This window comes from Terriglobus sp. ADX1 (assembly GCF_036877645.1).
GTDB lineage: Bacteria > Acidobacteriota > Terriglobia > Terriglobales > Acidobacteriaceae > Terriglobus.
The window spans coordinates 173,015-230,685 of record NZ_JAEDXV010000003.1; the positions used below are offsets into that span (position 1 = coordinate 173,015).

The 57,671-nt window shown below is 56.6% G+C and carries 46 protein-coding genes (2 of these 46 running past the window's edge); 26 read left to right on the top strand and 20 right to left on the bottom strand.

Going from position 1 to position 57,671, the window contains the following annotated elements:
* On the bottom strand, nucleotides 1–538 hold the beginning of the coding sequence (locus tag JAO32_RS03520) for an aminotransferase class V-fold PLP-dependent enzyme (RefSeq protein ID WP_334237542.1). It extends 707 nt beyond the left edge of the window; 538 of the gene's 1,245 nt are visible here — the first part of the coding sequence; its start codon is at nucleotides 536–538; the stop codon falls past the left edge of the window.
* Nucleotides 539–587: 49 nt separating this feature from the next.
* Nucleotides 588–962 carry a RidA family protein gene (locus JAO32_RS03525; RefSeq protein ID WP_334237544.1) on the bottom strand — a complete coding sequence of 125 codons (375 nt, stop codon included), beginning with the start codon at nucleotides 960–962 and terminating at the stop codon, nucleotides 588–590.
* Between the two features lie 110 nt (nucleotides 963–1,072).
* Here JAO32_RS03525 and JAO32_RS03530 point away from each other — a divergent pair, with 110 nt between their 5' ends.
* Nucleotides 1,073–1,531: a hypothetical protein gene (locus JAO32_RS03530; RefSeq protein WP_334237546.1), complete on the top strand. Its 459-nt coding sequence runs from the start codon at nucleotides 1,073–1,075 to the stop codon at nucleotides 1,529–1,531.
* Between the two features lie 2 nt (nucleotides 1,532–1,533).
* Here JAO32_RS03530 and JAO32_RS03535 read toward each other — a convergent pair whose 3' ends face one another.
* Nucleotides 1,534–3,117: a helicase HerA-like domain-containing protein gene (locus JAO32_RS03535; protein WP_334237548.1), complete on the bottom strand. Its 1,584-nt coding sequence runs from the start codon at nucleotides 3,115–3,117 to the stop codon at nucleotides 1,534–1,536.
* Nucleotides 3,118–3,198: 81 nt separating this feature from the next.
* Here JAO32_RS03535 and lepB (JAO32_RS03540) point away from each other — a divergent pair, with 81 nt between their 5' ends.
* The gene (gene lepB, locus JAO32_RS03540; protein ID WP_334237550.1) at nucleotides 3,199–3,996 is read left to right on the top strand and encodes a signal peptidase I; all 798 of its coding nucleotides are present in this window, start codon (nucleotides 3,199–3,201) and stop codon (nucleotides 3,994–3,996) included.
* Nucleotides 3,997–3,999: 3 nt separating this feature from the next.
* Nucleotides 4,000–5,739, top strand: a complete 1,740-nt coding sequence (locus JAO32_RS03545; RefSeq protein WP_334237552.1) for an AsmA family protein — start codon at nucleotides 4,000–4,002, stop codon at nucleotides 5,737–5,739.
* 12 nt (nucleotides 5,740–5,751) lie between these two features.
* Here JAO32_RS03545 and JAO32_RS03550 read toward each other — a convergent pair whose 3' ends face one another.
* Entirely contained in the window at nucleotides 5,752–6,591 is an 840-nt protein-coding gene (locus tag JAO32_RS03550; protein ID WP_334237554.1) for a LytR/AlgR family response regulator transcription factor, read from the bottom strand.
* A 103-nt stretch (nucleotides 6,592–6,694) separates the two neighbouring features.
* Nucleotides 6,695–7,642 carry a hypothetical protein gene (locus tag JAO32_RS03555; RefSeq protein WP_334237555.1) on the bottom strand — a complete coding sequence of 316 codons (948 nt, stop codon included), beginning with the start codon at nucleotides 7,640–7,642 and terminating at the stop codon, nucleotides 6,695–6,697.
* Nucleotides 7,643–7,790: 148 nt separating this feature from the next.
* Between JAO32_RS03555 and rnc the strand changes: the two genes are divergently transcribed.
* The 3 genes from rnc (at nucleotide 7,791) to JAO32_RS03570 (ending at nucleotide 10,195) form a co-directional block, all read left to right on the top strand.
* Complete coding sequence (gene rnc / locus JAO32_RS03560; RefSeq protein WP_334237557.1) at nucleotides 7,791–8,618, top strand: ribonuclease III; 828 nt, start codon at nucleotides 7,791–7,793, stop codon at nucleotides 8,616–8,618.
* The gene (gene lepB / locus JAO32_RS03565) at nucleotides 8,615–9,307 is read left to right on the top strand and encodes a signal peptidase I (protein ID WP_334237560.1); all 693 of its coding nucleotides are present in this window, start codon (nucleotides 8,615–8,617) and stop codon (nucleotides 9,305–9,307) included. Before rnc ends, lepB (JAO32_RS03565) begins: the two co-directional genes overlap by 4 nt.
* Before the next feature lie 66 nt (nucleotides 9,308–9,373).
* Nucleotides 9,374–10,195, top strand: a complete 822-nt coding sequence (locus JAO32_RS03570) for a class I SAM-dependent methyltransferase (RefSeq protein ID WP_334237562.1) — start codon at nucleotides 9,374–9,376, stop codon at nucleotides 10,193–10,195.
* Between the two features lie 32 nt (nucleotides 10,196–10,227).
* Here the strand turns inward: JAO32_RS03570 and JAO32_RS03575 are convergent, their stop codons facing one another.
* Nucleotides 10,228–11,007, bottom strand: coding sequence for a tetratricopeptide repeat protein (locus JAO32_RS03575; RefSeq protein WP_334237564.1), 780 nt, complete (start codon nucleotides 11,005–11,007; stop codon nucleotides 10,228–10,230).
* Between the two features lie 151 nt (nucleotides 11,008–11,158).
* Here JAO32_RS03575 and JAO32_RS03580 point away from each other — a divergent pair, with 151 nt between their 5' ends.
* Nucleotides 11,159–11,839, top strand: a complete 681-nt coding sequence (locus tag JAO32_RS03580; protein WP_334237566.1) for a YdeI/OmpD-associated family protein — start codon at nucleotides 11,159–11,161, stop codon at nucleotides 11,837–11,839.
* A gap of 165 nt (nucleotides 11,840–12,004) precedes the next feature.
* Here the strand turns inward: JAO32_RS03580 and JAO32_RS03585 are convergent, their stop codons facing one another.
* The 5 genes from JAO32_RS03585 to JAO32_RS03605 all read right to left on the bottom strand — a co-directional run bounded on the left by JAO32_RS03585 (nucleotide 12,005) and on the right by JAO32_RS03605 (nucleotide 16,239).
* Complete coding sequence (locus JAO32_RS03585; protein ID WP_334237570.1) at nucleotides 12,005–12,358, bottom strand: hypothetical protein; 354 nt, start codon at nucleotides 12,356–12,358, stop codon at nucleotides 12,005–12,007.
* Nucleotides 12,359–12,461: 103 nt separating this feature from the next.
* Nucleotides 12,462–14,534 (bottom strand): M13 family metallopeptidase, encoded by a 2,073-nt coding sequence (locus JAO32_RS03590; protein WP_334237572.1) that lies wholly within the window; start codon nucleotides 14,532–14,534, stop codon nucleotides 12,462–12,464.
* A 146-nt stretch (nucleotides 14,535–14,680) separates the two neighbouring features.
* The gene (locus JAO32_RS03595; RefSeq protein ID WP_334237574.1) at nucleotides 14,681–15,235 is read right to left on the bottom strand and encodes a zinc ribbon domain-containing protein; all 555 of its coding nucleotides are present in this window, start codon (nucleotides 15,233–15,235) and stop codon (nucleotides 14,681–14,683) included.
* Between the two features lie 6 nt (nucleotides 15,236–15,241).
* Nucleotides 15,242–15,616 (bottom strand): hypothetical protein, encoded by a 375-nt coding sequence (locus JAO32_RS03600; RefSeq protein ID WP_334237576.1) that lies wholly within the window; start codon nucleotides 15,614–15,616, stop codon nucleotides 15,242–15,244.
* Nucleotides 15,617–15,618: 2 nt separating this feature from the next.
* On the bottom strand, nucleotides 15,619–16,239 hold the full coding sequence (locus tag JAO32_RS03605) for an RNA polymerase sigma factor (protein WP_334237687.1): 621 nt from the start codon (nucleotides 16,237–16,239) through the stop codon (nucleotides 15,619–15,621).
* Nucleotides 16,240–16,459: 220 nt separating this feature from the next.
* Between JAO32_RS03605 and rlmB the strand changes: the two genes are divergently transcribed.
* The 3 genes from rlmB (at nucleotide 16,460) to JAO32_RS03620 (ending at nucleotide 20,593) form a co-directional block, all read left to right on the top strand.
* Nucleotides 16,460–17,251: a 23S rRNA (guanosine(2251)-2'-O)-methyltransferase RlmB gene (gene rlmB / locus JAO32_RS03610; protein ID WP_334237578.1), complete on the top strand. Its 792-nt coding sequence runs from the start codon at nucleotides 16,460–16,462 to the stop codon at nucleotides 17,249–17,251.
* Between the two features lie 23 nt (nucleotides 17,252–17,274).
* Nucleotides 17,275–19,533 (top strand): hypothetical protein, encoded by a 2,259-nt coding sequence (locus JAO32_RS03615; RefSeq protein ID WP_334237580.1) that lies wholly within the window; start codon nucleotides 17,275–17,277, stop codon nucleotides 19,531–19,533.
* 403 nt (nucleotides 19,534–19,936) lie between these two features.
* Complete coding sequence (locus JAO32_RS03620; RefSeq protein WP_334237582.1) at nucleotides 19,937–20,593, top strand: trimeric intracellular cation channel family protein; 657 nt, start codon at nucleotides 19,937–19,939, stop codon at nucleotides 20,591–20,593.
* Nucleotides 20,594–20,596: 3 nt separating this feature from the next.
* On the opposite strand, the gene JAO32_RS03625 is transcribed toward JAO32_RS03620, so the two are convergent.
* Nucleotides 20,597–21,475, bottom strand: coding sequence for a hypothetical protein (locus JAO32_RS03625; RefSeq protein ID WP_334237584.1), 879 nt, complete (start codon nucleotides 21,473–21,475; stop codon nucleotides 20,597–20,599).
* 451 nt (nucleotides 21,476–21,926) lie between these two features.
* Here JAO32_RS03625 and JAO32_RS03630 point away from each other — a divergent pair, with 451 nt between their 5' ends.
* The 3 genes from JAO32_RS03630 (at nucleotide 21,927) to JAO32_RS03640 (ending at nucleotide 30,113) form a co-directional block, all read left to right on the top strand.
* On the top strand, nucleotides 21,927–22,880 hold the full coding sequence (locus tag JAO32_RS03630; protein ID WP_334237585.1) for a bifunctional heptose 7-phosphate kinase/heptose 1-phosphate adenyltransferase: 954 nt from the start codon (nucleotides 21,927–21,929) through the stop codon (nucleotides 22,878–22,880).
* Between the two features lie 177 nt (nucleotides 22,881–23,057).
* Nucleotides 23,058–26,522, top strand: a complete 3,465-nt coding sequence (locus JAO32_RS03635; RefSeq protein WP_334237587.1) for a carboxypeptidase regulatory-like domain-containing protein — start codon at nucleotides 23,058–23,060, stop codon at nucleotides 26,520–26,522.
* Nucleotides 26,523–26,720: 198 nt separating this feature from the next.
* On the top strand, nucleotides 26,721–30,113 hold the full coding sequence (locus JAO32_RS03640) for a glycoside hydrolase family 38 C-terminal domain-containing protein (RefSeq protein ID WP_334237590.1): 3,393 nt from the start codon (nucleotides 26,721–26,723) through the stop codon (nucleotides 30,111–30,113).
* 72 nt (nucleotides 30,114–30,185) lie between these two features.
* Here JAO32_RS03640 and JAO32_RS03645 read toward each other — a convergent pair whose 3' ends face one another.
* The 3 genes from JAO32_RS03645 to fucP all read right to left on the bottom strand — a co-directional run bounded on the left by JAO32_RS03645 (nucleotide 30,186) and on the right by fucP (nucleotide 35,161).
* Nucleotides 30,186–31,019, bottom strand: coding sequence for an HpcH/HpaI aldolase family protein (locus tag JAO32_RS03645; RefSeq protein WP_334237591.1), 834 nt, complete (start codon nucleotides 31,017–31,019; stop codon nucleotides 30,186–30,188).
* A 6-nt stretch (nucleotides 31,020–31,025) separates the two neighbouring features.
* On the bottom strand, nucleotides 31,026–33,536 hold the full coding sequence (locus tag JAO32_RS03650; RefSeq protein WP_334237593.1) for a hypothetical protein: 2,511 nt from the start codon (nucleotides 33,534–33,536) through the stop codon (nucleotides 31,026–31,028).
* A 110-nt stretch (nucleotides 33,537–33,646) separates the two neighbouring features.
* Nucleotides 33,647–35,161 (bottom strand): L-fucose:H+ symporter permease, encoded by a 1,515-nt coding sequence (fucP, locus tag JAO32_RS03655; protein WP_334237596.1) that lies wholly within the window; start codon nucleotides 35,159–35,161, stop codon nucleotides 33,647–33,649.
* Between the two features lie 79 nt (nucleotides 35,162–35,240).
* Between fucP and JAO32_RS03660 the strand changes: the two genes are divergently transcribed.
* Both JAO32_RS03660 and JAO32_RS03665 read left to right on the top strand, forming a co-directional pair.
* The gene (locus JAO32_RS03660) at nucleotides 35,241–36,326 is read left to right on the top strand and encodes a substrate-binding domain-containing protein (protein ID WP_334237598.1); all 1,086 of its coding nucleotides are present in this window, start codon (nucleotides 35,241–35,243) and stop codon (nucleotides 36,324–36,326) included.
* Between the two features lie 112 nt (nucleotides 36,327–36,438).
* Nucleotides 36,439–37,704 (top strand): MFS transporter, encoded by a 1,266-nt coding sequence (locus JAO32_RS03665; RefSeq protein WP_334237599.1) that lies wholly within the window; start codon nucleotides 36,439–36,441, stop codon nucleotides 37,702–37,704.
* On the opposite strand, the gene JAO32_RS03670 is transcribed toward JAO32_RS03665, so the two are convergent.
* Nucleotides 37,692–38,456, bottom strand: coding sequence for a GntR family transcriptional regulator (locus JAO32_RS03670; protein ID WP_334237601.1), 765 nt, complete (start codon nucleotides 38,454–38,456; stop codon nucleotides 37,692–37,694). The two genes, JAO32_RS03665 and JAO32_RS03670, sit on opposite strands and share 13 nt — an antisense overlap.
* A 99-nt stretch (nucleotides 38,457–38,555) precedes the next feature.
* On the opposite strand from JAO32_RS03670, the gene JAO32_RS03675 reads away from it, so the two are divergent.
* The 5 genes from JAO32_RS03675 (at nucleotide 38,556) to JAO32_RS03695 (ending at nucleotide 45,565) form a co-directional block, all read left to right on the top strand.
* Nucleotides 38,556–39,458 carry a dihydrodipicolinate synthase family protein gene (locus tag JAO32_RS03675; protein ID WP_334237603.1) on the top strand — a complete coding sequence of 301 codons (903 nt, stop codon included), beginning with the start codon at nucleotides 38,556–38,558 and terminating at the stop codon, nucleotides 39,456–39,458.
* A complete protein-coding gene (locus tag JAO32_RS03680) occupies nucleotides 39,455–41,041 on the top strand; it encodes a fucose isomerase (RefSeq protein WP_334237605.1) in 1,587 nt (528 codons plus the stop codon). Before JAO32_RS03675 ends, JAO32_RS03680 begins: the two co-directional genes overlap by 4 nt.
* A gap of 96 nt (nucleotides 41,042–41,137) precedes the next feature.
* The gene (locus tag JAO32_RS03685) at nucleotides 41,138–42,661 is read left to right on the top strand and encodes a sugar ABC transporter ATP-binding protein (protein WP_334237607.1); all 1,524 of its coding nucleotides are present in this window, start codon (nucleotides 41,138–41,140) and stop codon (nucleotides 42,659–42,661) included.
* Complete coding sequence (locus JAO32_RS03690) at nucleotides 42,658–43,611, top strand: ABC transporter permease (protein WP_334237608.1); 954 nt, start codon at nucleotides 42,658–42,660, stop codon at nucleotides 43,609–43,611. The genes JAO32_RS03685 and JAO32_RS03690 overlap by 4 nt, the downstream gene beginning before the upstream one ends.
* Entirely contained in the window at nucleotides 43,604–45,565 is a 1,962-nt protein-coding gene (locus JAO32_RS03695; RefSeq protein ID WP_334237611.1) for an ABC transporter permease/substrate-binding protein, read from the top strand. The genes JAO32_RS03690 and JAO32_RS03695 overlap by 8 nt, the downstream gene beginning before the upstream one ends.
* A gap of 4 nt (nucleotides 45,566–45,569) precedes the next feature.
* Here JAO32_RS03695 and JAO32_RS03700 read toward each other — a convergent pair whose 3' ends face one another.
* Nucleotides 45,570–46,700, bottom strand: a complete 1,131-nt coding sequence (locus JAO32_RS03700) for a YncE family protein (RefSeq protein WP_334237613.1) — start codon at nucleotides 46,698–46,700, stop codon at nucleotides 45,570–45,572.
* 248 nt (nucleotides 46,701–46,948) lie between these two features.
* Between JAO32_RS03700 and JAO32_RS03705 the strand changes: the two genes are divergently transcribed.
* Both JAO32_RS03705 and JAO32_RS03710 read left to right on the top strand, forming a co-directional pair.
* Entirely contained in the window at nucleotides 46,949–48,022 is a 1,074-nt protein-coding gene (locus JAO32_RS03705; RefSeq protein ID WP_334237615.1) for a beta-propeller fold lactonase family protein, read from the top strand.
* Between the two features lie 132 nt (nucleotides 48,023–48,154).
* Entirely contained in the window at nucleotides 48,155–48,490 is a 336-nt protein-coding gene (locus JAO32_RS03710) for a c-type cytochrome (protein ID WP_047490538.1), read from the top strand.
* A gap of 52 nt (nucleotides 48,491–48,542) precedes the next feature.
* On the opposite strand, the gene JAO32_RS03715 is transcribed toward JAO32_RS03710, so the two are convergent.
* Both JAO32_RS03715 and JAO32_RS03720 read right to left on the bottom strand, forming a co-directional pair.
* Nucleotides 48,543–49,349, bottom strand: coding sequence for an anti-sigma factor family protein (locus tag JAO32_RS03715; protein WP_334237618.1), 807 nt, complete (start codon nucleotides 49,347–49,349; stop codon nucleotides 48,543–48,545).
* Complete coding sequence (locus JAO32_RS03720) at nucleotides 49,346–49,921, bottom strand: RNA polymerase sigma factor (RefSeq protein WP_334237620.1); 576 nt, start codon at nucleotides 49,919–49,921, stop codon at nucleotides 49,346–49,348. The genes JAO32_RS03715 and JAO32_RS03720 overlap by 4 nt, the downstream gene beginning before the upstream one ends.
* Nucleotides 49,922–49,958: 37 nt before the next feature.
* Here JAO32_RS03720 and JAO32_RS03725 point away from each other — a divergent pair, with 37 nt between their 5' ends.
* Both JAO32_RS03725 and JAO32_RS03730 read left to right on the top strand, forming a co-directional pair.
* A complete protein-coding gene (locus tag JAO32_RS03725) occupies nucleotides 49,959–52,889 on the top strand; it encodes a TonB-dependent receptor (protein ID WP_334237621.1) in 2,931 nt (976 codons plus the stop codon).
* 94 nt (nucleotides 52,890–52,983) lie between these two features.
* Entirely contained in the window at nucleotides 52,984–54,093 is a 1,110-nt protein-coding gene (locus JAO32_RS03730; RefSeq protein ID WP_334237623.1) for an FUSC family protein, read from the top strand.
* 9 nt (nucleotides 54,094–54,102) lie between these two features.
* Here the strand turns inward: JAO32_RS03730 and JAO32_RS03735 are convergent, their stop codons facing one another.
* Nucleotides 54,103–54,696, bottom strand: coding sequence for a KdsC family phosphatase (locus tag JAO32_RS03735; protein ID WP_334237625.1), 594 nt, complete (start codon nucleotides 54,694–54,696; stop codon nucleotides 54,103–54,105).
* A 130-nt stretch (nucleotides 54,697–54,826) separates the two neighbouring features.
* Between JAO32_RS03735 and JAO32_RS03740 the strand changes: the two genes are divergently transcribed.
* Entirely contained in the window at nucleotides 54,827–55,339 is a 513-nt protein-coding gene (locus tag JAO32_RS03740; RefSeq protein ID WP_334237627.1) for a YciE/YciF ferroxidase family protein, read from the top strand.
* A gap of 87 nt (nucleotides 55,340–55,426) precedes the next feature.
* Nucleotides 55,427–57,671: the beginning of a DEAD/DEAH box helicase gene (locus JAO32_RS03745; RefSeq protein WP_334237629.1), read on the top strand. It continues 2,297 nt past the right edge of the window; the window shows 2,245 of its 4,542 coding nt (coding positions 1–2,245); it begins with the start codon at nucleotides 55,427–55,429; the stop codon falls past the right edge of the window.

Genomic DNA, 57,671 nt, shown 5'->3' on the forward strand with positions numbered 1-57,671 from the left:
TGTCGACTGCTTTTTCGAATTCAATGTTGTCTACGATCCATGCACCGGCATCATTGGTTGTGGCCTTCACGATGCGTACGTCCACGCCTCGCTTTTGCAGTTCAGAGTAGAGGTATAGCGAGCCTTCAAAGTGGAGTGAATCAGTGACGATGTTTGGCTTTGGACCACTCGCAGCGGGGTGCATAAGTCCCAGCGCGCTGACAACGAGGTTTTCACCGGTGCTGGTGCTGTTCACGTAAGCGATTTCATCCGGTGTGGCGTTGATGAGCTTGGCGAAGCTTTCCTTTGCAACCAACGAAATAGGGCTGGTGGTGCTGGTCTGCTTCACAGCCATCGTGCCCTTGCTATCGAGATAGGCGTCGACCGCGACACGGGTGCTGATGCTCATGGGGTGGATGCGTGCGTTGTTGATGTACACACCGTATTGCGGTGTGACGAAGGCATCGCGTGCTGGCAGAAGAGTGGAGGGCGTCATGGAGATGGTCCCACTGGCGGACGTTGCGCGAGCTGTCAGCAATGCCGCGCCTGCATTCTTCATCAAGGATCGTCTGGAGAACACACGTCACCTCGGAGAGAGGATGATTAGCCTAGTTATCTTTTACAGCAATGCCGATCAATTCAAAACGGGCGTTGAAAAGTAGTGTTCCAGAACCGAGAAATGCGCGCGGCGGAAGTGGTCCTGTGAAGTAAGTCCGGTACACCGCGTTGAATGTTTCCCATAGGCTGACATCGCTACAGAAGACCTGCAACTGAACAAGATGTTCCATCTTCATGCCGGCGAGGGCGAGCACCTTTTGTATGTCGTCCAGGACGAGGCGCGCTTCTTCTTCGGCAGTGGAGGGAGTCTGCGTGGTACCCGGCAGAAGCCCGATACGTCCCGAGAGATACAGCGTGAGGCCGTCCACCAGGACTGCATCGGCAAACGGATATTGAGGATTCTGTGTGAAGTATTCGCGGCCCATGAGGTTCCCTTCATGAATCTTTGCGTCAAGTGTAGAGCGTGCATTCCATCACGTCTTTGTCCTAAGGCGAAGCGGTACTCTTTGCTGCGTGAATGCTCGTCCTACAGAGCATGAACAGGCAATCTTTTCACCATCGGATTTTTCGTGGCGCGGTCCAGGCTGTGCCCTCGTTTGGTGTGTTTCTACTTACGGTTTTGCTGGTGGTGCAGAGTGGCATTACGCAGCAGCGACCGGAGCCGCCGTCGGCTGCAATGGAGGTGGATCGCATTGCGCGTGCCATGTCGCGTGCGCAGGTGGCGCTTACTACCGATCAGCAGAAACAGATCTTCAGTGTTTACGTGGATGCGCAGACTGCAGCGCAATCGTCTTCCAGCAGCAGCACGGATGAGTTCACGCGCCGACAGCAGATGGAGGCATTGCAGACGAGTGTGCGCAATGAAGTGCGTGCGTTGCTGACGGACGCACAGCAGAAGGTGTTTGACGCGATGACTACGCAACGTGGCCCGGAAGGAAATGGTGGCCCTGGAGTTGGCGGCCCACCTTCCGGACCGCCTCCTTCTGGTTTGTAGAGCTAGTAGCTGTTACGCCGTGAAGAAGAACCCATCATGCTGCCCATGATGGAGCCAAGTACGCCACGCACAATCTGTCTTCCGGCCTGGCTGGCCATTGCGCGAGCGGCGGATTTAGCGGCGGTTTCTATGATGGAGTCTGCGCCGCGTCCGCCGCGAGGGCCTGTTGGTCCGCGTTGTGTCAGCACTTCTGTCACGCTGGAGAGCCATCCGCCGCTTTGTTGCTGCGGTACGTCCTGTGGCACCGGCATGTCATTCGGTATGGGCGAAGGTGTTCCTGCAGGCGCTGCGTTGTTTGCGGTGGAGGATGTGCTGGCGCGCTGGTTCAGGCGTTCGTAGGCGCTCTCGCGGTCGACAACCTTGTCGTAAACGCCAGCGACAACGGAGGTCTGCATCAGCGATTTGCGTTCCTCTGGCGTGACGGGGCCAATGCGTGCGTGTGGCGGTATGACCCATGCACGCTCCACGATGGTGGGCGTGCCTTGTTCATCAAGAAAACTAACTAATGCTTCGCCCACGCCAAGCTGGCTGATGGCTTCCTCTGTATTCAATGCAGGGTTCACGCGGAATGTCTGCGCGGCAACCTTCACGGCCTTCTGTTCTTGCGGCGTGAACGCACGCAGCGCGTGTTGCACGCGATTGCCGAGCTGAGACAGCACTACCGGCGGGATGTCTGCGGGGTTCTGCGTAACGAAGTAAATGCCCACGCCTTTGCTGCGGATCAGTCGCACCACCTGTTCGATCTTCTGGGAGAGCTGTGCTGGCAGGTCGTTGAACAGCAGATGAGCTTCATCGAAGAAGAAGACCAGCTTCGGCTTGTCCATGTCTCCCACTTCAGGCAGGTGCTCGTAGAGTTCGCTCAGCAGCCACAGCAGGAATGTGGCGTAGAGCTGCGGCGACTGCATCAGCTTGTCCGCTGCAAGAATGTTGACGACGCCTTTGCCATCGACTGTCTGCAATAGGTCGTCGATGTTCAGTGCAGGTTCGCCGAGAAACTTATCGCCACCCTGCTGCTCCAGCGAGACGAGGCCGCGCTGAATGGCGCCGATGGAAGCTGCGGAGATGTTGCCGTATTCGGTCTGGTAGGTCTTCGCGTTTTCACCCACGGCATTCAGCATGGCCTTCAGGTCTTTCAGGTCGAGCAGCAGAAGGCCCTGGTCGTCAGCGATTTTGAAGACCAGCGTCAGTACGGCGGTCTGCGTGTCGTTCAGGTTCAGAATGCGGGCAAAGAGCAGGGGGCCGATTTCGCTTACGGTGGTGCGCAGCGGGTGCCCTTCTTCACCGAAGACATCCCAGAAGGTGACAGGGCATCCGGCAAAGGTCCATGTGCCCAGTCCCAGCTTCTGCACGCGGGCGTCGAACTTTGGGGAGGATGCGCCGGGCTCGGCAATGCCGCTGAGGTCACCCTTTACGTCGGCGGCGAAGACGGGCACGCCGATGCTGCTGAAGGCCTGCGCCATTACCTCCAGCGTTACGGTTTTTCCGGTGCCGGTGGCTCCGGCCACCAGACCGTGGCGGTTGGCCATTCCGGGCAGCAACGTGAGTTCTTTTGCGTCGTTTTTGGCAATCAGCAGAGGTTCAGACACGGGAAAGCGCCTCCTTCGGCAACGCGTTGATTGTAAAAGCAGCGGAACCGGACGCGGCCATCCGGTAGACTAGACGCTGCCATGGCTGAAACCGCAGTCGCCCACGAAGAAGAGAAGCACGAAACTCTGCCCGAATCACTTGCCGGACTGGCCTACGTGCTGGTTATCGGTCTCTTCATCATGACGTTTCTCTTCCAGAACTTCGCGATTCCGTCGGGATCCATGGAAAAGACGCTGCTGGTTGGTGATCACGTTCTGGTGGATCGCGTGACCCTGGCGCCGCCCACCAAGTGGATGCCGCTGGAGTGGCACCGGCAGGTGCAGCGCGGCGATGTGATTGTTTTCGTCAAGCCGCACCCGGAGAATCCGGATCTGATCCTGGTAAAGCGTGCGATTGGCCTGCCGGGTGACCGCATTCATCTGGAGCACGGGATTGTGTATCGCAACGGTCAGCGTCTGGATGAGCCGCAGATTTCTGTTCCTGACAACTCCGGCATCCCCAGCCACAATTACGATACGGCGCGCGATGACTTTCCGCGCGACATTAACGGCATTGCCTCTGCGGCTGCGATGAATAATGCAGAGCATTGGGCCGTGGATATTCGCAATCATGTACAGAACGGCGAGCTGGTTGTGCCGGAAGGCTCCGTCTTCGCTATGGGCGACAACCGCCTGGAGAGCCTCGATTCACGTTACTGGGGCTTTGTGCCACAGGAGAACCTGATTGGCCGTCCCATGTTCGTCTACTGGTCATTTGTTACACCGGACGACCAGGTGATTAAGGCGCAGTATCCCAGCACTGCCGGATGGTTCCTCCACGTTATTACGCATTTCTTCAGCGATACTCGCTGGAGCCGCACCTTGCACCGGATTCAGTAGGCGATGGAGAACGAAGAAGTCCTGCACGACGACCATCACCCGCTGTGGACACCCACCATCCGCCGCCGCCTGACCTTTGTTCTGATTGGGGCGCTGGTGGTGGTGCTGCTGATCGTTCTGCCGCCTTACATCAGCGTCAGCCGGTATCAGCGGCGTGTGGCGTCGGCCATGTCGGAGGCGCTGGGGCGTCCCGTGCGCATCGACAACATTCAGCTTCACGTGTTGCCGCTACCGGGGCTTACGCTTTCGAATTTTGTGGTCAGTGAGACGCCGGAGTTTGGTTCGGAGCCTATTCTGCGCGCGAATACTGTTGAGGCGCGCCTGCGTCTCGCATCGCTGTGGCGCCGACGCATTGAAGTGTCGCGCATTTCGCTGGATTCCCCTTCGATCAACCTGGTGCGCAACACGCAGACGGGTCGATGGAATCTACAGAAGCTGGTCACGCAGGCATCGCAGATTACTTCTGCACCCACCACGCAGGCAAAGGCCAGCGAGGCTCCGCGCTTTCCTTACATTGAAGCAACGGATGCGCGGTTGAACATCAAGAATGGTGATGTGAAGCTGCCGTTTTCGCTGAAGGAAGCAGAGTTCGCGCTGTGGTTGCCGGAACCGGATCAATGGCAGCTTCGGCTCTCGGGACGTCCTTCGCGCACGGATACAGACGCATCGGATGTGGGACTGGTGAAGGTAGAAGCCACGCTGGGCCGTGGTGCGGACCTTTCGTCTGCCAGCATTGATCTCAACGCGACGTGGAAGCCCACTCCCATGGGCGAGGCCACGAAGCTGGTTGCAGGAAGCGACCAGGGATGGCGCGGCGAAGCCTCGGCTTCGGCAACGCTGAAGGGCACGCTCAACACGGCGCGTTTGAATGCGGACCTGCATCTGCTCTCACTGCATCGTGCGGACTTTGCGCCGGAACAGACGGCACAGATCAACGCGCACTGCGAAGCCGCCACGACAGGCTTGCTGCGCAGCCTGCATGATCTGCGTTGCGCTGTGCCCACCAAGGAAGACACGTCGTTCCTTGCTGCCATTGATTTCCTGCGCAACGAGCCCGCGCCGCTCAGCACCCATGACAAGCCGGATGCCGCTGCCAAGCCGGGCGTATTCCTGCTGCGCGGCGAGATTCCGGACACCTTCTCGTTCAGCACGGCCTCGATGCAGGCTTCGCTGAAGGATGCTTCACCGAACTACGCGCTGGCGTGGATTCGTCTCTTCTCGAAGCGGATTCCGAAGAACCTCAGCCTTGCTGGATCGCTCGACCTGACGGCCTGGAAGGAAGATACCGGGCCGGAGAGCAGCCGCTGGGGAACCACGGTGGTCTGCACCTGTACTCTGCCTGCGCAGCAGGACGACGCTGCAACCGCAAACCATACGTGGAATGTGGTGCTCACGAATGTGGGGACGGGGAACAACAGCGCGTTGCTGGATACGGTGCTGACGCTTACTGCGTATCAGACACAAGGAACCGTGCAGGCTACACCGGAAGCTGTGGTGCCGCGCGTGGCTGAGGCGCAAAGCGTCATCGGCACGCTGGATCGCAACAGCTACAAGCTGACTTTCGCGTCGGCAGATGTGGCGCGCCTTGCGGCTCGTTACTTCCCGCCGCTGGGCGACGGCATGCCCGCAGAAACAGCAGAAGGCAGTCAGCTTCAGACGCAGCGTAACTGGACAGGAACTCCTGTCTGGACGGCAACCGCCACTGCGCCTGTCACGAAGGCAAAGCCGCATCATCGCCGCTAAGTCTGCTTTGGATTAAAGATTGAAGAGTTCGCGCAGGCGTTTCACCTGTGCGCGTGCCACGGGAATCTCCGTGTGTTTGCGGTCGTCCATACGCAGTAGATAGCTGGATTTGAACCACGGCACCACTTCGCGGATGTGCTGGATGTTCACCACAAAGCTGCGATGTGCTCGCCAGAACGTCTCAGGATCAAGCTGATCCAGCAGCTCTTCCAGCGTGCGGACGTTGCTCATGCCCTCCAGCGTGGGTGTGACAACGGAGATGGCGCCTTCTTCAATGGAGGCGAAACAAATCTCTCGCTGGTCCACCAACAACAATCGTTGCGCGGAACGGACCACGACTTTGCCGGAGCGCTGTTTGGGCGCTGTTACGGCCTGCTGTGCCTGTACCTCCAGCAGCTTCAGTAGGCTCTCCAGCCGCTCTTCCGCGCTGGCCTGTGAGACGGGCTCCAGCTGCGTCTCGGCTGCGGCCGATGTTTGTCCGGTACGACGCATACGTGCCTTTTCCACGGCAAGGGCAACGCGCTTTTCCTCGAAGGGCTTCAGCAGGTAGTCAATGGCGTTTACTTCAAATGCGCGTACTGCGTACTGATCAAACGCGGTAGCAAAGATGACCTCAGGCATGCGCAGAGAGCGGTCTTCCATCAACCGCTTCAGTACGCCGAAGCCGTCCAGCCCCGGCATCTGCACGTCCATGAACAGGACGTCCGGCGCGTGGTCCAGCACGGTGGAAACTGCTTCCAGGCCATTAGAGGCTTCGGCCACCACATCCACCTCGCCAGCGCGTTCCAGCAGGTAACGGAGTTCGCGCCGCGCCAGCGCTTCATCGTCCACAATGACTGCGTTCAAAGGCATTGGATATAGGGTACGCCTTTACCAATGAGAGGGGAGTACCAATGAAAATGCCGGATGCAGTGTGATTTTCTGCATCCGGCACGATTTTTGTAATTGTTGCGACCTACATGTTGGTGTGGCCGGAGCGCATCTCTTCGTTGAAGGTGGGGCGCGTGAATTCCAGCGCGTCCTGCAGGTGGTGCTCGTATTCCGCGTGGTGAGCCATCAGAGGCTCGGTGCTGGAGGCGTATTCAAACTTCGGATCCAGCTTCAGGATGCCCTCGCCCGCCAGCGATTCAGCCGTCTTCTTCAGCTCTTCCACGCTGGTGTTCAGGTACTGTGCGTCGCGCGGATCGGCAATCCAGACCGGAGCGCCGTTGCCCAGCACGCCGCTCAGCCAGTAGACCTTGCTCAGCAGGTAGTCTGCGCGCTGCTGTGCTGTGGTGTCGTTGAAGATGAACTTGCCCTGCTTCGCGGAGTAGTAACGCGTGGTCACGGGAACCACCTGGCGGTTGCCACCGCTCTTGGTCAGTTCCATCTGGCCCTGGTCCAGAATCTTGCGCACAGCGTTGTAGATGAAGCCCTCTGCGAAGGGCTGCTCGGGGGCCGCGACGACCTCAGCAAAGGTCACAGTCATGCTGGCGCTGACCTTGGCCTTCAGCAGCTGGTCGGCAGCCGTCTTGCCGTCTTCCAGTGCTGCGCCACCGTGCACCACGTAGGTGTCTGCGCCGCTAACGGAGAGGTGGAAGGGCCACTGCCAGTTGGTGAGGGAGACGGGCAGGCCGCCCAGCGTCACGAAAACATCCGGACGCGGGTTGGTGAGGCGCTTTGCCGATTCCAGCAGATACGCACGCACGGACGGCGCAATGTTTGCCGCAGTGATGTCGAAGCCCGCACTCAATTCCAGCGTGAAGGTGTGGCCCTCGGGCGCGGAGACCAACGCCAGCGTGTACTTCTCCGTAGGAATGCCGTTGAATCCAGCGGATTCCTGCCCATTCACCACCACCAGGCCAGCTTCTGCCGCGGCCTTCTGCACACCTTCTGCCAACTTCGTGTTCAAAGCGATTGCCATTTCCGTTCCTGTGTTTTTCTATGCGCGCGGACCATCCGGTTCGCCGCGAATTTCCAACTTTTGCCTGACACTTTATGGTAACGCGAATGGGCCGGGAATTCCGCGTTTGTGGGCGGCGGCAGAGCCAAAGCAGCTACCATAGCAGGTGATGGCGAAGCGTTCGAAAGCAATGGAACAGGTGCAGTCGGCGGAACCAGCAGAGTCGCTGGAAGACCGACTGCGTTACCAGTTTCGCAATCCGGAGTTGCTGCGGCTGGCTCTGACGCATAGTTCGCTGGCCTTTGAAAAAGGCGATGGCACGCCGAATCGAACCACGGAAGATAATGAGCAGCTTGAGTTTCTGGGCGATGCCGTGGTTGGCCTCATCGTTACGGAGCTGCTGATCCAGCATTTTCCGGACCGCCGCGAAGGCGATTTGACCCGCATGCGCGCCATGCTGGTCAGTGGCAAAAGCATGAGCGAAGCGGCTGTGCGGATGGGCATTGGGCGAGACCTGTTCCTGGGGCGTGGCGAGGAATCTACCGGCGGACGGACTCGTTCCAGCGTATTGGCGGATGCCGTGGAAGCCATTGTGGCGGCGATCTTTCGCGATGCAGGGAACGCCGGTTCTGCTCCCGGAAGCGGGTTGCGTGCGGCGAAGGCATTTGTGGAACGCGAAATCTTTAAGCCGCGGTTGGCGGAGCTGAAGATGGCAGCCTCTCAAGGGGCGCGTTTTGGCGGTATTGTGGGTGACTGGAAATCCGCGTTGCAGGAGTTGTTGCAGGCGCGCGGCGAGGGCCAACCAACGTACCGCACGCTGGAAGAGACCGGCGACGCCCACAATAAACGGTTTCGCGTGGAAGTCCTGTTGGGCGACCGCGTGATGGGCGAAGGCGAGGGTGGCAGCAAGAAAGCTGCGCAGCAGGCAGCGGCACACATTGCGTACGACCTGCTGAATCCCGAGGTTGCGGCGGATGGAGTGATCGCTACCGCATGATGCGCCGCGCGGCCAGCTTCGTTGCCGATGCGATGGGCCAGATGGCGGCATCGCTGGCGCGGCTTACGGTCGTGGCGCTATTCGTCATCACATTCGTCGTGCAGCCATCGCAGATTCCTACAGGCTCCATGATTCCCACGCTGCTCGTAGGCGATTTCGTCCTGGTCAACAAGCAGGTTTACGCGAACCCCGGCCACTTCCGCTGGCTCATGCCGTATCGCGATCCGCGGCGCGACGACATCATCGTCTTCCACTACCCCATTGATCCATCGCAACTGCTGGTGAAGCGTGTGATCGCTGTGCCGGGAGATCGTGTGCATCTTCACGAGGGCCAGGTCGTACTGAATGGCGAGCCGTTGAAGGAGCCGTTTGCTCTGTACATCCCGTCGGGCCGTTCACCGTATCGTGATGAGTTTCCCAATCTGCAACGCGCTGACCCTGCGGCTGAAGCTACGTGGTGGATTGAGCTGCGGCAACGCATGCGTGCAGGCGATCTGCCCATACCGGCGGGACGTTATTTCGCCATGGGCGACAATCGCAACAACAGCCAGGACAGCCGCTTCTGGGGGCTGGTGCCGCGGCGCTCGCTGGTGGGCGATCCATTCCTGATCTACCTGAGTACCGCGCCAACACCGGAGCATCCGCGCGGTCATCTGCGCCTCGACCGCATCGGCAGGATTGTTCGCTAAAAATCTTCCTTGACGTTGCCGCGCTGCGTGACTGGAATGGTCTGCAGCGTTCACTGAGGTATTTCCATGGCGACGACACCGGGCATCGATCAAATCAAGCAGGGCATGCGCACTACGTGGATGGCGGGCGATTTCGGCGTGATCGCGAAAACGATCTCTGCCGGGGCCGAGGAGTTTGTGCGAAGTTTGCATCTTCCTGCGGGCGCAAAGGTGTTGGATGTAGCAACGGGAACCGGCAACGTGGCGATTCCGCTTGCACGTGCCGGATGCGTTGTAACCGGTGTGGACATTGCGCCGAACCTGTTGGAACAGGCGCGTGAACGCGCCGCTGCAGAAGGCCTTTCTGCAACCTTCGACGAAGGCGATGCCGAAGCGCTTCCTTATGCGGATGGTAGCTTTGACGCTGTGGTGACGATGTTTGGGGCCATGTTTGCTCCTCGGCCAGATCTGGTGGCGAAGGAGCTTGCACGCGTTCTCAGGCCCGGTGGATTGCTGGCGATGGCGAACTGGAATCCGGAGAGTTTCACCGGCAAGATGTTTCGCATGGGATCGCAGCACGTGCCTCCACCGCCCGGAATCGCGCCGCCTGTTCTGTGGGGTGATGAGGCCACTGTGCAGCAGCGTTTGGATGATGGTTTCACTGATATCCACACAGAACTGACGCCCATTGATTTTGATTTACCCGGTGCACCAGCGGCTGCGGTGCAACTCTTCCGCACGTACTTCGGACCGACGAAGATGGCTTTCTCGCGGCTGAACGAGGCAGGGCAAGCGGCTTTTGCAACGGATATGGTGGCGCTCTGGTCAGCGCATAACGTTGCAGACGATCCCACATCGCGCACGCTGGTGCGCAACGAATATCGCAAAGTTACTGCTCACAGAAAATAACGCAGAGGTCACTCCGGAACCGTACGAAGCGGTTAGTTCTTCTGCATGTCTTCAACCATTTGCAGGAAGGCGTCGCTGGTTCTCATGTCTGCAAATTCCTTGTCGTGCATGAGGCGGTTGCGGTCGCGGAAACCTTCCAGGATGGCCTTGCGCAGATAGTCGAGCGCCATCTTCTGGCTGCCAGCCTGCGCATAGGTGGCGGCCAGGTGATAGTGGATTTCGCTTGCACTCTTTACCTTTGAGTTCGCGGGGATACCGCGATTTGCGGTGCGTTCCAGGATCTCCGGATCAATCGCGAGTGCTTTGCGATACTCGGCGTCGCCTTTGCGGAAATTGCGCTTCGCATAATAGAGCGTGCCCAGGTTTTGCATGGTGTTGGGATCGTTTGGCTTCAGCTTCAGCGATTTGCGATACATCTTTTCTGCGCGCGCAAGGTCGCCCTGGCTGTGCGCCAGCGTGCCCAGATTGTTGTAGGCCTCGGCGTATTTCGGATTGAGCTTGATGGCTTCTTCAAAGCTGGTGCGCGCGCGATCCCACATGAACATGTGCTCACAGGCAATGCCCAGCTTGTTGAGGATGGTTGCGGTGGGGGGAAGCTGTTCGTAGACGTGGATTGCTGCGAGATAACGACCGCGCACCGCGAGTGTGTCTGCCAGCCCCTCAGTGGGCGGCAGCGTGGATACAGTATCGACAGCTTTATCGGTTGTGACGGCAGCGGGAACGGCGGGTGTTGCTGTCGCAGGAGGAACGGCCTGCTGTGCCCATAGCAGGAACGGCGTGAAAAGCAGAGGAAGCCAAATGGAGCGAACCATGGAAACCCTCCTTCCCGGGGGAGCCACAGCCTTAGGGGTGACAAGGATAGTGCGCCTGCGAGTATGCCGTATGCAAGAGATATTTTTATAGGACCGTAACGATGTGCGTGCTGCCGATGTCGCTGTTTTCAGCGCTTTTGTCTGGAGGAGTGTGCGTTGCAGATATACTGCCGCCAACATGGCTACGGCGAAGAAATCATCCACGAAAACATTGTCTGCGCAGAGTTTCGATTCGCGTATCGACGCGCAGATTGCACAAGCTCCCGACTATGCAAAACCCATCCTGGAACATCTTCGCCAGATGGTGCACAAGGCTGTTCCGGAAGCCGTGGAGGATGTGAAATGGAGTCGCCCGTTCTTTACGCTGAATGGCGAAAATCTTTGCTTCATGGCGGCGTTCAAGAATTACTGCGCGTTTGGTTTCTGGTCGCCGAAGATGCCGGAGTATCTGCAGTCGCAGGGCATGCCGAAGGTGGAAGGCGCGGGCAGCATTGGGCAGATTGCTTCTTTAAAAGATCTGCCGAAGGACTTGCCGAAGTATGTGAAGTATGCGGCGGAGTTGATTCGCAAAGGTGAAGCGGGCTCTGCTATGGAAGGGAAGACTCGTAAAGGTACACGGCAGGAGATTGAGATGCCGGATGTGTTCGCTGCTTTGCTGAAGAAGTCAAAGAGTGCGAAGACAAACTTTGAAGCTTTGCCGCCGAGTTGCAAGCGCGAATACCTGGAGTGGATCACCTCGGCAAAGAAAGAAGAAACGCGGGATAAGCGGATGGGTGAAGCCATCACGATGTTGGAGGCAGGACGACGTTTCAACGACAAATATCGTGCGTGATTACAAGCTTAGATACAGCAGAAATTGCTTGCGAAAAAGACTTGTGCTGCATTGCTTGTTGAAATCATCGTTTTCTTCGCTCCGCTCAGAATGACGATGATTTCAACCGCAAAAAACAAGAAAGCCCGCATCCTGTGCGGGCTTTCTTATGCTCATAGGTTTCGTTTAGTAAGGGCGCGGTCCACCCGGTCCACGCTGGTGACCCCACCATGCGTTGTAGCCGCGCTGAAATGCACTCTGATAAGCACGGCGATCCGGGCCACGATAGTTGCGATACTCATCGCGATTCATCACTGTGGGACGGCGATGATTTTCAAAATCCTTCTGCGCGCCGTACATGCCATCGCGATATCCCTGACGCTGAATGTTGCGCGTGAATTCCGGCGGCGGTGCATCCCATCCGCGCTGTCCATAGCCCGGAGGCGGCGGTGGCGGTGGCCCCTGAGCGAAAAGTGCTGCAGGCGCGGCGATCATTCCGGCGCCAAGTACAAGTGCTGCGATACGTGTCTTTGTGTTCATTCGTGCTCCCTCACTTCCGAACTGCATTGGAGTGGACACACACTTTGAGCAAAGGTCGCGGTCCTCTCGTTGCCTGTGGTGCAAAAAAGAAGACCGCGTCCGATTACCAGACTCTGCAGACGTTCGCCTTCACCATGGGGGCTGTCTTGGCGCATTGAAATGCTTTAGCGAACTCCGGCATGTTCACCACAATGCCATTGATGCGCGCATAGCCGGGCGAATGTTCGTCGGTCAGCGCGTTCACGCGGAGTTGCTCTGGCCGCTGATTTTCACATGCCCATTGCGCAAACCCGATAAAGAATCGCTGGTCTGGTGTGAATCCGTCGATGGGCTTTAACGATTGGCCTTCCGTTGCTTGCTTCCACGCCATGTATGCGATCAATGTGCCGCCGAGGTCTGCGACATCTTCACCACTGGTCAGCTTGCTGTTGATGTGAATGTCATCGACTACGGTGTATGTGGCGAACTGATCGCGCAGGCAGTTGATGCGGTCTTCAAAGCCCTTCGCGTCTTCCTTTGTCCACCAGTCGCGCAGGTTGCCTTCTGCATCAAACTGGCGTCCTTGATCGTCGAAACCATGCGTTAATTCATGGCCAATCGTTGATCCAGTGTTGCCGTAGTTGGGCGCGTCGTCCGCCTTTGCTTCATACAGTGGCGGCTGCAGAACACCCGCGGGGAAGTTGATGTCATTCATCTGCGGATCGTAGTAAGCATTCACCGTCGGCGGTGACATCATCCACTCGTTGCGATCCACTGGCTTGCCAATCTTGGCGAAGTCGCGTTCACTCTCAAACGTCACAGCACGGTGGTAGTCGTCGAAGTAATCGTTGCGAGTGATGGTGAGTTTCGAATAGTTGCGCCAATGATCGGGATAGCCGATTTTGTTGCGAATGGTCTTCAACTTCTTCAGCGCTTCGGCTTTTGTTGCAGGGCTCATCCAGTCCAGATGGTCAATCTCCTGCTTCATAGAGTCTTCAATGAGACTGGTCATCAACTGTGTCTTGGCGCGCGTGTCGGCAGAGAAGGTGCGACGCACAAACTCCTGTCCCAGCGCTTCACCCATGTAGTTGTCGACCTGGCGCGTGCATGTGCGCCAGCGTGGCGACATGGTGGGAATGCCGCGTAAATAGTGGCTGAAGAAGTCGAACTGTGCTTCACGCCAGGGCTTGCTCATCTGCGGCGCCGCAGAAGTCAGTGTGTGGAAGCGCAGGTATGCCTTCAGTGTTTCCAGCGGTGCCGTAGTCAGTTGTTGCTGCAACGCCTTGTTGAAGTCTGGTTGCGAGATGTTCAACGTGGTGAAGTTCTGCGCTCCTGCCAGTTGATAGAAGTGTTCCCAATCCACTGCGGGCACCTGATTCTGCAAGTCAGCCAGCGTGAGGCGATGGAAGATTTTGTATGGATCGCGGCGATCCACGCGCGAGAGGGAAGCTGTTGCCAGCGCGGTTTCCAACTTCATTACGGCATCTGCGTCGACCTTTGCCTGAGCTTCGGATTCACCGCTCATGGTGAATAGCTTTTCCATGTAGGCGACGTACTTCTGTCGAATCTCTACGCTCTTCGGGTCGGTCTTCAGGTAGTAGTCGCGGTCGGGCAGGCCCAGGCCGCCTGCGTCTTCACCTGCAATGACGTTATTTGCATTTTGTGGATCCTGCGTGGAACCGGCGTTGAAGAAGAACGAGCCGTCTACATCAACCGCAAAGGCAGGCAGATCTTTCAGCAGAGCTTCGCGCGATTTGTACGCTGCAATGCGTGCGAGTGCGGGCTTCACCGGATTGAAGCCGCGCTGATCGATGGCTGTTTCGTCGGTGCAGGCGGCGAAGTAATCGCCAATTTTTTGCTGCGTGGCGTTGCGATCTTTCATCGCCGCTGCGTCGCGCAGAATGCCCCATAGAAACTGCTGATTCTCGTATGTCAGCTTGCCGTAGACGCTCCATGCAGACTGATCGGCGGGGATGGGATTGTTCTTCTGCCAGCCGCCGCATGCGTACTTGTAAAAGTCGTTGCAGGGATCGACGCTGCGATCGAGGCTGGTCAGGTTCAGCACCGGCGAGTAAGGCAATGTCTCCAATGGAACCAGAGGTTTTTGGGCGCCGGTGGGCGCGGGTTGCGAAGTCAGGTTCTGTGCGGAAACACTGGCAGCAAACAGTACGAGCGGCGCAACAGCAAGAAAGCGCATAGGGGTAATGGCTCCAAAGAAAGACTTCCATCCTTTGTAGCAAGTACGTGCGCAGCGTGCCGAATCATGGCAGAAGTTTCCGCCGGGCACTCGCGATGGAGCGTTAAAGCTGAATTGGGTATCCGCCACGCGGATGACAGGAGAATCTAGTCGCTGTAAGAGCGCAGACGTGCGGGCATGGCGTCTTCCGCCAGATCATGGCCACAGTTGGTGCAGTACACGTCAGTGATGTGTACACCGCGGAAGCACTGGCCGCAGACTGGCTTCATCTGGAACTGGCACTGCGGGCAGAAGTGGAAGTCGCTTGCGACTTCTGTGCGGCAAGAAGGGCAGCGGCTCAGGATGGGCTGGCGCAGCAGGAAGTAAACGATGGCGCCAATGCCACCCGGCATCACCAGCACAATCAGCATCCACAGTGCGGGACGCATGTTGCGGCGCTTCACGTCGCGGCTGATGTAGCCAATCAGCAGAACATAGCTGGCAAGTGCGGCTCCCCAGCTATAGCTGCCAATGGCATGCATGATGGGATTGCCGTGGCGTGGTCCGCCCGGCGGGGGGCCGCCAAAATAGCCGTAGCTGAGAAGCTGAATGCTAATGAAGACAAGGACGGACAGGATGACCGACCAGAGCGGAATCATTTTCAGCTCGTCGTCGGTTTGTTCTACGTCCGGTCGCTGGCTACGTTCCGTCTTCCACACCATGGGGTCTTACCTTACCTTGTCATTGCGGTCCGACGGACGACGATTGCGGCGGAGTAGTACGACTGCAGCAGTGATGACCGAAAGAGGCAGAAACCAGAGCAACAGCAGACTTACTTCGCTGCCTGCATCTGCGCCCAGATCCACAATGCGTTTCCAGATGCCAGCGATGTCCGAGATGCTTTCATCCGTTACGTGCAACACGGCAGCCGCAATGAAAAGCAGAAGAGCCGAGCAGACAACGAACGGAACAATCAGGTCACGCGTGGTGCGCTTGCGCTCCCGCATGGCATTGGCGCGTTGACGGATAACGCGGTGGGTACGGTTGACCACCGCCGCGCGTGCATCAAAGCCTGGGTTGCGCGGGTCTTCCGAAATCGCCATGCTCAAGAGAGCCCTCCCCGAGCGGCGGTCCGTGGGACCATGTTCCGCTCGCGACGGAGCTTCTCAATCTGCGGCTTCAGCGCGGCCAGACCGCGATACAAACGTGACTTCACCGTGGAAAGCGGAGACTTCGTGACCGCTGCAATCTCTTCCAGCGCCATTTCCTCGTGGAAGCGCAGGACCAGCACCTCGCGGTAGGACGCGTGCAGATCCAGCAGCACGGCGCTTACTTCTGCGGCATCTTCGCGCGAGCAAAACTGCTCAAACGGCGAAGGTCCGTCAATTGCAATCTCAAAGGGACGCTCATCGTTGCCTGGGTCCTGCAGCTCATCGAGCGATGCCATGGTGCGCTTACGCGAGAGGTCAATGGCCAGATTACGGGCGATGGTGAACAGCCACGTATCAAAGCGGGCCTTGCCGTTGTACTGTGCGCCGCGCATCAGCACGCGCATCCAGGTTTCCTGGAACAGATCCTCAGCAGTTTCACGCTTGCCGGTCAGGAAGGTCAGGTAACGCATCAGGCGGTGCTGATAGGTGTCGATCAGGCGGTCCAGCAGCTCAGGGTCTTGCCGCTTCAGGCCATACGCAATCGCTGCGTTTTCCTGCTCGCTGGCTTCCAGCATTGCCGCCGAAATGGACAAAGCACCCTGCACATCATTGTTGACGTGGGGTTGCCTGGAAAAGACGCGGCTCCCGAAAGAATTTTCTTTCAGCATGTGGAAAAGTTGTCCCTGAATACACGAAGGTGTGCAATACGGTCCGGCCTATTCATTTTAGGGGTGGTGAAGGGCTGATGAAAAGCCCTATTTTCCGGGTAGGATTGCCTCCGCGTAGACTGGATAGATGGAGATTCTCTTCGGGCTCCATCCCGTTACTGAAGCCGTTCGAGTTCGGCCCAAAGACCTGGACCACATCGCCGTCCTTTCTGGCCCAACGAATCCGCGTGTGGCCGCGCTGCTCGACCTTTGCCGGGCAGCCCGCGTCCGTGTCAGCTATGGCAGCCGGGAAGAGTTGCAGCGTATGAGCCGCAGCGAAAACCACGGTGGTGCTGTCGCCTTTCTGAAGGAACGCAAGTTGCTGACAATTGAAGACTTAATGCGATCCGGCGGCGATACGAAGCGGTTCCTTCTGGCGCTGGATGGGGTGGAAGATCCCCACAATATGGGGGCTCTGCTGCGTACGGCGGATGGTGCTGGTGTGGACGGCGTTTTGTTGCCGGAACGCCGGTCGGCTCCCCTGAGCGGAGCGGCGGCCAAGGCGTCTGCCGGGGCGACCGAGCATGTTCGCGTTGCCAAGGTTACCAACCTGGTGCGTTCGCTTGAGGAGCTGAAGAAGCAGAACATCTGGATCGTGGGTCTGGACGAGCGCGGCACCATGGACTACGACGAGTTCGACTTCAACACGGACATTTGCCTGGTGATGGGACGCGAAGGCGCCGGGCTGCACGACCTGACCAAGCGCACCTGCGACTTTCTGCTGCGCATCCCAATGGCGGGTGCGGTGCCGTCGCTGAACGTGTCAGTGGCCGGGGCGGTTGTGATGTATGAGGCTGCGCGGCAGCGTCGGGTGAAGCTGCGTCCTGCTGCCGAAGCGCCCGCCAAGGCGTCCAAGCCACGGAAGGGTCTCGGCTCCTAGTCGGCCTTTTTCTGAAGATTTTCATGTCCCATTCCCATCCACATCGGCTTTTTCCGTACCTGCTTGCGGCAGCATCGTTGCTGTCTGTTTCGTCTTTCGCTCAGCAAACTGATCCGCAACAGCAGACGGCACAACAGCCGCCCGCGCCGAAGGGTACGGTGCTGTTTGAGCGCCACGAAGAGCCTGTTGCGCCGGAACCGGAGCAACCCGCAGCCGCCCCAGCTAAGCCGGGCGTTTCTTCCAGCGCGCATCCGCCGCGTTTGCGCAGGCGCAGCCCGGATGATGCGGCTGAATCAGAATCTGCTCCAGCAGCAGAACCAGCAGAGGCCGTGGCATCGGAATCGCCTTCCAGTAGTTCGGGAGACGACGTGGCGACGACATCTCCTCTTGTTGTTACAGAAGCGGACCTTGCTGCCGCAGCGAAGGTGCCTGCCGAGGCACGCCGTGCTCCTCTTGTTGCCGCTCGTGATCTGGATGTCCATCTGAATACCCACACTGGGCTTGCCGAAGTGCGAGCGCAGATTACGGTGAAGAACACTGGCGCGCAGCCGCTTTCGGCGATTGCGCTGCAGGTTTCTGGCGCACTGAAGTGGGAGAGCGCACGCATTGCGCAGGGCGGCGCGCTCAAACTGGAGCAGCACCACCTTCGCGACGACCTGGACCATACGGGTGTTGCTTCCGAGGCTGTGTTTACGTTGCCGGAAGCCCTTGGACCTGGTGCTGTCGCGAAGCTGGACCTTTATTACGGCGGCACGATTGCTGCCAGCGGAGGGCGTTTGCTGGAACTGGGCGCGCCTTCCGAAGTTGCTGTTCGTACGGACTGGGATACGGTCACCGATGCCTTTACCGGTCTGCGCGGTTTGGGCAATGTTCTGTGGTATCCCGTTACCGGCGATCCGGCCCTGCTTAAAGATGGAGCGGCTGTGCCAAAGGCCGTAGAGGCCAGCCGTGCGCGTGAAGTGGAGAGTGCCTTTGCGTTGCACCTTACGCTGGAATATGAGGGCGCGCAGCCGGATGCTGCTTTCTTCTGCGGCAATCGTCAGAAGCTGACTTCTGCTGCAGAAGGTGTTGCGACGGTGTCATGGTCGATGGCAAAGCTAGGGCCGCGTACACCGTCGTTGTTTGTGACGCTGGCAGCACCGCAGGAAATGGCAGGCGGTCTGGTGCGCGTTGTTACGGATGCGGCGGATCGTGCGGCTTCGATCGGTGAGGCTGCCGCACGTGTGCGTCCGATGCTGGAACAGTGGCTCGGGTCAAAGCCTTCACGTCCGCTGGATGTGATTGATCTGCCGATTCCCGATGCTGCCGGATACGCGGATGGCGCGCTGCTGGTGGCTCCGTTGCGGACCGCGCAGCCTGCGGCGATTGCGCCTTCGCTGGTGGTTCCGCTGACTTCGGCGTGGCTGCCCGATGGCATTGATGCAGCATGGCTCCGTGATGGCATTCCGGAGTTTATGCAGGCGCTGTGGGCGGAACGCGGTGGTGATCGCAGCGTGGCGCTGGCTGGACTTGCTGCGGAAGCGAAGCGTCTGCGACAGATGGAAGCGGACGCTGCGCCGCAGATAAGTTCTTCGTCATCGGATGCGCCGGTTGTGGATGGCCCCGTGACGCCGCTATCGACATGTACACAACCTTCTTGTGCGCGTGTGCGTGCCGCTTATGTCCTGCAGATGCTGCGAAACATTGTGGGCGAGGACGCGCTGCAGGGAGCGTTGTCTGGCTGGCGATTGAAGCAGGAAAACACGCCTGGATCAGCTGAGCAGGAGACTGCGAGCTTTCAACAGATGGTGCAACAGGTGGCTGGAACAAAGAAGTTGGACTGGTTCTTCCAAAGCTGGATTCAGGGCACGGGGTCGCTGCCGCAATTTGAGATTGCGGCGATTGCGCCGCGCAAAATTGAACGCGCCGCAGCCCCGGCAAACCTGCTGCCGCAGCATCAGCAGCCTTACGGTGGCCCCATTGGCAGAGAAGTACAGGCACCCACGGATGATCCGCGTGCGCACTGGGGTGGCGACAAGGAAGTGGCCCAGGCAGGTTCGTGGCTGGTTGCGGTGGAAGTGCAGAACACCGGTGGAACCGACGCCGAAGTTCCTGTGACTGTGCGGGCCGGAACGCTCACCAACACGCTTCCGCTGCGCGTTCCAGCACACGGCAAAGCCACAATCCGCATTCCCTTTGAGGCGGAACCTTCAGAAGTGTTGGTGAATGATGGCAGCGTGCCAGAATCAGGACTGGCTTTGCATCGCCGCTCGATTACGATTGCTCCTGCATCGTCACGCTAACGGAAGAATTGCATCAGGCGGCGTCAACTGAGACGGGAGTAATCCGTTCGGCGGACATATATGTGTCTTTGTGCATCAGCGCCCGTGCCTGGGCCAGCGCACCACAATCATGCTGCTGTTCGTGCTTTGCCAGGGCACTCTCGCTGCTCTCCGTTGCCACCGTGGAAAAGCAACGGTGACAGATGGAATCGTATGTTTGATTAGGGTTTTTCCGATGAGAGTAAGCGGGCGTTTGGGTGCTGACGGCTTCCACGGGAGTACCCCTCCTTGCCAACGGTTGAAGTGCGTGAAGATGCACGGGCCGGACAGGCGTAGCCAATGTCTGAGCGACACAGAAGTCTGCATTTGCGAGTAAACGCCCGGCGCAACAAGTTTGGCAAACACCTATGTTCGATAACTTGCATTGCGTCGCAAACTGGCACAGCGTTTTATAGTGGGGCAGATGCGAGTAAGCGACCACCTTTTGCTGTTTCTGGACCTGATAGGCACCGCTCTCTTTGCAGCAGAAGGTGCCACGACAGGGGTGCATGTCCGATTGGATCTGCTTGGTGTATTGGTGGTTGCGTTTCTTACGGCATTGGGTGGCGGTATTGTGCGCGACCTTCTACTTGGGGCGGCGCCGCCAAACGCCATGCGTGACTGGCGTTATGTGGCTACGGCATTGATTGCCGGCTCGGTGGTGTTCATCCTGCGCACACCGATCGCGGCAAGTGGCGTCGGTTGGGTGCAGGTTTTGGATGCTGCGGGCCTCAGCTTGTTTGCAGTTGCCGGAGCCACCAAGGCCATTGAGTATGGCATTCACCCGCTGATGGCGACGATGCTGGGTGGTGTGACAGCGGTGGGTGGCGGCACGCTCCGCGACATCCTCATCAACCAGATTCCGAATGTGCTGAAAGCGGATGTCTATGCCGCTGCGGCACTCTTCGGTGCATCCGTTACGGTTGTCCTGCGCAAGTGCGGGGTTAAGCCGCCGATGGCAGATCTTGCAGGGATTGTCTGCTGCTTCACGACGCGTATTGCGGCCGTGCATTACAACTGGAACTTGCCCATCGCAGGTTGAAGGCTAGCGACAGATGGCGGTCAGATGGCCGAAGGTATTCTCCAGCGGTGCCGTAAGGCGACTTACCCTGCCGCAGAGCATGTCGTGATCACTGCTGGGAGTGGGGTCCAGGTGTACATCTTCGACAGCATAGTGATACTGACCTTCGCTATCCGGCCAGACCATCATGCAATCGGAGCGAATACCAAAACGGTAGGCGGGATGGTGCGTAGCCAACGTTGTCTGTATTTCAAGGGGAAGGCAATCCACGCCGCCAAATTGCTGATACGTGCGTAATACATTGCCCTCTTTGTCCGGGTTGTAATCCGCCGCGTAGAGCAAGCCACCATAACGCTGTCCTTGTTCGGCAAGGAAACGGCAGACAGAAACCGTGCTTTCCATCTGGTTCGCGGTTGGAACGCCATCACGCACCCAGAAGCCGTGATGTGTGGCCACGCGCAAGGGATTTTCATCACCAGGACGGTGCACGCTGCAGGCAATCGCAAGGCGGTTCTGCGTCTTCAGGATGAGTGAGTCTGAAACGTCCAGTGGCTGCGTGCGTTCGTTGTCTTCGCCCACGCCTTCGAGATCGCGTACGACTCCATCACCCCATGTGTGATGGATTTCGATTTCGTCGATGGGCCATCGTGATGCGATGCAGATGCCCAACGATTCTCGCTTGCCCCAGAAGCTCTGAATGGTCATAGGGACAAACGAAAAGTAAGGCAGAGGGCTGAGATACTCAACCATGCTGGCGCGGAAGTCCTGCAGGCAGAGAACGTCAGGAACCACGGCATCAGGATTGGATAAGCCCTTGAGCCAGGTGACTGTCGATGGCATCTCTCCAGGGGCATTACCGATGAAGCGCTCCCCGTTGAGCGACCATACTTGCAGCGGTTCCATTCACACTCCTCTTGTCTGCTGGTTTATGCAAACAATTTTCAAAATAATTTGAGAGCACCCTGCATGTGTTCGTGCCTACCTCTTTTCCTGTACTTACAGGCGTACATATGCAGATGAATACAGTCTCAAATATTTGAGCAAAAGCAGGACGCTTCTCGCCGCAGAAAGATAACTGTGGGTGTTGTATCTGCTGCTGTTTATCGTACTGAATCGCATGATCCTTTCTATTTCACGCGGCCTCAGAGCTAGCTGTCACATGTTGCATGACGTGTAAGTACAGCTTTTCCGGTTGTATGCTTGCCAGTCATGTTTGTGTCCTCATAGTTTGCTCTACGTGCAAAAACAACACCAGCAAGAGGCCGTCAAATCGGTCACGAAAGAGGGGCTGCGCGCCTCCGAAGATGTTCATCAATGGTTCTCGTCTGTTTTGACTCGTATGGAGTCAAGCTCATTGGCGGTCTTTGGTGATTTTTGTATCGATGCTTATTGGGACCTGGATGAAGGCGAAGAAGAGTATTCGCTGGAGACGGGCCTGAGGGTGCGGCGCGTACGACGGCAGAGGTATTCACTCGGCGGCGCAGGCAATGTGGTTGCGAATCTGGCAGCACTGAACGTGGGACATGTTCAGGCGATCGGCATCAGCGGAACCGATCCATTCGGAGTGGTGATGCACAGCATGCTGTCGGACTATCGCAACTGCGGATGCGATGTCATCGAGGATGACGCATGGCAGACCATGGTCTACGCCAAGCCTTGCATCGGAAATCTGGAAGAAGGACGCATCGATTTCGGTGGCTTCAATGAATCGAGCGAATCCGTCAGCGAACGTTTGCTGCAGCGATTGGAGAGCGCTGCTGCGAATCATGACGTAGTGATTCTCAATCAGCAGGTAGAAAACGGTGTGTCTTCGCCGAAGCTGATTGAGCGTATCAACGGCATCATCGCAAGTTCGAAGAAGGCTGTGTTCCTTGTGGACGCACGCCATCACCTGGAGAAATTCTCTGGTGCTCTTCTGAAGGTGAACATGGGCGAAGCAGCAAAGCTTCTCAACGAAGCTGCTGAATCGCTGCATGAAGATGAACGAGCCATCGAGTTTGCAACGCGCATTCACGAACTCACTTCCAAGCCGACCTTTATTACACGTGGTGACAAGGGAATCGCCGTGGCGGCAGATGGAAAAGTTTCGTTGATTGCAGGATGGCCCGTTGAAGGTCCGATCGACACGGTAGGCGCAGGCGACACCGTAGTTGCAACGATTGCTGCAGCCCTGGCAACAGGAGCAACACCGTTGCAGGCTGCTACGTTGGCGAATCTGGCGGCTACCGTCACTGTGAAAAAGCTTCAAACGACCGGCACCGCGTCGCCGGCCGAAATTCTGGCAGCAGCGGGAGTGCGATACCCGTAAAGCGATCTTTTAAAACCGAGTACTGAGCAGCCTGGTCAACGACGCAAAAAACCTTTGCCCGACCGGCCCGGACTAACAGTGCCCAAATTCGTAGACGAAGCTCCTGACCGTGTTATTTGCCGCAGCTTTCTATTTGCAGAAACACTTCGTCCGCGAACAACTTAACTGGAGGCAACAATGTATTTTCGTTCTACACGGCCCCTCCCAGGGCTGGCATCTCTCGTATTTCTGTGCGCCGCTCCGCTGTTTGCGCAGGGAACACAGGCGACGCTGGACGGCCAGGTAACAGACAGCGCTGGCGCTGCATTGCCGGGCGCCAAGGTCATCGTCCTGAATGTACAGACAGGCGTCTCCTCCTCCACGGTTACTGGAGAAGATGGCTACTATCACGTCGTCGCGCTGAACCCAGGGCAATACTCCATCACGGTGCAGCAGCCGTCGTTCGCCACGAGTATCCGAAATGGTGTGCAGCTTGCAATTGCCGAACGTGCTGCCATTGACTTCACTCTTACGCCCGGTAACGTGAGTGAAAACGTCACTGTGACAGCGTCAGCCGCGCAGCTTGAGACTGAGACCGCAACGCAGTCGACAGCGCTGGGGCAGGAGAAGTTGATGGCTCTGCCGACGCAGGGTCGTAATCCTATCTCGGCTATCTTCTCTGTGCCTGGTGTGTTGGTCACCTCGTCCGATACGCGTCTTCGTGCATTTGATATTGCAGGCACCTCGGGTATCTCCGTGAATGGGTCACCCAACAGCACGAACGAAATTCTGGTGGACGGTATGAGCGCCCTCCAGAACGGAGCGTCGGCTTCGTACATTCCAACGCAGGAAGCCACAAGCGAAGTACGTGTGCACACCACGAACTACGATGCTGCATACGGATGGACGCTGGGTGGTGTTACTAACATGCTCACCAAGAGCGGCACGAACCAGTTCCACGGAGCTGCCTGGGAGTTTTTTCAGAACACGGTTCTCAACGCGAACACCTTCAATAGCAATTACACAGGCACGCCGCGTTCCTCCTCGCACATCAATATCTTCGGTTTCAACATTACCGGCCCTATCATCAAGAACAAGCTATTTGCCGCTTATACATTTGAAGACCTCCGGCAAAGCATCCCAGATCCGTTTGTTGTTTCCGTTCCGACCGATCTGCAAAAGGTAGGAGACTTTTCTCAAACCTATAACGCAGACGGTAGCCTGCAAGTTATTTATGATCCGTACTCCACGACAACGGTAAATGGTGTTTTGCAGCGTACGCCGGTTCCAGGAAACAATCTGAAGAACCTCAGCCATCCCATGAATCCCATTGCGCTGAAGGTTCTTTCGATGCTTCCTTCCGGCAATGTAAAAAACGCTCCCATCACCGGACTGAATAACCTGACCAATGGACCGGGTAGCCGTAAGTTTACGGATTACTTCCCGGAAAATACGGTTCGTGTTGATTACGCAATGAGCGATGCAACGCGTATCTTCGGTCGCTATTCCCGCAATTCACTAACTGAAGCACGCGGTTTCCGCTATTCGACTACTTCTGCCCTGAACGTTGCTGATACCAGCACCAATAATCCGTTCACGCGTGAAAATCATAACGGAACAGTGCAGCTCACCAGAATCATTAACCCAACCACTGTAGCGACTGTTCGTGTTGGTCTTGAGCGTTTCAAGTCGGCAGGTGGTGGGGCTCAGGGTGTTGGCACCGGTCCCAGTGCACTTGGATTTTCATCCGGCTTCGCAGGACAGGCCGCCAATATCTTCCCGCAATTTACCTGGGCAAACTACAACGGCGCTGGTGCGTCCCCGCCAAGCGTAACCACGAGCTATAACTACACGGTTGGCGCGTCGGTTTCAAAGACAGCCGGTAACAACAATATGACGGCTGGCATTGACATGCGCCTGCTGCGTAACAACGTGCAAAGCCCTGGTAACAGTTCTGGCAAGTTTGCTTTTGACCAGCAGTTCACTGGTTCGAATCCCACAGCCGTCAATTCCACCACGGGTAATGCGATTGCATCGTTCCTAATGGGCACGCCGCAGACGGGTTCCATTGATGTGAACAGCTTCCCGACACGCCAGGTGAAGATGGTCTCCCTATACTTCCAGGATGACGTGCGTGTGCGAAAGAACCTGACGCTGAATCTGGGATTACGCTGGGATTATCAAGGACCACTTACCGACCGATTTAATGGGTTGGCAACCTTCAATCCGTCGGCGCCAAACCCGCTGGTTGTTCCCGGACAATCGCTCTACGGTGGATTGGTGTTTGCCGGTGTGAATGGGCAGCCGCGCAACGTTACAAATCAGAAATGGGGCAACCTGGGACCGCGTTTCGGCGCCACTTACCAGATCGATCACAACACAGTGCTGCGTGGCGGCTATGGATTGCTCTATGGTCAGGTTGTGAACGATCCAGGTGAAGCGCCTGGTTTCAGCTATACGACGAACATGGTCACATCGGTTCAATCCGGTGTTCCGTATAACACGCTGACGGATCCGTTCCCGAATAGCAGCGTTCAGGCGCCTTCCTATGCCTCCAATGGTTTGAAGACGTACCTGGGACAGAGCTTCTCGTTTGCAAGCCAGAACGCGAAGCCGGCCACGGTGCAGCAGTTCTCCTTTGGCGTTCAGCATCAGTTCCCTAAGGACTTCCTGTTGACCGTGTCGTATGTAGGAACTCGCTTCGGACGTCTGCCTGTCAACCATCAGATCAACGCGGTTCCTTTGAGCGCGGTGGGCTATGGAAATGCTTACCTAACTGCAAGTGTGGCAAATCCATTTGCTGGCCTGCTGCCTGGAACAGCTCTGAATTCTGCAACGGTTCAGAGACAGCAGTTGCTGGCACCGTATCCGCAGTTCCTGGTGGGCACGATCACGGGTACCAGCGGTATTACGGAGCAGTACATTCCCATCGGAACTTCCAGCTACAACGCAGGTCAGTTTGTGCTGCAAAAGCGCTTGTCCTATGGCCTGGACTTCTCGGTGCAATACACCATGTCCAAGCAGTTGGATCAGAAGCTCTATTCAAATCCGCAGGACACGCAACTACAGAAGGTGATTGCGGCGTGGGATATTCCGCGCAATATGCAGATCAGCCTTCTCTGGCGGCTGCCCTTCGGCTCTGATCGTGCCTATGGATCGCATCTGGTATCGCCCGTACGTTGGGCAATAAGCGGATGGGATATGGGATCGCTGGTCCGTCTGCAGGCGGGTATGCCGCTGGACCTGACCAGCAGCACGAATTCTGTGCCACTTGGCAATCCAGCTCTGGCACATCCAACCCTGGCACGTTGGTTCAACAACTGCACCCAGACTTCAAGCGGTCCAAAGAATTGCCAGAACGGAGAAACACCTGTCTGGAGACCTCGCGTTGCATATGAGCTGCAGACTTGGAAGACACGTCTTTCCAGCGTTCGTCTGCCGGGTGTGCATAACGTTGATATCTCGCTCACGAAGAACAACAAAATTACCGAGCATGTGAATGCAGCCTTCCGCGCTGACTTCATCAATGCCTTCAACTCGCCGCAGTTTTTCAACGGCCCAACCTCTGACGTGAACAGCGCGAACTTCGGAAAGATTCTGGGTGTAAGTGACCAGAGCAATCTGCCGCGATTTGTCCAGTTCTCGATGAAGGTTGAGTTCTAACCCAAGCTATAAACCCCGCGGTTACCTTTACATTTCGGTACCGCGGGTTCTATTAAGGAGGGGCGGCGATGACTTGAGTTATCGCCGCCCCTCTGTACCGTACGAAGGACGCTGAATCTATCGAACGAATCGGTGCTGATGAACGGAATGCAGCCCGATGTTTTGAGCCTCAGCCCAAACAATAGGTGGACCCAAGATATGTATTCCACGCCGCGTTTCCTTGCCGTGCTCGCCTCAATTGCGACTCTCGCCGCGCCGTTGATGGCGCAGTCCAACGTTGCGCCTTCCTACAAATTTTCTCCGCAAGGGCAAGCTGTTGTTCAGCGTCTGTCCTCGTTTGCAGCGCTCGATGTGCGCGAATGGCAATATCACGAAGGGCCTATTGAACACGGCGAAAGTCCGGCTCTCGATACTTCTAACTGGAAGACGATTCAGCTTCCGTTCGTTGCGCCCAAGGAAGAGATATGGATTCGGCGATGGATCGAAGTGCCGAAGACGCTAAATGGCTATGACCTCACCGGCACGCGCCTCACTTTCAAAGTGGACGTGGGTGGCTATGGCCCGGGCCGTGGCTATTTGTACGAGGTGATCTATTACAACGGTCGGCGCGACACAGAAGGAACATACATTGGACCGCGCACCGTTATTGATAGTGCGAAACCGGGCGACAAGATTCTGATCGCAGTAAAGATGCCGCCCAGCACGGACATCAAGCATTTTGAAGGCGCATTTGTGGATGTGAACTTCGTGCCGAATCGCCCGGATCCAGCGGCGCTTGCTACGGAGCTTGTTTCTGCTGCGCAGCTTTTGCCCGCACTTATCTCCGATCCGAATCAGCTTGCAGCGCAGGAGAAGCTTCTGGATGAGGCGGCAACCTCTGTCAGCCTGAGTGCGCTGGACCGCAATGATCAAGCTGCTTTTGATGCTTCGCTGATCAAGGCACAGAACGCGTTGGAACCACTGCAGCCATTACTCAAGAAGTTCTTTATTCAACTCACTGGCGACGCGCATATTGATGCTGCTTGGTTGTGGACTGCTTCGGAAGGTGTGGATCAAGTTCACTTCACGTTCGCCAGCGCGATCGAGATGATGCACGAATATCCGCAGTACATCTTCTCGCAATCCAGCGCGCAGTATTACGAGTGGATCGAAGAGAAGTTTCCCGCGCTGTTTACTGAGATTCAGAAGCGTGTGAAAGAAGGGCGCTGGGAGCCCGTGGGGGGCATGTGGATTGAGCCCGATCTCAACATGACCGATGGCGAATCGCAGGTGCGCCAGTTGCTATTAGGCAAGCGGTACTTCCAGAAGAAGTTCAACTATGACGTCAAGATTGGATGGAACGTTGATTCGTTTGGCTATGACTGGCAGCTTCCGCAGATCTACAAGAAGTCGGGCATCGACTACTTTGTTACGCAGAAGCTTCGTTATAACGATACGAATCAGTTGCCGTTGAAACTCTTCTGGTGGCAGTCGCCCGATGGTAGCCGCGTGCTTTCCTACTTCCCGCACGACATTGTGAAAGATACGGAAGCTTCTGAGATTGCGCATGATGCTGCGGTTGCAATGCAGCTCAATCCTGGTCAGAAACAACTGATGCATGTGTATGGTCCAAGCCTTGGTCGCTTGAACATTTACGATGCGCGCACTGCGATTCAGAATGGCATTAATTGGTCGAACCCAAAGCGCGTCTATCCGCGTGTTGAGTTCCGTACCTCGCAGGCGTTCTTCGATGATATGAATGCACAGGTCGCCACTACTGGCATGCCGGTCTGGAATTACAAGACACTTGCTGCAGGCAGCTTGCAGCTTCCTGCGGCCGCTGCGGGCAAGATCAGCTTGCCTGTGTGGAACGATGAGATTTATCTCGAACATCATCGCGGTACTTACACCACGCACAGCGACCAGAAGGCTCACATGCGCCGCAGTGATCAGTGGCTGCTGGATGCGGAGAAGTTCTCGTCACTGGCATGGCTGAGTGGTTTGAACTATCCCAATGAATCTCTCACGCAGGCATGGAAGAAGAAGGCGTTTAACGAGTTCCATGATGTTGCATCGGGAACTGCGATTGCTGCGGCCTATGTTGATGCAAAGCACGACTACGACGAAGCCCATCGCATTGCTAACGAAGCTGAGGGCAATGCCATCCGCGAGTTACAGCACCACATCAATACGGCAGCGCAGCCTGGAGTCCCGGTCATTGTGTGGAACAGCCTGAGCTGGGATCGCTCCGATACGGTCACTGCGACAGTGCAGATGCCACATGCAACACCGAATGGTATCAGCGTGCTTGATGCGAACAATCAGCCTGTACCTATGCAGGTGTTGTCGCAAGACAAGTTAACTAACACTTATCAACTTCTACTGAAGCCAAAGAGTGTGCCTGCGATTGGATACACCGTGTTGCACGCAGTGCAGGGGCAGCGATCGGTGCCGAGCGACCTTTCTGTGCACGGTACAACGCTAGAAAATAACCTCGTGCGTGTCACGCTCGATCCGAAGACGGGTTGCATTACGAGCTTGTATCGCAAGGACGCAAAGTTTGAAAGCATAGCTCCCAATCAGTGTGGCAACAAGTTGGAGACATTTGTCGATCTGGGGCGCGGCCTGACGGAGGTCAATCTAGACAGCATACGTGTTGAGGATGCGTGGAATATCGACAAGGGCTACGACAAGCAGGAAACCGATATCACGCAGCTTGATAGCATTCAAACGATTGAGCATGGTCCCCTGCGCTCTGTTATCCGCATCACGCGGCATTGGAGTAAGTCCACGTTTGTCCAGGACATTACGCTGTATGCCGATTCGCCGCGTGTTGACGTGGTGAATGATATCGATTGGCACGAGACGCACGTATTGCTGAAAGCGAGCTTCCCGCTGACCGCCACCAGTTCGAATGCAACATACGAAATTCCATATGGCAGCATTGAACGTCCTACTACACGTGATAATGCGATTGATGCGGTGCGCTTTGAGGTTTCCGCGCAGAAGTGGGCTGATCTGGGCAACAGCGAACATGGCCTGAGTCTGATCAACGATTCGAAGTATGGATATGATGCGCTTGGCAACACGCTTCGTCTTTCATTGCTGCGTGCGCCGCTTTATCCGGATCCAACGGCTGATCGCGGTCATCATCACTTTAGCTACTCGCTCTATCCGCATGCAGGCTCATGGAAGCAGGCCGATACTGTGCTGCGCGGTTATGAGTTCAACTATCCGATGGAAACTGTGCAGGCGGTAGCGCATGGCGGCGATCTTCCAGCGAATCATTCTCTTGTACGCGCTGAACAGCACAACATCGTTGTGACGGCTATCAAGAAGAGCGAGGATGATGAAAGCCTTACCCTTCGCTTCTATGAATGGGCAGGCGAAAAGACACGCGCCAAGATCACCGTGCCCTCTGGTGTAACACAGGCAACAGAGACCAACCTGATGGAGCAGCCTGTAAAGGACTCCAGTGCGCAGGTGGCTTTGCATGGCAATGAAGTTGAGTTCAATGCAGAGCCTTATTCCATCAACACTGTGCGTCTGGTCTACCCATCACGTGGCAGCAGCCTATGGCATGCGCAAGGCACGCAGTCTGCAAGTAAGTAAGAACAACAACAAACAGGAAGGCGGATGCAATTTTGCATCCGCCTTCTTGTCTTGTGATGTGTTGCAGCAGGACTAGTAGAACGTTGTTTGTTCCTGTGGCTTGTCCTTAATTCCCAGTGGTTCAAGCAGCGCTTTGGCTCCAAGCTTCATCAGGCCCAGCTCTGTTACAGATTGAAAGAACTGGAAACCCTGTTGCTGGAAGCGGCGCACATCTTCTGCGCTGCCGGCGGGGCGCCCGAGCCATTTGCCGTTGCGCTCTGCTGCGGTAACGATCTTTGTGATGGCTTCTTCGAGCAGCGGCTCGTCCTGGCGGCCACGAAGACCTAGCGAGAAGGAGAGATCGCTGACGCCGATGAAGATCACGTCGATTCCGGGCATGGCGGCAATCTCTTCAATTCGCTCCACGGCTTCTGCTTCTTCGATCACGCATACCACCAGAACGTTTGCATCGGCGGAGTCGTAATAGCTGCCTGGTGCGGGCCATGTGGCGACTGCGAGGCCAGCACCCGAACCGCGACGACCAAAGGGAGGATAGTGGCATCCATGCACGGCCTTCTGCGCACGCTCTACATCGGAGACGAATGGGAAGATAACGCCCTGCACCCCTTGATCGAGTACGCGCTTTGCGAGCCATACTTCAGGCCACGGAACGCGTGCGAAAACAGGCGCAGGCAAGCCACGCGTAGCAAGCACCATCGTGCGTAAAGACTCCAGTGAGAGGGAGGAGTGCTCCATCTCGCACCAGAGAAAGTGGAAGCCCAGGGTGGCCGCGTGTGCGGCTGTCTCCACGTTGTTTGACGTGACGGTCATGCCCAGGACAAACTCGCCCGCCTTTAGTCTTTCGCGCACGACACTCCATGTGTCGTTAGAGGATGGGTGCCGGTCTGCGGCATATTCATTGGACATTGGGGTCTACGCCTCCTTCTTGATGACGGGTTTCAACATAACTTCAGCAACCTGGCATCCGCGGCCGTTGCCGCCGAGGCCAGCTTCACGTGTCCACGTAAGCAGCAGTTCGCCGGATGCAGTGGCTGATTTGGGAAGTGCAAATGTCTGCGGCGCAGGCGGCCATGGACGCAGTTGCAACGGATGAATCTCAGTGGACTCATTGGCCACCAGTTTTGTCTTTACGTTCTTTGAGTCGCCAGAGATCACCACCTGCAGGCTGTACTCCACATTCGGATCAAGGCCTGTGTAGTGCATCTTTAGCGGCTCTTCGTAGAGACTCTCTGCCCAATGCTTCCATGCCATGGGTTCGTCCGCACCGAATCGGTCAGGGTAGTTGGTGCCGACGTGAGTGGAGTGGCGGAAATCAAAATCACCTTCCACATTTTCAATCACAAGATGTGGACGATTGGTGATGTTACCCAGCTCGTCGTAGAAACCACCGGGGCCGGGATTGGTGCGATTCAGTAGAGCACGGATTGCACCGATCTTTTCTTCCTGCACTTCGATGGAGCTCAGTGCGCGAAGTCGCTTTAGGAAGTAAGGAGCATCCGTCACGGGATGATCAATGGTGTCGAGTGGCGCTCCGCGTTCCACGCCTTCGCCCTGGAAGCGTTCTACGGCAAGCTGCTGATGAATGCTCTGGAACAAGGCATAGCCGAGCTCGCTGATGCGTGTGCGAAGCGCGGGAGCGATCTGTACAACGGCAGCCTTGCGCAGAATTTCAATCGCTTCATCTACAAGATTCTGTGGATCAATTCCGTTGGCCGGCTGCAACTCTGGCTTGCCGCCCGTGCCCCATGGAACAGACGCAAAACCGAAGTCTTCCATGCGTTCCAGCACACTTTGTGCGCGCGCAAGTTCGCCTGACTCAAAGAGCAGGCGTCTGCGCACATACGCATCGCAGCATGCACGGAACAATGCTTGTTGCCAGCGCCAGTTTTGCAGCAGGAAGGGTGAAGCGTTTCTCTCAATGGAGAGGAATTTCTGCAGAGTCACATCGACCAGCTCGTTGGTTGCGAGCCGCCCTTCCCAGTTGTGCTCCAGATCAAGCAGGCCTTGCGCGTATGCGGAACCATCTTTCGCACCGACGATGTAGTTGCCAAAATCGCGAACGGCTTCCGTAGCAGACATCTTTGGATCCCAGGAAACAAGGCTCCAGACAAACTTGTTGACATCGTCATTGACACCTTCGGAGTAACTGACAAAACCGACTGTGTCCTTCAACATGGAACGCAGAATCGCAGCTTCGATTTCAGGGCGCGGATTGATGACTTCGCGTCCTTCCGTGACAACGTAGGCAATGTCCCAGTTGTTGATGGAGTACTGCGATTCGATGCTGTGCGTGATGTCTGGATAAAAACGGATGGGATACTTTGCAGGGAGTGCCTTGCGCAGCTCCGTGATGGAGATTCTGTTCTGCGGGCCGAAGACGATGCCGTCAAGCCATGACTGCGTATGTGCATCGGCGGCCAGCTTCAGGAAGTCCGCGAGCCATTCTGCATTGAAGGATTGTGGCGACATCCACATCTGCAACTTGGGGTGTGTCTTGCGCAGGCTTGTTTTTTGTTTTTCAAGCAGAGCAAGCATGTACTTCGGCTCGGTGTGACCCGGATCGCCGCCGGGAACAAACACCACATCCACGCGGGGAAGATCGTGCAGGACTGCAGCCCAATCACGCACTTCTGCATCGACTGTTTGTGCGTCGCCATAGTTCTTAGCCATGGCGGGATACCAGACGGAAACATCCAGATCGTACTTGTCACAAATGCGCGACATCTCGATCATCATCTGCTGCGGTGGAATGGCGAAGTGTGGGCTGTCCTTGTCGTCATCCGTGATAGGTGGCAATAATTCCACCGTGTTCGTACCAAAGATGGCTAGTTCGCGGATGTACTGATCCCACATCTCAACGGTGAATGCATCGTATGCGTTTGTCTTTGGACGGAAGCCAAGCTGGTGACCACGTACTGCGTAGTGCGGTGAACTGGTTAGGTTCATTACCTTCAGGTCGCCGGATACAGCGCGACGTGTAAGGCGAAGCAGACGTAGCATACGTCCTGCGCCAAAGATCAGGCCGCGCTCATCGCTTCCACATACGGCAATCCACGGGCTTCCGCCTTCGTTGCCTGTGGCAATGGCATAGGATTCAGCGGGGAGTTTCGCTGCTTTCACTGAGACGCTAGCGACGGCAGAGCCGAGTCCATGCCAGTTGGACCGTGTGCCCAAATAGATTTTTACGGTGCCTGCGGACGCATTGTTTCCCCTGGTCCATGTGACGCCGCAGCGCTTCAGAATTTCGTCGACCACCATATCGGCGGCGGTTACTTCACGCTTCGATGGTGAAGTGGGAATGATCACTGTACAGTGATTCAGGTCTGTCAGATTGCTTTCAAGCGCGTACAGCGCCTTGCTTCCGCTGATGCAGGAGACAGCAAGCGATACTGCTGTTCCCTGTAGAAAAGTTCTGCGCTTCATGGTTCCTTCTCCTGCCGCCTGGTTTCCGATACGCAAACTGCGTTCAAAGGATTCACGGGCGGCTATTCACTGGTCCGTTACGCGATGTACTCGCAAAGTAGAGATCGCACTTATGCCTGTGCTGCACACTCGGCAGCACGACGCTTTTCGTATCGGCCCATATAGGCTGCGTATGCTGCGACGCCAGCCATGCCCAGCATAGGAATCACAAAGGCGAGTGCTGTGCTGTGCAGTGCTTCTGCGAGCCATCCCATGATCGGTGTGAATACCGCGCCGCCAACGATTGCCATGACGATGAACGATCCGCCGATATTGGTGTTGGGGCCGAGATCTTTAATGCCAAACGCAAAGATAGTTGGGAACATGACCGAAAGGAAGAAGCTTGTCAGCAGAATGGCGATCACGCCTGCCCATGTGGAAAAGAACATGGCAAAAAGCAGCAGTCCTGCGTTGGTCAGGCCATAGCAGGTCATGAGACTGCTTGCGCTGAAGCGCTGCATAAGTCCCGTGGAGACGAAGCGACCAATACCAAAGATGATCAGGATACAAGTGAGTAACAGACCCGCTTTTTTGTCGCTCAGGTTTACATATTCCTTGGAGTACTGAATGAAGTAACTCCACATGCAAACCTGCGAGCCGCACTGGATGAACTGCGCGAAGACGCCCCAGAGAAAGTGCGGCTTGTGAAGCAGCGAACGCCAGTCGCCACTAGTGCTTTCGCAGCTTTCGTTATTCGCATCCAGCTTGGGAAAGGTTGTTGCTCCGATGAGCAACGCCCATACCAATGCAATGCCGCCGATCACCAAATACGGCGTAACAACGCGCAGCGTTTCCATGTGCAGGTAGCTCGCATACGTGTGATCTGCTTGCTTGGCGGCGACTTCCGCGGGGGAAAGCTCCACGCCCGAGAAGATGAAGATTGTGCCGAGCAAAACGCCGGTAATGCATCCCAGTGGATTGAATGCCTGCGCCAGGTTGAGGCGACGTTCGGACGTCGCTTCAGGGCCAAGCTGTGCAACGAATGGGTTGGAAGCTGTTTCTAGGAAAGCGAGACCGCTGGCTACAACGAAGAGCGCGCCGAGAAAGAATGCGTATGTGCCGGAGATGGCCGCGGGTAGAAAGAGGAAGCATCCTGTGGCGAATAGGCATAAGCCGGTGATGAGTCCGCGCTTATAACCATAGCGCCGCATCATTAAGCCCGCTGGCAACGCGAGGATGAAATAGCCAAGATAGAAAGCCGATTGCACGAGCCCCGCTTCAAAGCGCGTGAGCGAGAACGATTTCATGAACTGACGGATCAACACGTCGTTCATGCTGTTCGGAATACCCCACAGGAAGAACAGGCTGGCTACCAGAGCGAAAGGGCGAACCGCACCTGCGGGAATCAATCGCGCAGAAATAGTGTGGCCTGCAATTGCCTCATCTTTTGCAATGAAAGATCGGTCACTTGCACGTAACTCTTCGCTGCCACCATGTATGGTTTGCGTGCGTATGCTTTCCGGAGTCATGGAATCTTTGGACAATTCTGTAGTTGTGTTCGTATTATCTGTCATCGCTGCTTCCGGGACCTGTACTGATAGCTCCAGTGCAAGCTGACGTATGAAATAGGTTTCGAAAGCGAACATTAGCGGTCATCTCATAGTGATGACAAGCAGATATCGAGGGAAATCTGTACTTACAGGTTCAATGAAGACGCATAAGTACATGTCAGTGTTTGAGGGGTTGCAGCGAGACATCCTCAGCGGGAAGTTTGCACGCGGAAAGCGCCTTCCCAGCGAGACGGAACTCTGCCTGCGCTATAAAGTTTCTCGGCCCACAGCGGCTCGCGCTCTGCGTGAATTGCAACAAATGGGCGTAATCGTGCGGCGCTCCGGAGCAGGGAATTACCTTGCATCGGAGCCGGTCGCGCAAACGGCAAAAGCGCATACGCTGGGCATCTTCGTGCCAGGTCTTGGGAAGACCGAGATCCTTGATCCCATCTGCAACGAGATCACACGTTTTGCGCAGACGCTTGGTTGTGCTGTGCTGTGGGGCGACGCAACAACCCCCATTGTGACCGGGGCTGATGCGCTTCAGCTTTGCAACGAGTTCATCAGTCGCAAAGTGGATGGTGTTTTCTTTGCACCGTTTGAGTCCATTCCGGACCGGAGCCATTGGAATCGCAAGCTTGCGGACAAGTTGAATCAGCAGAAGATTCCGCTGGTTTTGCTGGACCGTGATCTGAGCGAATATCCTTCGCGCAGTGAGTTTGATCTGGTGGGGATTGACAATGTCGCCGCTTCGATTGCAATCACGACGCACCTGCTGGAACAGGGCCGTAAGAAAATTTGTTTTGTTGCGCGCGACAACTTCCCTTCAACCACTGACCTGCGGCTGTTGGGGTGTCGTGAAGCCATCCGCCGATTCGGCATGAAGGCCCGGCATCAGATTCCTTACTTTGGCGATCCCACCGATCCCAAGTTTGTTTCAAATCTGCTGAAGGTCTCAGAACCCGATGCGATTCTTTGTTCCAACGATCAAACCGCAGCCCTGCTGATGCGTACGCTTGCGCAACTGAAGCGTGCTATTCCTGACGAGATTGCGGTTGCAGGTTTTGATGATGTGCATTACTCCACGCTGCTGACGCCGCCGCTGACCACGATGCGGCAACCGTGTCGCGAATTAGCTCAGACTGCGGTGAAAACGCTGCTGGAGCGTATTCAAAAACCTGATCTTCCTCCGAGGCAGATCTTCCACTCGTACACGCTGGTTGTTCGTGAATCGACGGCCGTTTCGAATGGGCAGGCGTAAAGGAGAAAGAGAGTCTGTACGAAGTCGTCACATCTCGCACGTTGCTCATGGTTGTCGACATATGGTACACATTGCGCACTGCATTCATTCCCATGTCTGAGTTGCTTGTAGCATGCCGCTAACCTCTGCTGATCCCAAGACCGGCCACGCCAGCCCCTATCGCTGGTGGTTGATTGCCATGCTGTGGTGCGTCTGCTTCTGCAATTACGCAGACCGGCAGGCCATCTTCTCCATCTTTCCGTTGCTGCGTACGGATCTGCACCTGACCGACCTGCAGTTGGGTGTGGTGGGTTCGTCGTTCATGTGGATGTATGCGCTTGCTGGTCCATTGGCAGGATGGCTCTCGGATCGCGTCTCGCCGCGCAATGTGATTCTTGGCGCGCTGGCTTTCTGGTCCGTGGTGACAGGAGCAACGGCGGTGTGCCATAGCTTCGGAAGCATGGTCCTGTTTCGCACGCTTGGTGGTTTGGGGGAAGCTTTCTACTTTCCGGCGGCGATGGCTTTGATCGGGATGTATCACTCTGCCTCGACCCGTTCGCGTGCCATGGCGTTGCACCAGTCTGGTGTGTACGCCGGCACCATTGGCGGAGGTGCGCTCTCGGCGCTAATTGCGCAGGAGCATGGGTGGCGTAATTCCTTCTTTATCTTTGGTGCTGCGGGCGTGGTGCTGATGGTGATTCTGGCGGTGGCTCTGCGTCGCCCACCAGAGAAGACCGCATCCAGCAACAATGAAAGCCGAGCTGACTTCTTCAGCGGAGTGCGCAATGTGTTGGCGAATGGCCGGGTGCTTACGTTGATCAGCGTGTTCATTGGCGCGAACTTCGTCGCCGTTGTGTTCCTGACGTGGCTGCCCACGTACCTGTACACGAAGTTCCACTTGAGCCTTGCAAATGCAGGTTTTAGTGCCACCGCTTATTTGCAGATGGCATCCGTGACCGGAGTTTTGCTGGGCGGCATGCTTGCAGATCGATTCGCGGCAAAGCTTACCGGCGGACGCCAGTTGATTCAGGCTACGGGGCTGTTTCTCGGCGTGCCGTTTCTTTTCCTTACGGGGTGGTCACTGTCGATGGCCGGACTGATCGTAGGAATGATCGGTTTCGGGTTTTTCAAAGGCATGTACGACGCAAATATCTTCGCTTCGCTATATGACGTGATTCCCGTGGAACGCCGCGGTGTGGCGGCAGGAACGATGAATTCGCTGGGGTGGCTAGGCGGCGGATTTGCACCCATTCTGATTGCGAAGGCGGCAGGACGTTTTGGCCTGGGCGTGTGCATGAGCGCGACGTCTCTCATCTATCTGTGCCTGGGAGTGGTGCTTCTGCTGTTGGTACGGAATATGCGAAAGCAGCCCGCAACAACAGCAGATCACATTGCGTAAGGCGTGGCAGATTCCAGCGCGGCTAGGTGGTTTTCGCGCTCCCAGCGGTCAAACTGGTCCAGGCGCTCGCTGGCGCTGGCTTGGATGTGCTCCGCGAGTAAGCGCCTTGCCTCGTCGGGATTACTTTGTAGAACAGCCTGCAGAATCGCGCGGTGATGACGTTGGATTCGTTCCAACTCATCGCGGCGATGGCCGCTGCGCTGAATGGCAAAGATGCGCATCATCAGACGCGTGTCGTTGACCACTTTCAGGATGCGCGCGTTGGACGCAATCCGGATCAGCAGCGAGTGGAAACCCAGATCTGACACAGAGAATCGCTTCATCTGTTCGGCGTTTAACTCTGCGGAACCGCTGGTCTTCAGTTCCTTAATCAGGACCTGTGTCTCTGCCAGCAGGCTTTCCAGACGCTCCTTGTCCGCCGGGCGCACACCATTCTGTGCGGCGCGGCCCACGGCGAAGACTTCAAGCGCCTCACGCAACTCGTACAGGTCCACGATGGCCTGACGGGTGAGCTGCGTCACGATAAGGCCGCCACCGGGGCTGAGTTCCAGCAAACCTTCCGCGAGTAACTGGCCTGCGGCCTCGCGGATCGGGGTGCGGCTGCTGCCCAGTTCGCGTGACAGTGCGAGTTCGCTGAGGAGTTCACCAGCACGAAGCTCACCGGTGGCAATCTTCTGTTGAATGAGTTGATACGCCTTCATCCGTACGGATGGCTTAGGGCCGGGGTGGTGTGTTTTCGAGCGACGGGGCACGAAAAAAGTGTATCGCGGACTTTGTGTGTGCAAATTGTCGACATACAAAACACGAGTCTGCTACATTCCTTCCATCAGAAATTTCTGAACGGACCTCCCATGACACAAATTCGCGGAGTTTATGCTGCCCTGCTGGCCCCCCGCAACGAGTACGGTGCAATCGATACCGACAGTCTGCGTCGACAATTTGACCTGCCTGCGCGGGAAAACATGACGGGCTATGCCGTTAATGGCGCAACCGGAGAATTCACCTACGCCACGCCGGACGAACTGGCGCTGACCCTGAAAATGGCGCGAGCTGTGGCGCCGTCGTCGCAGATGCTGGTTGGCATTGGTGCGGGTGATGTGCGAGGCGCTGTGCTGCGCGGGAAGATTGCTGCCTACCATGGCGCGCAGGCTGTGTTGCTCCCCATGCCTTCGTTCTTCCCGTATCGGCAAGATGATCTGCGGGCATTCTCAATGGCCGTTGCAGATGCGGTGCCGATTCCGGTGCTGCTGTACAACCTGCCGCAGTTCACCAGCGGGCTGGAGGTGGACACGGTGCTGTCGCTGTTGCGGTCGCATGACAACATCGTGGGTATCAAGGACAGCGGTGGCTCGCTGGACATTGTTCGCGCCATGACGGCGGAGAAGGTCGCGGGCGCTCGCATCATCGGCAATGACTCCGCGTTGTGCCCGGCTCTGGAAGAAGGTTTGTGCGATGGCGTTGTTTCTGGTGTGGCGTGTTCGCTCCCGGAACTGATGACGCAGCTCTTTGATTCCAAGCCAGGTAGCGAGAGCTACAAGCATGACAAGGCATTGTTGAAGGAATTCATTGAACATCTGAATCCGTTGCCCACTCCGTGGGGTCTGAAGGTGGCCAGCGAGGTGCGCGGATTTACACGCGCAAGTTATCCTTTCCCCCTGTCGCCAGAGCGTGAATCGGAGATCGCTTCCTTACGGACGTGGTTTGCGGATTGGGTTGAACAGGCAGTGAGTACAAAGGTAGGTAAAGCAGCATGAAGCAGGTCTATCTCGTTACCAGCGGCGATCTTCGCCTGAGCGCAAACCGCGTGTGTTGGCCTGCGCAGGCCGAACTGGAAGCGCGTCTAACGCAGGTCTTTGCCGACAACGGCTGTGAACTAATCCGCGCGTTTCCCGTGGATGAAAAGGCTGAGCACGGCTTTATTTCGAGCCAGCGTATGGGCATGGATGTTTTCCGCAATATTCCAGCGGATGCGCCGTTGGTCTTCGCCACAGCTGCGTGGCAGTACACGCACCATGTGTTGCCGGGCATGCGCTCGCACAAGGGGCCAATCCTGACCCTGGCGAACTGGTCTGGTCAGTGGCCCGGACTGGTGGGCCTGCTGAATCTGAATGGATCGCTGGTGAAGGCAGGCGTACGTTTCTCCACGCTGTGGAGCGAGAACTTTACCGACGACTTTGCGCTGCATGGTCTGCGTGAGTGGATTACTTCCGGCAATGTGACGCACGATCTATCGCATGTAGCGCTGTTGGATACTGCGAACCTACCGGCAGAGGCAAATGCGCTGGGGCAGAAGCTGGCAACGGAGTTGCTGGAGCAGAAGATCATCCTGGGCGTCTTCGACGAAGGCTGCATGGGTATGTACAACGCCATCATTGATGACGAGCCTCTGAATCGTTCGGGCTTCTTCAAGGAGCGGCTGAGCCAGTCGGCACTGTTTGCGCGGATGCGGACCGTGACCGAAGCCGATGCGCAGGCTGTGCGCACGTGGCTGGATGCGAAGGGGCTGAAGTTCAACACTGGTACCGACGAAGCCAGCGAACTGACCGATCGCCAGATTCTGGAGCAGTGCCGCATGTACATTGCAGCGCTGCGCATGGCGGATGAGTTCGGCTGCGACAGCGTGGGCATTCAGTATCAGCAGGGATTGAAAGATCTTGCTCCTGCTTCGGATCTGGTGGAAGGTCTGCTGAATAATCCGGATCGCCCTCCCGTAAAGAGCGACGATGGCCGCGAGCTTTACGCAGGCGATGCACTGCCGCACTTCAATGAAGTGGATGAATGCGCCGGTGTGGATGGTGTCATCACGAATCGCTGCTGGAAAGCGTTGGGGCTGGATCCATCGACCACGCTGCACGACGTGCGTTGGGGCAAGCCGTATGGTGATGATTACGTATGGCTGTGGCAGATCTCTGGCGCTGCACCAGCAAGCCACTTTGTGGGAGGTTATGCCGGTTCTCAGAGTGATCGGCAGCCTGCCATGTACTTCCCGCTGGGTGGCGGTACGCTGAAGGGGATTGGACGGCCTGGTGATGTGGTTTGGAGCCGTGTGTTTGTGGAAGGCGGTGCAATGCACATCGATCTGGGATTGGCCAGGGTGATCACGCTGCCCGAAGACGAAACCGAAGCGCGCTGGAATGAAACCACGAAGCAGTGGCCCATGGTCAGCGCAATAACGGAAGGCGTGAGCCGCGATGCCTTCATGGCGCGGCACCGCGCCAACCATGTCAGCATTGCGTATGCGGGTAGCCGCGACGAGGCGCTGAAGGCGCTGGCGACCAAGGCCGCTATGTGCTCTGCGCTGGGCATCTCCGTCCATCTTTGCGGTGTGCACGTGTAGTCAACGGATCCTGTTTCGCCAGAAGGATGCGCTCTGCGGTATAACGCTTGTACGCCGCAGGGCGCTTCTTTTTTTGCCGCGAAACTGAGACGATTCATGCCGACTGCTTCCGCTGAGCCACAAGAGATTCTCCGCGTTACCGCGCTGACCAAGAACTATGCGGGTGTGCGCGCGCTGCGCAATGGCTCGCTGGACCTGCGCGCTGGCGAAGTAAATGCGCTCATTGGTGAGAACGGCGCGGGCAAATCGACACTGACGAAGATCATTACTGGAGCCATTACGGCGGACAGTGGTGAGTTGAAGATCTTTGGCAACATCGTGGAAACGAATGATCCTAATATGGCTCGTTCATTGGGCATCAGTGCCATCTATCAACAGCCTGCGTTGTTTCCAGACCTCACGGTTGCGGAAAACATTGCGCTTGCGTTGGAGCAGGGACAACGCGGCATTCGCGTGAACTGGAAGCAGCGCCGCGAAAATGCTCGCCGTTTGTTAACGACTGTTGGTAGCGATCTTGACCCGGAACGTCTTGCGAACACGCTCAGCATGGCCGAGCAGCAGATTGTGGAGATTGCCAAAGCCATTGGCGCAGACGCGAAGATTCTGCTGATGGATGAGCCCACGGCGTTGTTGAGCGATCGTGAAGTGAACAACCTGTTCGCGCTGATTCGCAAGCTGCGTTCGCAGGGCGTGGCCATGGTGTACATCTCGCACCGGTTGGATGAAATTCTCAGCATTGCGGATCGCATTACGGTGTTGCGCGATGGCGAAACGGTCGCCGTGCGCAATGCATCCGAGGTCACCAAGCCAGAGTTGATTCAACTGATGGTAGGACGCTCGATTGCCAACGTGTTTCCCAAGCGCGAGGTTCCTATCGGGAATGTGGCATTGCAGGTAAGCGGTTTGCATCATGCGGAAGTGGGGCTACGCGATATCTCCTTTAACGTTCGTTGTGGCGAGATTCTTGGCTTTGCCGGACTTGTTGGTTCGGGGCGTACCGAGCTTGCGCGCACGCTCTTTGGACTGACGCCGACGGACAGTGATGTGATTGTCTTTGGCAACGCGGTGAAGATTGATTCACCTGCGGATGCTGTTGCTGCAGGCATTGCGTATCTGCCGGAAGATCGCAGACAGCATGGTGTGGTTTTGGAAATGCCGATTGCGCAGAACATCAGCATGGCGGACCTTTCGCAGGTATCGCGCTGTGGTTTGATTCAAAGCGATGCGGAAGAGGCGCTTGCAAACCACTATCGCGAAAGCTTGCGAGTAAAAGCGCCAGATGTGCATGTGACTGCGGGGACGCTCTCGGGTGGTAATCAGCAGAAGGTCGCTTTGTCGCGATGGCTGGCCACGAAACCCAAGATCATGATTCTGGATGAACCCACGCAGGGCGTGGATGTGGGCTCGAAGGCGGAGATTCACGAACTCATCATGGAGCTTGCGGAGCAGGGGATGGCGGTGATTCTGATTTCGTCGGAACTGCCAGAAGTGATGGGGATGAGTGACCGTATCGCCGTCTTTCACCAGGGAACGATTGCTGGCGTGTTGCAACGTGATGCATGTACGCAGGAACGATTGATGGCATTGGCCTTTGGGCATGCAGCAGAGGATGCTGCATGAAGCGACACACACAGGAAATTGCAATCGCAGCCGCAAACGTTTTTCTGCTGTTGTTGCTGGCTTTCACCGTGCAGGGATTTTTCACTGGTGAGAACCTTGCGGATCTGTTCCTGGCAAACATGCCGGTGATGTTGATTGCTCTGGGGATGACAGCGGTTATCGTTACGGCGCAGATTGATATCTCGATCGGCTCTATCTTTGCGCTCTGCAGCATCGTTGCGGGCGTTACGGCAAAGGCTGGCGCTCCTGCTCCTGTATTTCTTCTGGTTGCGATTCTTACCGGCGCTGCTTGTGGCGCGTTGAATGGTGCGCTCACAGCATGGGTTCGCATCCCCTCGATTGTTGTCACGCTTGGAACGATGGTGGCATTGCGTGATGGTTTGCGATGGGCAACGCAGGGGGCGTGGGTGGGTGGTTTGCCAGCATCGTTTGTGCGCTTCGGGCTTTCATCGCGGACGTATACGGTGAGCGTTTTCGGCCTCACGGTGTTGATGACTGCGGGATTCGCATGGGCACTGCGCAATCTGCGTGCTGGCCGAGCGATTTTCGCTACGGGATCAAATGCAGCCGCAGCACAACAGATGGGGTTGAATACGCAGCGTGTCATCTTCGGCGTCTTTGTTCTCACCGGCGCGCTGACAGGACTTGCGGCTACGTTGAATGCAGTTCGGTTTCAGCAGGTGCCAAGCAATAGCGGCCTCGGTATGGAACTGAAGGTGATCGCGGCAGTGGCTGTTGGGGGTGCTGCAATCACTGGCGGTTCTGCGACGATTACGGGCACAGTTCTGGGCGTGATTCTGCTCGGCATCATTGGTCCTGCGCTCACGTTCCTCGGCGTCAGCGCGTATTGGGAAAAGGCTTTGCAGGGCGCGATCATTCTGGTTGCCGTCAGCTTCCATGCGTTGAGCCAGCATCGTCGTAAGCGTTCCTCGGAGGTGGCTCTTGGTTAAGCGGATGCGCCTCTCCGTGAATGAAATTGCGCTGCTTATCTCGCTTCTGTTGGAGATTGTTTTCTTTGCCGCAGCCGCGCCCAGCTTTGCCACATGGGGCAACTTCTTTGAAGTGCTGCGCTTCTCCGTGGAACTTGGGTTGTTGGCCGTTGCGCTGACTCCCATCCTGATCACGGGCGGCATTGATCTATCGGTCGGTTCCACGATCGGCATCACTGCTGTTTTATTTGGTGTGATGACTCAGAGCGCGCACTGGCCCACAGGCGTTGCAATTGTGGTATCGCTACTGATTGGACTTGTTGCCGGCGGCATTAATGCTGCGTTGATTGCAGGGCTTCGACTTCCGCCACTTATTGTCACGCTGGGAACATATTCGCTGTATCGCGGCATTGCAGAAGGCATTACGCATGGCGCTGTGAGCTTCACGGGGTTCTCGCCTGCGTTTCTGCACTTCGGACAGGGATATTTCCTGAAGGTGATTCCGGTCCAACTGCCGCTGTTTGTATTGGTGGTGGCTGCGTATTGGGTGTTGTTGCATCGTTCGGTGATTGGGCGCGCTCTCTATGCAATTGGATTCAATGCAGAGGGTGCGCGTTATGCCGGTATCCCAGTACGCAAACGCATTGCACTGATCTATGTTTTGTCTGGATTGGTTGCGGCGCTTGCGGGCATCATTTACGTTGCGCATCTTGGGCTCGCCAAATCAGACCTTGGCACTGGCTATGAATTGCAGGCGATTGCCGCGATTGTTCTCGGTGGCACCAGCGTCTTTGGTGGTCGCGGCACTATCTTCGGATCGCTGTTGGGATTGTTCTTCCTGAGCGTGTTGCAGAACGGCATGCATCTGATGGCGCTGCCAAGCGAACTGAATGGTGTGCTGACGGGCGTGTTGCTGCTATTGATTGTTTCGGCAGATCAGCTTCGCAGGAAGAAGGCTCCGTCAGAAACAACAGCCACAAAGCGAACGCCTCTGATTGCAATTGCGGTGGTTGCGCTATTAGCGATTGGCATCTTCTTTGCGCTGCGTTCGAAGCATGGTGGTAGCGCACAACAGCTCACTATTGCGGTGATGCCCAAAGCTAAGGGTGATCCCTACTTCATTAGCGCGCGTGCTGGTGCGGAAGAAGCCGCGAAAGAGCTGCACGTGAACATGATCTGGGATGGCCCCACCAGTCTGGATGCATCACAGCAGAACGAGCTGGTGGAAAACTGGATTACACGCGGTGTGAACGCGATTGTGGTTGCAGTTGAAAACAAGGGCAGCATCTCCACGGTGTTGCGCAAGGCACGTGAACACGGCATTGCGGTGCTGACATGGGATGCTGATGCTCAACCGGATGCTCGTGACTACTTCCTGAATCAGGCCACGCCAGAAGGCATTGGTACGGCACTGGCCGATGAGGCCGCATTGCTGCTGCCGCAGGGAGGCGACTTCGCCATTGTTACGGGCGCGTTGAGTGCGGAGAATCAGAACGACTGGATTCGCAACATCAAAGCGCGTGTTGCGGCAGCGCATCCGAATCTGCGTTTGGCAACGATTCAGCCTAGTGATGATGATCGCGACAAAGCATTTAGCGCAACGCAGACGATTCTGAAGGCGTATCCGCAAGTGAAGATGGTCATTGCGATCTCTGCTCCGGCTGTGCCGGGAGCGGCGGAAGCAGTGCAGCAATCGGGTCGTTCGGATGTGGATGTGATCGGGCTTTCACTTCCGAGCATCTGCCGTACGTACATTCATCGCGGCACGGTGCAGGCGATCTATCTGTGGAACACGAAGGATCTTGGCTACCTGACTGTGTATGCCGGAGCGATGAAGGCAGAAGGAAAGATTCCTGCCAACGCTACGTCATTCCATGCAGGACGTCTTGGCGATCTGCAGGTGCAGGGAAGCGAGATCATTCTGGGTAAGCCGCTGAAGATCGACCGCAGCAATGTCGATCAGTTGCAGTTCTGAGCTTCTAGGGACGGGCGGCCCAGATCATTCCATCGGGCTCGTCACCTACTTCAAACTTTCCTGTCATCGTGAGCTGATTCAGGTCGATGACGGCGACGTAGTTATCCGGCGAGCAGGCCACGAACGCGCGCTTGCCGTCGGGCTGCATCACGATGCCGGCAGCGCCGTGGCCAATGGGGATTCGCTTTTCCACCTTATGCGTGTGCGCGTCCAGAACGGTGAGGTCCGGGCCACTCAAGCTGGAAACCAGCACGCGACGCCCATCGGGTGTGAACTTCAGGCGGTTTGCTCCGGTCACATTTACCTGCAGCGTTTGCACCACGCTTTTGTTCTGCCGGTCGATGATGGAGATGGTGCCGTCCTGCGCGTTGGCCACCCATACTTCGCGCCCATCCGGTGAAACGTCGAAGCCTTCGGAGCCATTGCCTACGCGGACCACGGTTTGATTCCAGTCCATGCGCGGTCCGGGACCACCCTGCGGAGGACGCGGAGTACCGGCAGGAGGTGTCATCCCCGGTGGTGGGCCGGGCATGCGGACGGCCTCTTTATCGATAAGGCTGACGGTGCCGGAACTGACATTGGTGGTGATGATGTGTTCACTGCCGGGTGTAACAAAAATCATGTGCGTGCGGTTTTGCCCTGTGCCCAGCACAAGATCGACTTTGCTTGTGGCAGGATCGTAGCTCCCGATCACCTTTGCACCCTCCGCGGTGAACCACACCTTGCCGTCGACAAAGGTCAGCCCGTGCGGTCCGGTGAGAGCTCCTAGGTCAATGGCGGTGAGCGGCTGATGCCGTACCAGATCGATGACCGCCAGGGAGTGATACGCCCCGGAACCGTAGTTGGACACGTAGGCGGTGTGGCCGTCGGCAGAGGCGGTGACTTCGTGCGGATCGTTGCCGACGGGAACCTTTGCGATGACCTTCAAACTGGAGGGATCCACGATGGCCAATGCATGCTCGCGTTTGGAAATAACCAGTAGGGCGGAATTTGGCGTGTCTTGCGCAGCGGCTATGCAGCAAGTGAGGAGAAGGCCGGCGGCAATTGTAGCTGCCGACAGGCTTCTCTTAAACCTGCCTATCGCGCTGAAATGATTAGCGCGAATGTACTTTGCGTCGCTTGCAGAAATCGCCATACCACCCTCCGCTATAGCCCATTCATGAGAATCGCTCTGTGCCTTGTCAAGCATTTACCGTAATCGGGCGATGCAATCCGGACGCCGCAACCGCAGTTGCAAATTCGTAGAAATCGCCAACCGCGGGGTGGGCTTTTATAATCGGCAACGCCAGCCGCCGCGTTGCGCCATTGCGGTGAAAAGCCTGAACGGAATCAGGCCGGACGGAATACGGAATCAAGCTACCTTCAATTTGTAAAGGACATCGCATGCGCTCTTCGCATTCCCTTCTTCTCTCGGCAGGCCTTCTTATGGTGCTGACCGGCTGCAAGTCTGCTCCGAAAACCGAGACCAGCTCCGGCCCCGCGCCGCTGACCATGGATACCGCAAAGGGGCCGCGCATCTATGTGTCGAATGAAGTCTCCGGCGAACTGACCGTGATTGACGCAACTACCATGACGCGCCTGGAGCAACTGAAGATTGGCACGCGCCCGCGCGGCATTCATGCAGCTCCTGACGGCAAGACGATCTACATTGCGCTCAGCGGTACGCCTATTGCTGGCCCCGGTGTAGATGAGAGCACTCTGCCGCCCAGCGATCATTCGAAGGATGGCATCGGCGTGTTTGATGTGGCGCAGAACAAACTGGTGAAGATCATTCCCGGCGGCAGCGATCCCGAAAACTTTGATCTGAGCAAGGATGGCAAGAAAATCTACGTCTCAAACGAAGACGAGTCGGCTGTCTCCATCATTGATATTGATTCCGGCAAAGTGGATGCGACCATGAAGATGGGGGCGCAGCCGGAAGGCGTGAAGACTTCGCCCGATGGCAAGTTCGTTTACGTCACCAGCGAAGAGACTGGCACGATCTCCGTGCTGGATCCGGAGAAGAAGAAGATCACTGCCACCTTCAAGGTGGGCCACCGCCCGCGCAATGTGGCCTTCACTCCCGATGGCAAGACTGCTTATATCAACGCAGAGAACGACGGTTCTGTGGTGGTGGTGGATGTTGCTTCGCACAAGTTGGTGAAGACCATCGAGCTGGGAACACCGGGACAGGTGAAGCCCATGTTTGTGCTGCTTTCGCCGGATGCATCCAAGCTTTACGTTTCTACAGGTCGTGGCGGCAAGGTTGCCGTCATCGATACCGTGACCAACACGGTCGCAGGCGATGTGGCTGTGGGCAAGCGTCCGTGGGGCATGGCACTGTCGCCCGACGGCAAAACTCTTTACACCGCCAATGGCCCTTCGAACGATGTAAGCGCAGTTGATCTGGCGACGCTCACGGTTAAGGCCAAGGCGCCTTCCGGCGGCAGCCCGTGGGGGCTGGCGGTATTGCCGTAAACTTTTCCGTACTGCGGCAAGCGGAGTTTCATGCCATGCAAAGTCATTGCAACGAGCCGCGACTTTGTATCTCCGTTTGCCGTCTATGCTTAGGACAGAACATATCCGGTAGTCAGTTCGCCGGAAAGGAAAATGATGCGACCGACCCTGACCCTTTCGCTCCTAGCCGCCACGCTGACCTTCGCCGCAGGCGCCCACGCTCAGTTGAGCGAGGCCGCAACCCACGGCAAGGCCACCTTTGATGCGAAGTGTGCCCTTTGCCACAACGCCGACAGCACAGACAAGAAGATCGGGCCGGGCCTGAAAGGTCTGTATGCACGCGGTACGCTGGCCGATGGCACCACCAAGGTGACGGATGCCACTGTCACGGAGCGTATTGAAAACGGCAAGGTTCCCATGCCGCCCTTCAAGGATCAGCTGAAGCCGGAAGAGATCAAGGAACTGGTGGAATATCTGAAGACGCTGTAACGCGGACATCAGAAAAAAACAGAAAGGGCGTGGCTGCGGCCGCGCCCTTTTGCTATTTCACATCCGTGGATGCGGAGTCGATGGCAGCTTGTACGCGAACTGGTCGGTCTGCGTGGAAGGTCTTCTTGTAAGCGCCGATCCAATCTGTGGCAATCTCACGTTGCGCTTCTTCTAACCCCATCTGGCCGCTGCACACCATGCCGTGCAGCCGTGTCTCCAGGGCGTCTTTAGCTTGCGCGTTCCAGACCGTGGCGTGATACGGCTCCGGCCACAGGTTCTGAAACTCGTCATTGCCGCCAAGCTGCGGATTGATGAGGTAATCCACCTGGTATGCGCGGGACGCTCGATCATCCAAGCCATACGCTGCAAAAACTGCACGCTTCTTTTCCGCTGTTACGACCGGGTCAAGATTGTCGTCCGGCATAATGCACAGTTCTGATAGCTCCGCGTTGCGGACCGATCCCGGTGTGATGCTGTGATTCGGCTCCGGGCCTGTCTCCTCATAGGAGACCATCGCGTTTTGCGGCAGCGTATAGAAGTGGCGATAAGCCAACGCGCCAACACCCAGTAGCAGAACTGCGGCGATCTTCATCAGCAGGCGTGGATGTAGCCACGCTGGACGGCGAGCCTCTGCAGTCACGGCCATACGCTGTGCAAGGCTTTCGCGTACGGTATTTGGCGGTGCGACCTGCGGTTCCAATACGGTGACCTCTGCGAGCAATCCAGTAAAAGCATCGCGGCGCTGACGGCATGCTGCACATTCTTCCAGGTGTTCCATTGCAGCGGCCGCCTGATGGTCCGGCAATTCGCCATCCATCAGGAGCAGGAGCGTCTCATCCGAAATGTGAAGGCTGTTCATCGCTGCTCCATCCTTTGCAGCCGATCAAATGATCGAGCCAAAGACGCCGCCACACTGCCAAGCGAGATTCCCAGCGTGGACGCGATTTCGCGATAACGCAAACCATCTGAACGCAGCAGCAGACACATGCGGTCTGTCTCTGTCAGCGCTTCCACCACAGAGCGAAGGCGCTGCTGGCGCTCCTGGAAAAGAACGGTCTCCTCAGGGCCGGGCTGATGATCACTGACTTCCATCTCCGCGTCCGTTTCTACGACGGTAACTTTCTGCTCTGCGTGAACGCTGGCGCGGCGTTTCAAAGAGAGATTGTGCGTGGTGCGATACGCCCATCCCGGCAGATTTTCGCGCGAGCGGCCGGCACGCAGATGGCGAAACAGGGCAAGGAAGACTTCCTGCAAAACGTCTTCACCATCGGGGACAGACAGTCCAAAGGAAACGGCATAGCGCAGCAAGCGACTGTGCAGCGTGTCGTAAAGAGAAAGCACTTCTGACTGCAGCGCCAGCGTCTCCTCCGCAGAAACGAGTGTTGCGGAGGCGTCGAAAAAGCCGTCAGTGCTGCTGGAAAGGAACGACATGGTTTGCGTTCCCCATTATGCGCGACACGGGAGAGAGTTGTCGCTCAAAAGAAATTTTGAAAAAACGCTGAACAAAACCGTCGCCATGGGAATTAGCAAGGGAACGCTCACTCTTTCCCTCCACCGGTTTGCACCGGTGGAGCGGGTTTTTCTCAAGGGCTATAACCCGACCCATCCGATTTATTTTTTTGAGGCGCTTCGCAACATGTACCGATACCAACGCACTGCTCTTCTGCTTGCCGGGTTAACTCTGTCCCAGGCGTGTGTCACCGCTGCGGCACAATCTTCTGATGGAAATCTTCGTCTTCATGTCCGTGACTCTTCCGGCGCAGCCCTACCTGCAAAGGGCACTCTTCATGGCCCAGGAGCAGGGCATTCGCAGCCTGTGGAGGCGGCGTCTGATGGATCGTTGCAGGTAAGCGATCTTGCACCCGGTCGGTACACGCTGGAGCTTTCGCAGCCTGGCTTTGCCGCACATCGCAGCACCTTTCTTATAAAGCCCGGTACCACCGTCACGCAGGATGTCATCCTGACGGTTGGTGGTGTGAATACGACAGTGGATGTAATTGCATCCACACCGATTGGTGCGCTGAATGTGTCGTTGAAAGATGTACCTCTGCCGGTGCAGACGCTGTCCGCGCAGACGCTGGTCGATACAAACGCCATTGATCTGACTGATGCCATGAAGCGCCGCCTGAACGGCGTCTACGTTAACGAGAACCAGAACAATCCATTCCAGCCGGATGTGAATTATCGCGGTTATACCGCTTCGCCATTGGTGGGATCACCTGCCGGCCTTTCCGTGTACATGGACGGCGTGCGTCAGAACCAGCCTTTTGGCGACGTGGTGCAGTGGGACCTGATTCCCAAAGTCGCTATCAGTTCCATGGAACTGATACCTGGTTCGAATCCGTTGTACGGTCTGAATACTCTGGGCGGCGCGATTGCTGTGCAGACGAAGGACGGTATTGCGAACCAGGGCTTTGTCATCTCAGGCTACGGCGGTTCGTTTGGCCGACGTGCAGTGGATGCTGAGTATGGCGGCAGCAAGGGGCCATGGAACTGGTTCGCGGCAGGCACGCTGTTCCACGAAGATGGTTGGCGCGTCCTTTCGCCATCCAGCGTGCGACAGGGCTTTGCCAAGTTGGGTTACGCACAGGGTGGCACGGTGGTGTCGTTGTCTGGCGGTTATGCCATTAATAACTTGACCGGTAACGGCACGCAGGATTTCCGCGCCATCAATCGCACCACTGGCTTGAATCACGGCTACAACAGTGTGTATTCCATTCCTGACGTTACGTATCAGCATCAACCATTTCTGACGCTGAACGTGACGCAGGCAATCTCCAGTTCTGTAACGATTAACGCGAATGCCTACGTTCGCTCTACGCGCCAGAACACCAGCAACGGCGACATCAATGACGATAGCTTCGATCAGTCACTGTATACGCTAAGCAACGGAGATAAGACCGCATTGACGAAGGCGGGTATTGCCTATCCGACAACGCCACAGAACGCCACCACTGTTCCGTTCCCCTATCTCCGCTGCATTGCGCAGACCCTGCAGCATGACGAGCCGTACGAAAAGTGCACAGGTGTGGATACGGATACTGTGACCCGGCAGCATGCCGAAGGTTTCAGCGGTGTTTTGAACTGGAACACGACACATAACAAGTTGTCCGTTGGAGCCGGATTTGATCGCGGTGCCTTGACCTTCGTGCAGACCGCGCAGTACGGCTACCTGAACACGGACGGCATCAGCATCACTCGCGTGAATGCTTTCCTGGACGGTTCTTACACGGACGACGATGGCAGCGTTCTGGATAACCGTGTGAATCTGCACGGCACCACGACAACCCCCAGCTTCTTCGTGACGGATACCTTCAGCCTGAATAAGTGGGTATTCAACGTTGGCGGTCGCTACAACCACACCAGCATTAACAACGTGGATCGTCTGCCTCCGGCGAGCTACCGCGGCACGTTGACCGCAGTGAATAACTTCCAGCGCTTCAATCCGAGTGCGGGCGTTGTTTATAAGGCCAACGGCCTGTTGAATGCTTACTTCAACTACGACGAAAGCAGCCGCGCCCCAACATCCACAGAGCTTGGTTGTGCCGACCCTGATTTTCCCTGCTCGCTGCCGAATGCGCTGGTCAGCGATCCTCCGTTGAAGCAGGTGGTCAGCCGCACGTATGAGTTTGGTTTCCGTGGTAATCCCGATGGGCGCTATCGCTGGTCTGCCGGATATTTCCACACTAACAACTACGATGACTTGCTCTTCGTAGCAGCGCAGGCCACTGGTTACGGCTACTTCCAGAACTTTGGCAAGACACGTCGCCAGGGCGTGGAAGCATCCGCTTCCGCGCATCTGCACAAGCTGGATGCAGGTGCGGACTATACCTTCCTGCAGGCGACGTATCAAAGTTCGCAGACAATTGAAGCGGACAGCAATAGCAGCAACAGCAATGCAAAGAGCGGCGAGAAGGGCGTGGCCGATGGCGGTCTCATCACCATCCAGCCGGGCAACAACATTCCGCAAGTGCCGCAGCACATGTTCAAGCTCTACTCGGACTACCATCCGCTGCGGAAGCTGAACGTCAACGCAGACTTCCAACTCATCAGCTCAAGCTACGTTCGCGGCAACGAGAACAATCAGCATCAGGCCGATGGTGTGTATTACCTGGGCAGCGGCAAGAGCCCTGGCTATGGCGTAATGAATCTGGGGTCCAGCTACAACATCACCTCGCACTTCCAGCTCTTCGCGCAGATCAACAATCTGTTGAACCGCCACTACTACACAGCAGGCCAGCTTGCCACCACACCGTATGACAACAACGGCAACTTCGTTGCTCGTCCGTTCGCGGCGTATGCTTCTGGTGACTATGCTGTGCGCAACACGACGTACCTTGCACCGGGGGCGCCGATCACTGTCTTTGGTGGGCTGCGCGTGACGCTGGGCAAACGTTAATTCCGCATCCAAACATCCACAAAGCCCCGCGGTATTCCGTGGGGCTTTTCTTTTACATCTTTCTTATTCCTGAGGCATTAGCATCAGAACTGTCGTGGCTGAATCCGTCCGCAAGCTGATCGCCCGTTTTGACTGGCATAAGTCCGAGCCGCTGCATGCGTTGCTTTGCATGCCGGGTTTGGCGTTGCCGCTGATTGTGGGCATCCATTATGGTTATCCGGGTACTGCCGCGCTGATGGTGGGCGGCGCGCAATGTGTGGGCTTCGGGTCGTATCAACAGCCACTGTTTACCCGTTCCGGTGCAATGCTGGCAGCATCGTTTGGCATCGCCATCTCTGCATTGGTTGGCGCTCTGTGCCGCGACAGCACGGTCGGGTTGTTCGTTACAACAATTCTGTGGGCCGTGTTGTATGCGTTTTCTAATAGCATCAGCACGGCGACGGCGTGGGTAGGGCAGCAGTGCTGCATCTTCCTTGTGATTTCGGCGGCCGCTCCAAATACGCCAGGAACGACGCATGATCTGTTTCTCTCCGCGCTGCTTCGTGGTGCGGGTGTGCTCGCGGGTGGCCTGCTACAATTTTCGTTTTTGTGGATCTTCCGTTTGTGGCTTCCAGAGGCGCACACAAAGTTCAGCCGTCATGACTTTGATCCAACGCGATTTCAACTGGCTTTCCTAAGGGAGCAGCTTTTACCCAGCAGTGGCACGTTTCAGTTCGCACTGCGTATGGCGGTGACGGCAGCCGTATCCATCTGGGTCTATCGGACGCAAACGTGGACGAGCTCTTATTGGATCGCCATGACCGCCTTGCTCCTTCCAAAACCGGAGTTTGTGCAGACGATGGCTCGCGGTCTGCTCCGCGCTGCAGGCACACTGATTGGCGCGGTGCTTTGCACGCTAATTGTCGTGGAGTTTCATCCTAGCGGCATGTGGCTTGCGTTTTACGTCCTGGTTTTTCAGGCAGCTACGTATCTTTTAAACACGGTCAATTACGGCGCGTTCGCTGTTACGCTGACCGGCTATATCTGCTTTGTGTTGGCGGTTGCGCACCAGCCACCACGCGAAGTGTTACTGCATCGCGTGATGGCCACGCTTATTGGTACAGGTATCGCGCTGAGCGTTCACATTGCATTCCGCTATGGACGCAGGCTGCTACACATTACGCCGCCAACGATTCATTCGCTGGAAGGAGATTCTCACGTCTGACGCTGGCTTTTACTGCACGCCGTGTCCAATGTCGCGTGCGCCACCAGCTTCGCGCAGATACTCCTCGATTGCATCGGCCAGCACGCCTTTTGCCTCCAGCACCAGTTCAATCGCATCACGCCCAGCACCATGGCCACCGGCATGTGACGTTACATAATGTGCGACTTCCTTCACAGGCTCACGTGCATTCCAGGTTGCAATGGCCAAACCCACAGCGCGCATAGGCGGTAGATCGATGATGTCATCGCCGACGTAGCAGATCTCCTCCAGCGTTACGTCGCCCTCCTGCATGATCTGGCGAATGGCATCCATCTTCTGCTGCGACCCCTGGTGGATGAACTCCACTTTCAGATCGCGCAAACGGACTGCGACGGTGTCGCTGCTGCGTTTGGTGATGGCACCAAAACGGAGACCGGCAATACGACCAATGCCCATACCCAGGCCATCATGCGCCGAAAATCCTTTTACCTCTATGGCGTTGATGAAACCATCATCACGTTTGCCGGTGGGAATGAACCACAGCGTTCCGTCTGTAAGTACTCCATCCACATCAAACACAATGACTTTGATCTTTTCTGCGCGCGCTTTCAGTTCTGCATCCATGTGTTCATCATCGCAGAGGTCGATCCTGACTGAGCAGTAGCAACGGCGTAATGTGGCCTTTGCGGGTGTTTCAGGCAGTGCATCCTACTCCACGTGCGTACCCAAACTTGCGCACGGAGGAATTCCCCCAATGAAGATCTTTTCCGCCAATATCGAATCGTTGACCGAGCTTTACAACACAGAACTGCGCAAGGCGCTCGATCTGGAAGAAACCATCGTCAAGGCATTGCCGGCAATGATTGACAAAGCCACGGACGAACAGTTGAAGCAAGGACTGAAGTCACACTTGCAGGAAAGCGAACAACATGTGGATCGTGTGAAACAGTTGCTCAGCGGCTTTGAAGACTCCGACTCGGAGAAGTGCAAGGTCATCCATGCTCTTGTTTCTGAAGCGGAAGATGGCATGAAGGACGCAAGCGATGCAGATGTGCGCGACATTGCTATCATCGGCGCTGCACAGCAGGTGGAACACCATGAGATTGCTGTCTACGGCACGCTGAAATCGTGGGCGCGCATTCTTGGCCGCACAGAGGATGTGTCTTTGATTGAGCTGATTGAACGCGATGAAAAGCATGCCGACAAGCTGCTGAGCGACATCAGTGACCGTGTGAATTCTGTGGCTCCCGTTTCGAAGGCGGCTTAACCGCCTGACTGAATGGGCAGAGCTTCAGGCTCTGCCCATTTTGTTTCGTGAAAAGCGAAGAAATCGCGAACAGAATACAATCACCGCATGGCTGCTGCCGCTTCCCCCATCTCGGCAATCCATGCGCCGCTGGCATGGGCGCACCCTGTGGTGCGGCATTGGTTCGTGCAGAAATTCGGCACACCCACTGAGCCTCAGGTGGAGGGTTGGCCTGCGATTCTTCGCGGCGATGACACACTGATCTCCGCACCCACTGGCAGTGGTAAAACGCTCACTGCGTTTCTCGTCGCCATTAATCGGCTTGTTACGGAAGCTCTGGATGGATCGCTGCCTGCGCACACGCAGGTGGTGTACGTCTCGCCGCTGAAGGCATTGGGTAACGATGTTCAGAAGAATCTTGATGAGCCTTTGCGCGAGATTCTTGCTCTTGCTTTGGAAGAAGGCTATCTCTGCCCGCGTATCCGCACGGGCGTACGCACTGGCGATACGTTGCCCAAAGAGCGCGTTGCAATGCTCAAAGAGCCACCGCATATTCTTGTCACCACGCCGGAGTCGCTGTATCTGCTGTTGACCGCCGGAAAGTCCCGCGAGAATCTTCGCCAGGTTCACACCGTTATCGTGGATGAAATTCACGCCATGGTGGATGACAAGCGTGGGGCGCATCTTTCACTCACGCTGGAACGTCTCGATGCGCTGGTAACGGGCGAGAACAGACTCGCGCCCGGCGGTATGTTGATGGGGCTTGCGAAACGTCCGCAGCGTATCGGGCTTTCCGCTACACAGAATCCGATTGAGCTGGTTGCGGACTACCTCACGGGCATCGCTGCAGATCGCACACGCGCCACAATCGTGCAGGTGGGCCAGCGGCGCACGCTTGATCTTGGTATTGAAATCCCATCTTCGGAACTCACCAGTGTTCGCGACAGCAAGATGTGGATTGAAGTAGTCGATCGCATGGCAGAGCTATGCACGCAGCATCGCTCGACACTGGTTTTTGCGAATACGCGCAGCATGGTGGAACGTTTATGTTGCGCGTTGGGCGAACGGCTCGGTCAGGATAACGTTGCAGCGCATCATGGTTCGCTCTCACGCGCGCTTCGTCTTGACGCAGAACAGCGATTGAAGGCCGGGCAGATCCAATGTCTTGTTGCTACAGCATCGTTGGAACTGGGCATTGATATCGGTGCGGTTGATCTTGTTCTGCAGCTCAATAGCACGCGCGATATCGCCGTGGCCATGCAGAGGGTAGGTCGCGCAGGCCATTGGCGCGGAGCCATCCCCAAAGGACGTTTCTTCGCTACGACGCGTGACGATCTTTTGGAGCAGGCAGCGCTCATTCGCGCAATGCGGAGTGGTCAACTCGATCGGCTTGAGATTCCACCGCAACCGCTGGATGTGCTGATGCAGCAAATGGTGGCGATGTGTGGTGCGGAGCCGTGGGAAGAGGATGCGATGTACCGCGTGATTACGCGTGCGTATCCGTATCGACTGCTAACGCGCGACGAGTTCGATGAACTAGTTACGCTGCTGCACACTGGCATTGAAAATTCGCGTGGCCGCTATGGCGCGTATCTTTTGCGCGATGGCGTTGCTGGCATACTGCATCCACGCCGCGGCGCGCGCATGACCGCCATCGGTAATGGCGGCGCTATTCCGGATACGTCTATCTTCTCCGTCATCCTTATGCCAGAAGGTGTGCAGATTGCAACGCTCGGTGAGCATTTTGCGGTGGATAGCGGACCCGGTGATGTGGTGCAGCTTGGCAATGCAAGCTGGCGCATTCTCACGGTGGAGAAGGAAGGCCGAGTACTGGTGGAAGACGCACACGGCGCGCCGCCGTCCGTCCCTTTCTGGGAAGGTGAAGCGCCGCAGCGCACCGCTGTTCTCAGTGACTTTGTAGCAGAGCTCCGCGAAGAGATCAGTTGCCGCACAGACGGCGTGCATCATGAGATGGTCACGCGTGACGATGTGCGCGTGGACGCAACGCTGGCATGGCTGATGGAAGAGTGCAGCTTGTGCGAATCCGCAGCATTGCAGCTGCTTCAGTACATCGTGAATGGTCGTGCAGTTCTTGGTTGCGTACCCACGAAGAACACCATCGTTGCGGAGCGCTTCTTCGATGAAGGTGGTGGCATGCAGTTAATCCTGCATGCACCGTTTGGCGGCCGCATCAATCGTGCGTGGGGATTGGCGTTGCGCAAACGCTTCTGCCGAGGCTTCAACTACGAACTGCAGGCAGCCGCGACGGACAATGGCATCAACATCTGTCTTGCAGAGCAGCACAGCTTCCCGCTGGCCGATGTCTTCCATTTCCTTACGGAAATAACAGCGA

What these genes read in the sequence shown, in the direction of transcription:
- rnc (WP_334237557.1), top strand. Translation starts at nt 7,791, where the DNA reads ATGGCGAAGCGTTCGAAAGCAATGGAACAGGTGCAGTCGGCGGAACCA.
- JAO32_RS03665 (WP_334237599.1), top strand. Translation starts at nt 36,439, where the DNA reads ATGCCGCTAACCTCTGCTGATCCCAAGACCGGCCACGCCAGCCCCTAT.
- lepB (WP_334237550.1), top strand. Translation starts at nt 3,199, where the DNA reads ATGGCTGAAACCGCAGTCGCCCACGAAGAAGAGAAGCACGAAACTCTG.
- JAO32_RS03675 (WP_334237603.1), top strand. Translation starts at nt 38,556, where the DNA reads ATGACACAAATTCGCGGAGTTTATGCTGCCCTGCTGGCCCCCCGCAAC.
- JAO32_RS03710 (WP_047490538.1), top strand. Translation starts at nt 48,155, where the DNA reads ATGATGCGACCGACCCTGACCCTTTCGCTCCTAGCCGCCACGCTGACC.
- JAO32_RS03600 (WP_334237576.1), bottom strand. Translation starts at nt 15,616, where the DNA reads ATGGCGATTTCGGAAGACCCGCGCAACCCAGGCTTTGATGCACGCGCG.
- JAO32_RS03700 (WP_334237613.1), bottom strand. Translation starts at nt 46,700, where the DNA reads ATGGCGATTTCTGCAAGCGACGCAAAGTACATTCGCGCTAATCATTTC.
- JAO32_RS03530 (WP_334237546.1), top strand. Translation starts at nt 1,073, where the DNA reads ATGAACAGGCAATCTTTTCACCATCGGATTTTTCGTGGCGCGGTCCAG.
- JAO32_RS03705 (WP_334237615.1), top strand. Translation starts at nt 46,949, where the DNA reads ATGCGCTCTTCGCATTCCCTTCTTCTCTCGGCAGGCCTTCTTATGGTG.
- JAO32_RS03685 (WP_334237607.1), top strand. Translation starts at nt 41,138, where the DNA reads ATGCCGACTGCTTCCGCTGAGCCACAAGAGATTCTCCGCGTTACCGCG.
- JAO32_RS03735 (WP_334237625.1), bottom strand. Translation starts at nt 54,696, where the DNA reads ATGGATGCAGAACTGAAAGCGCGCGCAGAAAAGATCAAAGTCATTGTG.
- JAO32_RS03575 (WP_334237564.1), bottom strand. Translation starts at nt 11,007, where the DNA reads ATGGTTCGCTCCATTTGGCTTCCTCTGCTTTTCACGCCGTTCCTGCTA.
- JAO32_RS03625 (WP_334237584.1), bottom strand. Translation starts at nt 21,475, where the DNA reads ATGGAACCGCTGCAAGTATGGTCGCTCAACGGGGAGCGCTTCATCGGT.
- JAO32_RS03645 (WP_334237591.1), bottom strand. Translation starts at nt 31,019, where the DNA reads ATGTCCAATGAATATGCCGCAGACCGGCACCCATCCTCTAACGACACA.
- JAO32_RS03595 (WP_334237574.1), bottom strand. Translation starts at nt 15,235, where the DNA reads ATGGTGTGGAAGACGGAACGTAGCCAGCGACCGGACGTAGAACAAACC.
- rlmB (WP_334237578.1), top strand. Translation starts at nt 16,460, where the DNA reads ATGGAGATTCTCTTCGGGCTCCATCCCGTTACTGAAGCCGTTCGAGTT.
- JAO32_RS03605 (WP_334237687.1), bottom strand. Translation starts at nt 16,239, where the DNA reads ATGCTGGAAGCCAGCGAGCAGGAAAACGCAGCGATTGCGTATGGCCTG.
- lepB (WP_334237560.1), top strand. Translation starts at nt 8,615, where the DNA reads ATGATGCGCCGCGCGGCCAGCTTCGTTGCCGATGCGATGGGCCAGATG.
- JAO32_RS03660 (WP_334237598.1), top strand. Translation starts at nt 35,241, where the DNA reads ATGTCAGTGTTTGAGGGGTTGCAGCGAGACATCCTCAGCGGGAAGTTT.
- JAO32_RS03545 (WP_334237552.1), top strand. Translation starts at nt 4,000, where the DNA reads ATGGAGAACGAAGAAGTCCTGCACGACGACCATCACCCGCTGTGGACA.
- fucP (WP_334237596.1), bottom strand. Translation starts at nt 35,161, where the DNA reads ATGTTCGCTTTCGAAACCTATTTCATACGTCAGCTTGCACTGGAGCTA.
- JAO32_RS03720 (WP_334237620.1), bottom strand. Translation starts at nt 49,921, where the DNA reads ATGTCGTTCCTTTCCAGCAGCACTGACGGCTTTTTCGACGCCTCCGCA.
- JAO32_RS03570 (WP_334237562.1), top strand. Translation starts at nt 9,374, where the DNA reads ATGGCGACGACACCGGGCATCGATCAAATCAAGCAGGGCATGCGCACT.
- JAO32_RS03715 (WP_334237618.1), bottom strand. Translation starts at nt 49,349, where the DNA reads ATGAACAGCCTTCACATTTCGGATGAGACGCTCCTGCTCCTGATGGAT.
- JAO32_RS03640 (WP_334237590.1), top strand. Translation starts at nt 26,721, where the DNA reads ATGTATTCCACGCCGCGTTTCCTTGCCGTGCTCGCCTCAATTGCGACT.
- JAO32_RS03525 (WP_334237544.1), bottom strand. Translation starts at nt 962, where the DNA reads ATGGGCCGCGAATACTTCACACAGAATCCTCAATATCCGTTTGCCGAT.
- JAO32_RS03590 (WP_334237572.1), bottom strand. Translation starts at nt 14,534, where the DNA reads ATGCGCTTTCTTGCTGTTGCGCCGCTCGTACTGTTTGCTGCCAGTGTT.
- JAO32_RS03550 (WP_334237554.1), bottom strand. Translation starts at nt 6,591, where the DNA reads ATGCCTTTGAACGCAGTCATTGTGGACGATGAAGCGCTGGCGCGGCGC.
- JAO32_RS03585 (WP_334237570.1), bottom strand. Translation starts at nt 12,358, where the DNA reads ATGAACACAAAGACACGTATCGCAGCACTTGTACTTGGCGCCGGAATG.
- JAO32_RS03740 (WP_334237627.1), top strand. Translation starts at nt 54,827, where the DNA reads ATGAAGATCTTTTCCGCCAATATCGAATCGTTGACCGAGCTTTACAAC.
- JAO32_RS03635 (WP_334237587.1), top strand. Translation starts at nt 23,058, where the DNA reads ATGTATTTTCGTTCTACACGGCCCCTCCCAGGGCTGGCATCTCTCGTA.
- JAO32_RS03690 (WP_334237608.1), top strand. Translation starts at nt 42,658, where the DNA reads ATGAAGCGACACACACAGGAAATTGCAATCGCAGCCGCAAACGTTTTT.
- JAO32_RS03680 (WP_334237605.1), top strand. Translation starts at nt 39,455, where the DNA reads ATGAAGCAGGTCTATCTCGTTACCAGCGGCGATCTTCGCCTGAGCGCA.
- JAO32_RS03650 (WP_334237593.1), bottom strand. Translation starts at nt 33,536, where the DNA reads ATGAAGCGCAGAACTTTTCTACAGGGAACAGCAGTATCGCTTGCTGTC.
- JAO32_RS03615 (WP_334237580.1), top strand. Translation starts at nt 17,275, where the DNA reads ATGTCCCATTCCCATCCACATCGGCTTTTTCCGTACCTGCTTGCGGCA.
- JAO32_RS03555 (WP_334237555.1), bottom strand. Translation starts at nt 7,642, where the DNA reads ATGGCAATCGCTTTGAACACGAAGTTGGCAGAAGGTGTGCAGAAGGCC.